The organism is Bradyrhizobium sp. CB82, from assembly GCF_029714405.1.
Taxonomy (GTDB): domain Bacteria; phylum Pseudomonadota; class Alphaproteobacteria; order Rhizobiales; family Xanthobacteraceae; genus Bradyrhizobium.
This window is the reverse complement of sequence record NZ_CP121650.1, coordinates 453,379-511,049: the sequence shown is the minus strand read 5'-3', so window position 1 is coordinate 511,049 and position 57,671 is coordinate 453,379. Positions and strand designations below refer to the sequence as shown.

General features: G+C 64.4%; 48 protein-coding genes and 1 pseudogene (2 of these 49 only partly in view). 21 read left to right on the top strand and 28 right to left on the bottom strand.

What is annotated here, in order from left to right; translation table 11 throughout:
* The 5 genes from fahA to QA640_RS02385 form a co-directional block, all read right to left on the bottom strand.
* A protein-coding gene (gene fahA, locus QA640_RS02405) for a fumarylacetoacetase (protein ID WP_283039189.1) crosses the window boundary here: on the bottom strand, positions 1-677 show its 5' portion. 595 nt of this gene lie to the left of the window's left edge; 677 of the gene's 1,272 nt are visible here — the first part of the coding sequence; its start codon is at positions 675-677; its stop codon lies off the left edge, out of view.
* A gap of 195 nt (positions 678-872) precedes the next feature.
* On the bottom strand, positions 873-2,219 hold the full coding sequence (gene hmgA / locus QA640_RS02400) for a homogentisate 1,2-dioxygenase (protein ID WP_283039188.1): 1,347 nt from the start codon (positions 2,217-2,219) through the stop codon (positions 873-875).
* Positions 2,220-2,221: 2 nt separating this feature from the next.
* Positions 2,222-3,178, bottom strand: coding sequence for an MBL fold metallo-hydrolase (locus QA640_RS02395; protein ID WP_283039187.1), 957 nt, complete (start codon positions 3,176-3,178; stop codon positions 2,222-2,224).
* 19 nt (positions 3,179-3,197) lie between these two features.
* Positions 3,198-3,419 carry a DUF2783 domain-containing protein gene (locus QA640_RS02390; protein WP_283039186.1) on the bottom strand — a complete coding sequence of 74 codons (222 nt, stop codon included), beginning with the start codon at positions 3,417-3,419 and terminating at the stop codon, positions 3,198-3,200.
* Positions 3,420-3,434: 15 nt separating this feature from the next.
* A complete protein-coding gene (locus tag QA640_RS02385; protein WP_283039185.1) occupies positions 3,435-5,048 on the bottom strand; it encodes an FAD-dependent oxidoreductase in 1,614 nt (537 codons plus the stop codon).
* 109 nt (positions 5,049-5,157) lie between these two features.
* Between QA640_RS02385 and QA640_RS02380 the strand changes: the two genes are divergently transcribed.
* Positions 5,158-5,700 carry a MarR family transcriptional regulator gene (locus QA640_RS02380; RefSeq protein WP_283039184.1) on the top strand — a complete coding sequence of 181 codons (543 nt, stop codon included), beginning with the start codon at positions 5,158-5,160 and terminating at the stop codon, positions 5,698-5,700.
* 12 nt (positions 5,701-5,712) lie between these two features.
* Here QA640_RS02380 and QA640_RS02375 read toward each other — a convergent pair.
* From QA640_RS02375 to QA640_RS02365, 3 genes are all read right to left on the bottom strand, one after another.
* Positions 5,713-6,652 (bottom strand): IS630 family transposase gene (locus tag QA640_RS02375; protein ID WP_283039183.1). Its coding sequence is split into 2 segments (ribosomal slippage): positions 5,713-6,307 and positions 6,306-6,652, totalling 942 coding nucleotides; the frame shifts between segments, so codons are not numbered across the junction.
* Positions 6,653-6,846: 194 nt separating this feature from the next.
* Positions 6,847-7,338, bottom strand: a complete 492-nt coding sequence (locus QA640_RS02370; protein WP_283039182.1) for a CBS domain-containing protein — start codon at positions 7,336-7,338, stop codon at positions 6,847-6,849.
* A gap of 272 nt (positions 7,339-7,610) precedes the next feature.
* Positions 7,611-8,576 carry an ABC transporter substrate-binding protein gene (locus QA640_RS02365; protein WP_283039181.1) on the bottom strand — a complete coding sequence of 322 codons (966 nt, stop codon included), beginning with the start codon at positions 8,574-8,576 and terminating at the stop codon, positions 7,611-7,613.
* Positions 8,577-8,919: 343 nt separating this feature from the next.
* Between QA640_RS02365 and QA640_RS02360 the strand changes: the two genes are divergently transcribed.
* Positions 8,920-9,597 (top strand): tyrosine-type recombinase/integrase, encoded by a 678-nt coding sequence (locus QA640_RS02360; RefSeq protein ID WP_283039180.1) that lies wholly within the window; start codon positions 8,920-8,922, stop codon positions 9,595-9,597.
* 62 nt (positions 9,598-9,659) lie between these two features.
* On the opposite strand, the gene QA640_RS02355 is transcribed toward QA640_RS02360, so the two are convergent.
* Positions 9,660-10,061: a hypothetical protein gene (locus QA640_RS02355; protein ID WP_283039179.1), complete on the bottom strand. Its 402-nt coding sequence runs from the start codon at positions 10,059-10,061 to the stop codon at positions 9,660-9,662.
* Positions 10,062-10,456: 395 nt separating this feature from the next.
* On the opposite strand from QA640_RS02355, the gene QA640_RS02350 reads away from it, so the two are divergent.
* Positions 10,457-11,320 (top strand): peptidoglycan-binding protein, encoded by an 864-nt coding sequence (locus QA640_RS02350; RefSeq protein ID WP_283039178.1) that lies wholly within the window; start codon positions 10,457-10,459, stop codon positions 11,318-11,320.
* Between the two features lie 490 nt (positions 11,321-11,810).
* On the opposite strand, the gene QA640_RS02345 is transcribed toward QA640_RS02350, so the two are convergent.
* Together QA640_RS02345 and QA640_RS02340 are read right to left on the bottom strand one after the other, a co-directional pair.
* Positions 11,811-11,972 (bottom strand): hypothetical protein, encoded by a 162-nt coding sequence (locus tag QA640_RS02345; protein ID WP_283039177.1) that lies wholly within the window; start codon positions 11,970-11,972, stop codon positions 11,811-11,813.
* A 641-nt stretch (positions 11,973-12,613) separates the two neighbouring features.
* The gene (locus QA640_RS02340) at positions 12,614-13,420 is read right to left on the bottom strand and encodes an N-acyl homoserine lactonase family protein (RefSeq protein WP_283039176.1); all 807 of its coding nucleotides are present in this window, start codon (positions 13,418-13,420) and stop codon (positions 12,614-12,616) included.
* Positions 13,421-13,782: 362 nt separating this feature from the next.
* On the opposite strand from QA640_RS02340, the gene QA640_RS02335 reads away from it, so the two are divergent.
* From QA640_RS02335 to QA640_RS02320, 4 genes are all read left to right on the top strand, one after another.
* Positions 13,783-15,360 carry a caspase family protein gene (locus QA640_RS02335; protein ID WP_283039175.1) on the top strand — a complete coding sequence of 526 codons (1,578 nt, stop codon included), beginning with the start codon at positions 13,783-13,785 and terminating at the stop codon, positions 15,358-15,360.
* A 124-nt stretch (positions 15,361-15,484) separates the two neighbouring features.
* Positions 15,485-16,147 (top strand): OmpA family protein, encoded by a 663-nt coding sequence (locus QA640_RS02330; protein WP_283039174.1) that lies wholly within the window; start codon positions 15,485-15,487, stop codon positions 16,145-16,147.
* Positions 16,148-16,417: 270 nt separating this feature from the next.
* Positions 16,418-17,347: an efflux RND transporter periplasmic adaptor subunit gene (locus QA640_RS02325; RefSeq protein WP_283039173.1), complete on the top strand. Its 930-nt coding sequence runs from the start codon at positions 16,418-16,420 to the stop codon at positions 17,345-17,347.
* A complete protein-coding gene (locus QA640_RS02320; RefSeq protein WP_283039172.1) occupies positions 17,347-20,508 on the top strand; it encodes an efflux RND transporter permease subunit in 3,162 nt (1,053 codons plus the stop codon). The genes QA640_RS02325 and QA640_RS02320 overlap by 1 nt, the downstream gene beginning before the upstream one ends.
* A 13-nt stretch (positions 20,509-20,521) precedes the next feature.
* Here QA640_RS02320 and QA640_RS02315 read toward each other — a convergent pair whose 3' ends face one another.
* Entirely contained in the window at positions 20,522-21,196 is a 675-nt protein-coding gene (locus QA640_RS02315; RefSeq protein WP_283039171.1) for a Crp/Fnr family transcriptional regulator, read from the bottom strand.
* A 264-nt stretch (positions 21,197-21,460) separates the two neighbouring features.
* Here QA640_RS02315 and QA640_RS02310 point away from each other — a divergent pair, with 264 nt between their 5' ends.
* Positions 21,461-23,497, top strand: coding sequence for an AsmA family protein (locus tag QA640_RS02310; RefSeq protein WP_283039170.1), 2,037 nt, complete (start codon positions 21,461-21,463; stop codon positions 23,495-23,497).
* Between the two features lie 174 nt (positions 23,498-23,671).
* The gene (locus tag QA640_RS02305) at positions 23,672-26,125 is read left to right on the top strand and encodes an adenylate/guanylate cyclase domain-containing protein (RefSeq protein ID WP_283039169.1); all 2,454 of its coding nucleotides are present in this window, start codon (positions 23,672-23,674) and stop codon (positions 26,123-26,125) included.
* A 29-nt stretch (positions 26,126-26,154) separates the two neighbouring features.
* On the opposite strand, the gene QA640_RS02300 is transcribed toward QA640_RS02305, so the two are convergent.
* On the bottom strand, positions 26,155-27,411 hold the full coding sequence (locus QA640_RS02300) for a Spy/CpxP family protein refolding chaperone (RefSeq protein WP_283039168.1): 1,257 nt from the start codon (positions 27,409-27,411) through the stop codon (positions 26,155-26,157).
* A gap of 183 nt (positions 27,412-27,594) precedes the next feature.
* The gene (locus QA640_RS02295) at positions 27,595-28,581 is read right to left on the bottom strand and encodes a LysM peptidoglycan-binding domain-containing protein (protein ID WP_283039167.1); all 987 of its coding nucleotides are present in this window, start codon (positions 28,579-28,581) and stop codon (positions 27,595-27,597) included.
* 286 nt (positions 28,582-28,867) lie between these two features.
* Between QA640_RS02295 and QA640_RS02290 the strand changes: the two genes are divergently transcribed.
* The gene (locus QA640_RS02290; protein ID WP_283039166.1) at positions 28,868-29,224 is read left to right on the top strand and encodes a hypothetical protein; all 357 of its coding nucleotides are present in this window, start codon (positions 28,868-28,870) and stop codon (positions 29,222-29,224) included.
* Between the two features lie 185 nt (positions 29,225-29,409).
* Here QA640_RS02290 and QA640_RS02285 read toward each other — a convergent pair whose 3' ends face one another.
* The 3 genes from QA640_RS02285 to QA640_RS02275 all read right to left on the bottom strand — a co-directional run bounded on the left by QA640_RS02285 (position 29,410) and on the right by QA640_RS02275 (position 33,760).
* Positions 29,410-30,741, bottom strand: a complete 1,332-nt coding sequence (locus tag QA640_RS02285) for an IS1182 family transposase (RefSeq protein WP_283035583.1) — start codon at positions 30,739-30,741, stop codon at positions 29,410-29,412.
* 314 nt (positions 30,742-31,055) lie between these two features.
* The gene (locus QA640_RS02280; RefSeq protein WP_283039165.1) at positions 31,056-33,155 is read right to left on the bottom strand and encodes a methyl-accepting chemotaxis protein; all 2,100 of its coding nucleotides are present in this window, start codon (positions 33,153-33,155) and stop codon (positions 31,056-31,058) included.
* A gap of 428 nt (positions 33,156-33,583) precedes the next feature.
* Positions 33,584-33,760: a hypothetical protein gene (locus QA640_RS02275; protein WP_283039164.1), complete on the bottom strand. Its 177-nt coding sequence runs from the start codon at positions 33,758-33,760 to the stop codon at positions 33,584-33,586.
* A 345-nt stretch (positions 33,761-34,105) separates the two neighbouring features.
* On the opposite strand from QA640_RS02275, the gene QA640_RS02270 reads away from it, so the two are divergent.
* From QA640_RS02270 to QA640_RS02260, 3 genes are all read left to right on the top strand, one after another.
* Entirely contained in the window at positions 34,106-35,221 is a 1,116-nt protein-coding gene (locus QA640_RS02270; RefSeq protein ID WP_283039163.1) for a lactonase family protein, read from the top strand.
* 118 nt (positions 35,222-35,339) lie between these two features.
* Positions 35,340-35,477 carry a hypothetical protein gene (locus tag QA640_RS02265; RefSeq protein WP_283039162.1) on the top strand — a complete coding sequence of 46 codons (138 nt, stop codon included), beginning with the start codon at positions 35,340-35,342 and terminating at the stop codon, positions 35,475-35,477.
* A gap of 155 nt (positions 35,478-35,632) precedes the next feature.
* Positions 35,633-36,538, top strand: coding sequence for an HlyD family efflux transporter periplasmic adaptor subunit (locus tag QA640_RS02260; protein ID WP_283039161.1), 906 nt, complete (start codon positions 35,633-35,635; stop codon positions 36,536-36,538).
* A gap of 172 nt (positions 36,539-36,710) precedes the next feature.
* Here QA640_RS02260 and QA640_RS02255 read toward each other — a convergent pair whose 3' ends face one another.
* Positions 36,711-37,559 (bottom strand): caspase family protein, encoded by an 849-nt coding sequence (locus QA640_RS02255; protein WP_283039160.1) that lies wholly within the window; start codon positions 37,557-37,559, stop codon positions 36,711-36,713.
* A gap of 421 nt (positions 37,560-37,980) precedes the next feature.
* Here QA640_RS02255 and QA640_RS02250 point away from each other — a divergent pair, with 421 nt between their 5' ends.
* The 4 genes from QA640_RS02250 (at position 37,981) to QA640_RS02235 (ending at position 44,395) form a co-directional block, all read left to right on the top strand.
* Positions 37,981-39,756 carry a hypothetical protein gene (locus QA640_RS02250; RefSeq protein ID WP_283039159.1) on the top strand — a complete coding sequence of 592 codons (1,776 nt, stop codon included), beginning with the start codon at positions 37,981-37,983 and terminating at the stop codon, positions 39,754-39,756.
* Positions 39,757-39,978: 222 nt separating this feature from the next.
* A complete protein-coding gene (locus tag QA640_RS02245) occupies positions 39,979-40,704 on the top strand; it encodes a thermonuclease family protein (protein ID WP_283039158.1) in 726 nt (241 codons plus the stop codon).
* Between the two features lie 130 nt (positions 40,705-40,834).
* Positions 40,835-42,022 (top strand): aminotransferase class V-fold PLP-dependent enzyme, encoded by a 1,188-nt coding sequence (locus tag QA640_RS02240; RefSeq protein ID WP_283039157.1) that lies wholly within the window; start codon positions 40,835-40,837, stop codon positions 42,020-42,022.
* A gap of 267 nt (positions 42,023-42,289) precedes the next feature.
* Entirely contained in the window at positions 42,290-44,395 is a 2,106-nt protein-coding gene (locus QA640_RS02235; protein ID WP_283039156.1) for a S9 family peptidase, read from the top strand.
* 149 nt (positions 44,396-44,544) lie between these two features.
* Here the strand turns inward: QA640_RS02235 and QA640_RS02230 are convergent, their stop codons facing one another.
* From QA640_RS02230 to QA640_RS02220, 3 genes and pseudogenes are all read right to left on the bottom strand, one after another.
* Positions 44,545-45,264, bottom strand: a complete 720-nt coding sequence (locus QA640_RS02230) for a ribonuclease activity regulator RraA (protein WP_283039155.1) — start codon at positions 45,262-45,264, stop codon at positions 44,545-44,547.
* A gap of 102 nt (positions 45,265-45,366) precedes the next feature.
* Positions 45,367-47,103 carry an L-arabinonate dehydratase gene (gene araD / locus QA640_RS02225; RefSeq protein WP_283039154.1) on the bottom strand — a complete coding sequence of 579 codons (1,737 nt, stop codon included), beginning with the start codon at positions 47,101-47,103 and terminating at the stop codon, positions 45,367-45,369.
* Positions 47,045-47,485 (bottom strand): annotated as a pseudogene (locus QA640_RS02220) (ABC transporter permease subunit); the annotation flags it as partial. The gene araD and the pseudogene QA640_RS02220, both read right to left, overlap by 59 nt.
* A 142-nt stretch (positions 47,486-47,627) precedes the next feature.
* Between QA640_RS02220 and QA640_RS02215 the strand changes: the two are divergent.
* The 3 genes from QA640_RS02215 to QA640_RS02205 all read left to right on the top strand — a co-directional run bounded on the left by QA640_RS02215 (position 47,628) and on the right by QA640_RS02205 (position 52,312).
* The gene (locus QA640_RS02215; RefSeq protein WP_283039153.1) at positions 47,628-48,344 is read left to right on the top strand and encodes a GntR family transcriptional regulator; all 717 of its coding nucleotides are present in this window, start codon (positions 47,628-47,630) and stop codon (positions 48,342-48,344) included.
* A 193-nt stretch (positions 48,345-48,537) separates the two neighbouring features.
* Positions 48,538-48,738: a hypothetical protein gene (locus QA640_RS02210; protein ID WP_283039152.1), complete on the top strand. Its 201-nt coding sequence runs from the start codon at positions 48,538-48,540 to the stop codon at positions 48,736-48,738.
* On the top strand, positions 48,716-52,312 hold the full coding sequence (locus QA640_RS02205; protein ID WP_283039151.1) for a PAS domain S-box protein: 3,597 nt from the start codon (positions 48,716-48,718) through the stop codon (positions 52,310-52,312). The genes QA640_RS02210 and QA640_RS02205 overlap by 23 nt, the downstream gene beginning before the upstream one ends.
* Before the next feature lie 166 nt (positions 52,313-52,478).
* On the opposite strand, the gene QA640_RS02200 is transcribed toward QA640_RS02205, so the two are convergent.
* Entirely contained in the window at positions 52,479-53,114 is a 636-nt protein-coding gene (locus QA640_RS02200; protein ID WP_283039150.1) for a response regulator, read from the bottom strand.
* A 150-nt stretch (positions 53,115-53,264) separates the two neighbouring features.
* On the opposite strand from QA640_RS02200, the gene QA640_RS02195 reads away from it, so the two are divergent.
* Positions 53,265-53,597 (top strand): hypothetical protein, encoded by a 333-nt coding sequence (locus QA640_RS02195; RefSeq protein WP_283039149.1) that lies wholly within the window; start codon positions 53,265-53,267, stop codon positions 53,595-53,597.
* Positions 53,598-53,621: 24 nt separating this feature from the next.
* Here the strand turns inward: QA640_RS02195 and QA640_RS02190 are convergent, their stop codons facing one another.
* From QA640_RS02190 to QA640_RS02165, 6 genes are all read right to left on the bottom strand, one after another.
* The gene (locus tag QA640_RS02190) at positions 53,622-54,125 is read right to left on the bottom strand and encodes a response regulator (protein WP_283039148.1); all 504 of its coding nucleotides are present in this window, start codon (positions 54,123-54,125) and stop codon (positions 53,622-53,624) included.
* 139 nt (positions 54,126-54,264) lie between these two features.
* Positions 54,265-54,579 (bottom strand): PilZ domain-containing protein, encoded by a 315-nt coding sequence (locus QA640_RS02185; RefSeq protein ID WP_283039147.1) that lies wholly within the window; start codon positions 54,577-54,579, stop codon positions 54,265-54,267.
* Entirely contained in the window at positions 54,576-55,460 is an 885-nt protein-coding gene (locus tag QA640_RS02180) for a protein-glutamate O-methyltransferase CheR (protein WP_283039146.1), read from the bottom strand. Before QA640_RS02180 ends, QA640_RS02185 begins: the two co-directional genes overlap by 4 nt.
* A gap of 48 nt (positions 55,461-55,508) precedes the next feature.
* Positions 55,509-55,895, bottom strand: coding sequence for a response regulator (locus QA640_RS02175; protein ID WP_283039145.1), 387 nt, complete (start codon positions 55,893-55,895; stop codon positions 55,509-55,511).
* A gap of 30 nt (positions 55,896-55,925) precedes the next feature.
* Complete coding sequence (locus tag QA640_RS02170; RefSeq protein WP_283039144.1) at positions 55,926-56,399, bottom strand: chemotaxis protein CheW; 474 nt, start codon at positions 56,397-56,399, stop codon at positions 55,926-55,928.
* 20 nt (positions 56,400-56,419) lie between these two features.
* Positions 56,420-57,671: the end of a hybrid sensor histidine kinase/response regulator gene (locus tag QA640_RS02165; protein ID WP_283039143.1), read on the bottom strand. Its footprint extends 1,523 nt past the window's final position; 1,252 of the gene's 2,775 nt are visible here — the last part of the coding sequence; its start codon lies off the right edge, out of view — the gene reads right to left on this strand; it ends in the stop codon at positions 56,420-56,422.

Here is a 57,671-nt window from a genome sequence, read left to right as displayed (position 1 = left end):
TGCTCGCTGAGCATGCCACCCATCGGCGACGGCTGTCCGAGGACGACGCCCATCTCCAGCTCGAAGTCCAGCCGCTTGCAGGCTGCAAAACTCGGCACCTCGGCGGTCGGCGGCTTCAACTGCCCGCGCGGCCGCTTAATCCTGGTACCGCTGACGACCACGGTCGAGGCGCGGCCGTTGTAGCCGATCGGCATATAGAGCCAGTTCGGCTGCAGCGCATTGTCCTTGCCGCGGAACATCACCCCGACATTGGTGGCGTGCTCCCTGGACGAATAGAAGTCGGTATAGCCGGAGACCACGAACGGCAGATGCAGCCGTACGTCGCGCATCGGCACCAGGGCCTGTTTGCGCAGTTCCTCGTTGTCGCGCAGCTCCGGATGATCATGGCGAAGCAGCTCGCTGATCCGCGCCCGTGTCCTCGCCCAGACCTTTGGACCGAGCGCCATGAACGGATTGAGCGACCGCGCCGAGAACACGCCGAGCGGGCCGACATCGAGCCGCGAGTCCTGTTCGAGCTCCCAGAGGTCGAGCACGAAGTCACCGATCGCGACCCCAACGCGCGGCGCCGGATAGGCCGCCGTCGAGAACACGCCGTAGGGCAGGTTCTGGATCGGGAAGTCGGAGGACGGATCGACGTCGATGAAGGAGCGGAGGCTGGGATCGTTGGCGTGGGGCATTTCTTTCCCGATCTGGACTCAGGTGAGGCTTCTCCACCCTCCCCTGGAGGGGGAGGGTCGGTTCGCATGAAGCGAGGCGGAATGCGAAGCGGGGTGGGATGACCTCTCCTCTCGGGCACCGCCTCAATGGAGGGACTGTCACCCCACCCCGCTCGCTAGCGCGAGCGACCCTCCCCCTCCAGGGGAGGGTAAGTGTCACGGCCTATTCGGATCGAACCGCTTTTCAAGTCCCTTCCAGCAATCCGCGTAATTATCCTGCAACGTCGGCGATTTCGCGGCATGCGCGGTGACGCGTTGGGGGTAGCGGGTCTCGAACATGAAGGCGAGCGTGCCGGTGAGCTTGACCGGCTTCAATTCGCCGTTGCTCGCGTGCTCGAAGGCGTCGCGGTCGGGGCCGTGCGGCAGCATGCAATTGTGCAGGCTCATGCCGCCGGGGACGAAGCCTTCCGGCTTCGCATCATAGACGCCGTACACGAGGCCCATGAACTCGCTCATGATGTTCATGTGATACCAGGGCGGCCGGAAGGTGTTGTCCGCGACCAACCAGCGCTCGGGGAAGATGACGAAGTCGATATTCGCCGTGCCCGCGGTTTCCGACGGCGAGGTCAGCACCGTGAAGATCGAGGGGTCGGGATGGTCGAAGGCGATCGCGCCGACCGGCGAGAAGGTGCGCAGGTCGTACTTGTACGGCGCGTAATTGCCGTGCCAGGCGACGACGTCGATCGGCGAATGGGCGAGCTGCGTCTTGAACAGCGAGCCGCCCCACTTCACGTAGAGCTCGGTCGGCGTGTCCTTGTCCTCGTAGCTCGCCACCGGCGTCAGGAAGTCGCGCGCATTGGCAAGACAGTTGGCGCCGATCGGGCCGCGCTCCGGCAGCGTGAAGGCGCCGCCATAGTTTTCGCAGAGATAGCCGCGCGCCGGCCCATTCGGAATCTCGGCGCGGAACTTGACGCCGCGCGGGATCACCACGATCTCGCCGGGCTCGGCGTCGATGCGACCGAACTCGGTGACGAGACGAAGATTGCCCTGCTGGAGCACGAACATCAGCTCGCCGTCGGCATTGTAGAAATGCTGGTCCACCATCGATTTGGTGATGAGGTAGACATGCGCGGCCATGCCTCCTTGCGTGTTGACGTCGCCCGCCGTCGTCATGGTCTGCACGCCCCCGAGGAAGGTAATCTCCTCCGTCGGGATCGGCGTCGGGTCCCAGCGCAGCTGCGCGATCGGCAAATCGTATTCATGGCATGGCGCCGAGCGCCACAGGCCGGCGTCGACTTTCTCGAAGCGCCCCGAATGCTTCACCGAGGGACGGATGCGATAGAGCCAGGAGCGCTCATTGGTGCCGCGCGGCGCGGTGAAAGGCGAGCCCGAGAGCTGCTCGGCATAGAGCCCATAGGCGCAGCGCTGCGGCGAGTTGCGTCCCATCGGCAGCGCGCCCGGCAGCGCCTCCGTCTCAAAGCTGTTGCCGAAGCCGGACATGTAGCCCGGCGTGACCTGTGCAGTGCTGCGAACGATCTGATCGGGCGAGGTATTGATGTTCATGACTATCCTCCTCCTTGCAGGGCCGCCCACATCTCCTGGTCGCGCTTGTCGGTCCAGATCACGGGATCGTCGATCCCCGACGCCTCGTCGAAGGCGCGCGACACGTTGAACGGCAGGCAGTGCTCGTAGATGGCAAAGCTCGAAAACTTGGGATCCATCACCTCGCGCGTCGCCGCCATGGTTTCCTTCAGCGTGCGCCCCTTGGCCACGGAGATCTCGGCCGCGCCATAGAGCGTGGTGACGAAATCGCGCGTCATCGCGATCGCCTCGCGCGCGGTGGTGGTGCCCTTCAGCGCATCGCCGCGGCCCGGCGCGATCGCCTTGGGATTGAAGTTGCGGATCTCGGTCAGCGTCAGCGGCCACTCGCGCAGATGCGCATCGCCGCAATAGCAGGCCGAGTGGTATTCGATGAGATCGCCGGAGAACATCACTTCCGCATCCGGCACCCAGGCAACGATGTCGCCGGAGGTGTGGCCCGCCCCGAGCTGCATCAGCCGCACCTCGCGTTTTCCGAGATAGATCGACATCTCGCCTTCGAAAGTGAGCGTCGGCCAGGTCAGCCCAGGAATACTCTGCGCATCCTGAAAAAGGCGTGGGAAGCGACCATACTCGGAATCCCAATCCTGCTTGCCGCGTTCCTCGATCAGCCGATAGGTCTCCTGCGAGGCGACGATGCCTTGCGCCTTGTAGGCGGACGCGCCCAGCACGCGGACGGCGTGATAATGCGACAGCACGACATATTTGATCGGCTTGTCGGTGACACTGCGCACGCGCTCGATCACCTTGTTGGCCATCGCCGGCGTTGCCTGCGCGTCGAACACCAGACAGCCGTCCTCGCCGACGATGACCGCAGAGTTCGGATCGCCTTCGGCGGTAAAGGCATAGAGATCGGCCCCGATCTCGGAGAAGGTGACCTTCTTCTCCGCGAGATCGCCGGTGGATGCGAAGTTCTTCGCCATCAGTTCGTTCCTTGCACGGTTATTGTTGTTGCTGTTGCTGCTGGCCGCCGACCATGCGGCGCCTGGCGAGCACGATCGCTTCCCTGAGAACGTCGATGTCGCCGATATGGTTGGCGAGGATCAGGACCAGCGCCGCATCGAAATCCGCGCTCTGCTCTTCGGTCAGGCCGCGATGCGCCTCGACGATGGCGCGGAAGGCATCGTCGGGCCGCGCGAAATTCGAGCTGGTGGAGAGAGCCATTCTCTTAAAAACCCCTCAGTTCAAGCCTTGAGCGCGTAACAATGCCGCTGCGATCATCGCCTGCGTCGGATGGCGGAAACGCGCCGCAACGTAGCCATCGGGCCGCAGCAGATAAGTCGTATCAGGCTGGGCATCGTAACGTTTCGCGGCGAGCCCGCCGGGGTCGATCAGTCCGTTCTCGCCGCCGATGCGGATGTCCTTCACGCCGGCGGGCAGCTCGATGGCCGCACCATTGCCAAACCCGAGCACGGCAAATCCCGTTCCACCCTTGCGGAACATATCGGTCAAATAGGCGTCCTCGCCCGCACGCGTCCTGACCGGCGCATCCAGCATGGAACAGCCGGGCCGCGGACCACCGCTCCATGTCTCCACGTCGGCGGAGGACAGTGGCGAGTCGTAGCTGCACGGCACCGAAAGCCGGCCGCCATTGACCATGCGCTTGCCGAACTCGGTTTCCTTCGCCAGCGACAGCACCGCCTTGCGCAGCCGCGCCTCCTGATGCGAGTTCGGCGCCATGAAGTCAGTCGAGCGGGTCGACTCGCGGATGTTCTCGTCGGCCGCCATGCTGCGCTCGAAATGGTAGCTCTCGAGCAGGGTCGCAGGCGATTGACCGCGCAGCACCCGATCGAGCTTCCAGGAGAGATTCTCCGCGTCCTCAAGTCCGGAATTGGCGCCGCGCGCGCCGAAGGGCGAGACCTGATGCGCGGAGTCGCCGGCAAAGATCACGCGGCCATGGATGAAGCGATCCATCCGCCGGCACTGAAATTTGTAGAGCGAGATCCATTCGAAATCGAACTTGTCGTGCCCGAGCATGCGCGCGATTCGCGGCCGCACGTTCTCCGGCTTCTTCTCGACGGCCGGATCGGCATAGCGATTGAGCTGAAGGTCGATGCGCCAGACATCGTCCGGCTGCTTGTGCAGCAGCGCCGAGCGTCCCGCATGGAAAGGTGGGTCGAACCAGAACCAGCGCTCGGTCGGAAATTCCGCGGTCATCTTGACGTCGGCGATCAGGAATTGATCCTCGAACACCTGGCCGGTAAATTCCGCACCGACCATCTGCCGCAGCGAGGAGCGCGCGCCGTCGCAGGCGATGACGTATTGCGCCTGCAGACGGTAGGCGTCTTCGGGCGTCTCGATCGTCAGCAGGGCGGAATCGTTGCGTTGCTCGAGCGCGGTCACCTTGTTGCGCCAGCGCAGGTCGATCTCCGGAAGATCCCTGATGCGATCGATCAGATAGGCTTCCGCGTAATATTGCTGGAGGTTGATGAAGGCGGGCCGCTTGTGCCCCTCTTCGGGCAAGAGGTTGAACTGGTAGAGCTGGGACTCGCCGTGGAAGATCTTGCCGACGCTCCACACCACGCCCTTCTCGACCATGCGGTCACCTACGCCGAGCCGGTCCCAATATTCCAGCGAGCGCTTCGAGAAGCAGATCGCGCGCGAGCCCTCGCCGATGCGGTCGGCGTCATCCAGCAGCACCACGCGCTGGCCGCGCTGGGCCAGATCGATCGCAAGCGACAGCCCGACCGGCCCCGCGCCCACCACCACGATCGCATGCTCGGCCGGAGTCTGGCCGGGGCGATCCTGGTCGGGGTGGCGGCGATAGCCGAATTGGGTTTTTGCCTGCGCCATGCGCTAACCTCGGCTCTGGTCAGGAAGGGACTTATCTGCTAGATAGTCTCACGTGCAACTATCTTGGACCGGCCGCCGCCGTCCGTCAACTGCATTCGGAGCGATTTTTTTGGCGAGGACATTGGGCGATACCGCGCTGAAGGCGAAGGAAGCGGACGAGACATCGCCAAGGCCGAAGGCGCGGCTCGATTTGTTCAAATTCGTGCCGTTCCGTCTCAACCGTCTGGCGGCGGAGGTGAGTTCCGCGCTCGCGGTCGAGTATCAGGAGCAGCATGGTCTCGACATTCCGGCCTGGCGCGTGCTCGCCACGCTCGGCTTCCGCAACGACGCCTGTAGCGCGCAGTTCATCTCGCAATGCACCCGCACGCATAAGTCGACGATCAGCCGCGCAGTGACCGCCCTGCTGCATGACGGCCTGATCGAGCGGGTCGAGAATGAAGCCGACCGCCGCGAATTCCGCCTGCAACTCACCAGGAAAGGCCGCGCGCTCTATGAAGAACTGTTTCCGCAATTGTTGCGACGGGAGGACGAAATCCTCAGCTGCCTCTCCGCGCAGGAGCGCAAGCAATTGTCGGCCCTGCTCGGCAAGCTCGAGCAGAGCCTCGATTTGATCCAGACCAGCGAAGAGGCCGACGCGAAGCAGGCATATTAAAGCGTGATGGCATTAAGTTCGATAGCCTGAATTTTTGAGGTAGTTGGCGCATTCCTCTGAGGTAAAGGCATCGAGTGCGTTGCCGATTGCGGCGCAGACTGCGTCGACAGTTCGCGCGGCAGCTTTGCGAAGCAGGTGCTTGAGCTTGGCAAAGACCTGCTCGATCGGGTTCAGGTCGGGCGAGTATTTTGGCAGGAAGAAGAGCTTGGCCCCGACCGAACGGATGAGCTGGCGAACTGCTTTGCTCCTGTGGCTGCCGAGGTTGTCCAAGATGACGATATCGCCGGGTCGAAGGACGGGCAGAAGAACCTTCTCGACATAGGCGCGAAAGCTCACGCCGTCGATCGGCCCCTCGATGAACCATGGAGCATCGATCCGGTCGTGGCGCAGGGCCGCCAGGAAGGTCATAGTCTTCCAGCGGCCGTGGGGAACCTTGGCGTGAAGTCTACACCCGCGCGGCGCCCATCCCCGCAAGGGTGCCATATCGGTCCTGGTCCAGGTCTCGTCGATGAAGACCAGGCGCTCAGCTTCGACGCGATTTTGATACTTTGCCCACTGGGCTCGTCGCCGCGCCACCTCGGGTCGATCCCGTTCGCCAGCCGCCACGCTTTTTTTTGAAGCTGAGCTTCTCGGCATGTACGAAGTCCCAGACCGAGTGGTAGTCGACCTTCAGACCGCGACCGGCAAGCTCGGTAACGAGACCACGTATGGTGAAATCGCCGTCCTTGATCCGCTGCGACAGCCAGACGGCGTGGTCTCCCGAAACAGCCTTCGGCTTGTGACCGCCCATCTGGCCGGGTTCAACGCTGCCGGTCTGCTCGACCCGCTGCATCCAGCCGATAGCCGTGCTGATCGCTACTCCAAACTGTTTGGCCGCCTGATTGCGGGACATCCCGCCCTCGATCGCAGCCACGACACGCTTGCGAAGATCCAGAGAATACGGCTTGCCCATCCATGCTGGCCTCCGTCCAGCCAGCATGATGAATCAGAAACAAGCTGATTTGGGAATCCCAAATCGATTCAACTTAACCCCATCCCGCTTTAGTGCGGGTACTTACAATCCAGTAAGTAAGTTGCGCGATGGCGAGGTCCGCATCGCCAAGAAGCGGACATCGACGGGGGCGACGGCACCGCGCGGTTCGTCTGTCAGCCCCCGGGGCCGTCCTTCATGATGTAGCCCATCAGGTCGTCCACGTTGTGCTCCAAATCCCGGATGATGTTCTTGACGACGTCTCCGATCGAGATCACGCCCACGACCTTGCCCGCGTCCAGCACTGGCAGATGGCGAAAGCCGCGCTGAGCCATCATTGCCATGCAGCCCTCCAACCGATCGTCCGGCTTGACCGTCACCGGGTTGCCCGTCATCACTTGGCCCACCGGCGTCTGCTTCGCATCGAGCCCGGGCAGCAGCACTTTGATGGCGCAGTCACCCTGGGTCACGATACCGACCAGCACGTCGTCGTCGATGACCAGCACCGACCGGACCTGGTTGTCGCGCATCTGGCGCAAGGCTTCGACGACCATGTCGCCGGAACGAACATGGATCAGGGCGCCACTCTTCTGGGTCAGAGCGTTTTTTACTGTGCTCATCGATCTCCTCTCGTGGGCCCCGTCCTGCCCCGCCTTGATGGTCCGCATTGAAGGATAGTCGAAATATCTTGCCTCGTCAGCACCGCGCGGATGTCGCCGGCGAAGCTTGCGTAGCCCTGCAGCACAGCCGACAGAGTAGGTGCCCCAGGTTCAAGCGGTCTAAGCACTGGCGCGGCTCAAGGACGCTATGGGTCATCCTGAGAAGAACTCAGGTTGAGCAAATCTGGTCGGCTGGGGCGCGATGAGCGGACCTCCGATAAACGGGGAGCAACTTCGCAGACGGGCACACTTGCGGACCCATGCGCCGCAGCAAGCAAAGCCTATTCGATCACCTCGTCCGCGCGAATGAGGAACGATTGCGGCACGGTAAGGCCGAGCGCCTTCGCTGTCTTCAGGTTGATCACGAGCTCGAATTTCGTTGGCTGCTGCACGGGCAGGTCGGCGGGCTTGGCGCCTTTCAGGATCTTGTCGACGTAGACTGTGGCCTTTCGGTACGCGTCGGCCTCGTCGGACCCATAGCTCAGTAGGCCGCCTTGGTCGGCGAAATCCCGAATGAAGGACACCGCTGGCACCCGATACCGGAGTGCCAGTTCGGCAACCCGCCGGATGGGCAAACTGGGCTGGACGATCAGTGCATCCGGAGGCTTCTGGTCCAATGCCGAAAAGGCAGCGTCGAGCTCGGCGTTGCCGTGGATCATGACGGGATTGATCATGACCCCAGCAGCTGCCCCGTCGCTCTCGATCCGCTGCAAAAATGGCTTTGAGAAGGGATCTGGTACATTGGCCAGCGCCGCGATGCGACGCGCTGCGGGAATCACTTCGCGGACGACATCAACCAATTTGCCTGCCAGTTCCGCACCGATGGCCGCCATGCCGGTGATATTGCCTCCCGGCTGGGCGACGCTCGCGACAAGCCCGGTCTCGACCGGATTGCCCACCAGTGCCATCACAATCGGGATCTGATGAGTTGCCTGCCTGGCGGCGAGGGCTGCCGGCGTGAACCAGGCGACAATCAGGTCCACCTTGAGCCGCACCAGCTCCTCAGCCAAAGAGGGAAGCTGGCTTGTCTGCCCCGCGTCCGATCGAAATTCGTATCGAACGTTTCTTCCCTCGATGTAGCCGAGCTCGCGCATATCCTGCTGAAAGAGCCGCCAAAACCGCTCCGAGGCGGGAGATCCGACAACAAGAACGCCGATGGTCGGCATTTTGGGCTGCTGCGCGGCGGCGGCGAATGACGCAAGAACACTCGCCGCACCGACAAATGCGATGAGATCGCGCCGTCTCATTTGGTCCTCCAACGGCGGGCCACGACCAGATTATAGCATCCCGAGTCGCGTGGTGTCAGAAAGCCTCACCGCTGTCTTGGCGGTCAGTGCGGGTTCGGCTCTGGTCATTCGTGTCGAGTTGGCCGTGTCTCCGCAATGTCCGGTCTGGCCTCAACTGCTGACGTGCCGGACGCCGTCGCGATCTTCGCCTTGGGGCCATCGCACAAAGTCGCTGCGCTCCAGCCCGCTGCGCGGGGGCAAGAGCCGATAAGGCGGTAGTCAGTCGAGAGGATCCCAATAGCCGTTGGAGAGCTCCGTCCTGAGAATCGAGGTGCCGTCAACCTCACCCAGGATGGAGCTCCCCATGAGCGAGACCAACACCGTCAGTCAGCTGCGTCAGCGTATGATCGAAGATATGACTGCGCGCAAGCTCAACCCGCACACGCAACGCAGTCACATCCAAAGCTGCAAGCGGTTTGCCGCCTGGCTCAAGCGCTCACCCGATACGGCGACAGCCGATGAGGTGCGGCATTTTCAGCTGCACCTCATCGAGAGCGGTGCCAGTATCTGCAACCGCAATCGGATCATGACCGGCGTGCGGTTCCTGTTCCGCGTCACGCTGCGCCGCCACGATCTGGCAGCCGAGGTCTGGCACATCAAGGAGCCGCAGAACCTGCCGCCGGTGCTGAGCCCCGAGGAGGTCAAGCGTGTCCTGACCATGGCGACGAGCCTGCAGGCGCAAGCGATGCTGACGCTCGCCTATGGCTGCGGGCTGCGCGCCGGCGAGGTGGTGCGGCTGCGAGCGGGCGACATCGACAGCGTGCAGATGATCATCCGCATTGTGCAGTCGAAGGGGCGCAAGGACCGCCATGTGATGCTGCCGGCGGAGGTCCTCGACCTGTTGCGACAATGGTGGAAGGTGCGACCGACCAGGCATGACAGCGGCGTCACGCCGGAGCAACGCTTGCTGTTTCCCGGTCGCACCCAGCATCAGCCGCTGACCACACGTCAAAAACCTCCACATAACCGGAAGTGCCCCTAACGGCACGTCTACGCGGTCGCTTCGAGTTGACGAAGCGCGCCGACCTCTCGCAGTCAGAAAAATTAGCGTCGCAGACTGAGCCATACGGCTGCAAGAATGAGCAAACCGCCAACGTAGTGGTAGACAGCGGGGCTTGTAGTCCAACCGAGCATGGCGATCAGCATGATGATATCGCCGGTGACGAAGCTGACGGAGGCCAGCGCTTGCAGTGAGTCGTGAAAGAGGATGAGGGCAACGCCCGGCAGCGCGACAGCAAGGCTGATCAGCTGGACCGGCTTGATTTTCTCCAGACCGAAGTACCAGGCGATCAGGAGCACGTTGACCGGCGCCGCGCGGCCATGATCAGGCCGATATTGATCGCCGTTGTTGTATTGGCGTCCCAATACACGGGACCTCCGCACAGGAACATGCCGCAGAATCCCGCTGCCGCGATCATCCCTGTCCGCGGTGCGATCATCGCCCACTTTTCTCTTATTTCGTAAACTGCGAACGGTATCAACCCGAGCGCAATGATGCCCAGCGAAAGAAGGCGAGCGAGAACGAGGGTACGTCCCCGGCGCTGGCGCATGCGACAATGGGATTGATCGAAAGCATGCATGCAACGACGACGAAGCCAACGGTTGCGAGTACCGCTGACGACTGCATCGACGCAGTGTTCACCTCATTTTGCGCCCGGGTCATCGATCGCGCTCTTCCTATTGCCATGCGGCGAGCGCACCCGCTCTCGAAGCGCCGCTGTCATGTCCTCCAACTGACGCGCCGACGAAAACAGGAACATAAACGGGCACCGGAAGGATACGCAGCAAGCCAAGTCCATGCTATACAATGTGCCGACCACTTCAGATGGAACAGGCCGAACATGACAAGGCAACTGTCCATGGGAATGAGCGGCGAAGATGTCAAACACCTTCAAAACGCTCTTAATACGATAGCCCAGTTTAAGCAGCCCAAATTCGACACTGCGAACGAGCTTCTCAAGACAGATGGAATCTTCGGAGTTAGGACGAAGGCGCGGATCGTCGAATTTCAATCACGCAATAGCATTGTCGGTGACGGCATTGTTGGCTCGATCACCATGAATTTGATCAACATAGCAATGGATGTGATTAAGAAACTCCCAGCACCACCTCCGCCTGTCGGGATATACAAGCGAATGTTCGCAATAATTTACGCGGGCATGTTCCACGACAAAATCACATCGGACGGGCGGATAGCTACCAAAACCGGATATCCGAAGGTAATAAATGGTGTGAATATAACACCCGGCCTTCCATTCAGCCAGATCGGCGCTGTAGCTGGAGAGGAGGATTGTACTCACTTTATCTCTTGCTGCATCGGACGGCCGCCGGCCATGAAGGTCGGGGGGATCGACATTCAGGGCGGCGGCCTACCACTACAGACAGCCCCGCACGTTAAGCAAGCTGGCGCCTATGGTCGAGACACGGTACCTGAAATGGTGCCGCATCTGGTTTCTGCGAGGCAGGCAACAGTGGTGGGGCCCCAGTTCCAGCCTAGAGATTTGCCACTTACAAGACATAATATTTTGACCAAGCTTCAGCCCGGCGATCTCATCGCATACGCCTCGAAAGACAAGCCTGCCAGCTATGAGCATCTCGTGATTTTGGTCGGCCCGACTGCTATCGCTTGCCATACACGCTCTAGATTCGGGCCGGCGTTCGATACCATTGGCTTTCCTTGGGTGACTTTGCTCCGCCTTCCATAGTCTGGGTACAGTGCCGTGGACGGCGGTGCCAGATATCGCCTGCGTACGCCCTGGTGCGCATAAGCCAGCTTCGTAGCCAACCCGGCCATCGGCCTTCCATCACGGCCACCCGTCAGAACGGGTCGAGCGTTTTTCGCCTCTTGCCGCAATGTGGGGAGAGGCAAATCCGATCGTGAAGCCGTCTGTGTCTACATTCCTCCACCATCGCGCATGACGAGCGACATGCTCGCGTTGTCGTTCATGTTGCCGTTCGCGCACAATGCTACGAGCGGATCGAGGAAGATGAGATCCGGCGACAGGGATTGACACGTTGCCCGTAGTTGGGCGAGGCGTAGCGAGGGGCGGCAGCATGCGACCTTGCTATGGACCACCACCACCGCCGGCCTTTCTCGGGATTCGGGTGACAGTGCACTCAATTCTCTCAAAGCCGATGAGGCCAGACGAATTGAATGCACTGTCAACGTAAGCCCAAGTCGGCAGCCTTGGGCCATTAGCGGCGGACATGGTGCAGCTTAGGTATCAGCACCACCTCGGCCGAGCGAATGAAATGCTCGATCCGGCCGCGCACGCCGAGAATGCCGAGCTCTTCCTCCCAGTGCGAGTCCTTGTTCTGCGTCGTGATCTGCATGCCGGTGAAATCCGCCTGCATCATCTGAAAGTCGCGATATTTTTCCGGATAAGCCGGTCATTTGTGCGAGCTCCAGGTCATCGATGATGGCGCGGCAGCCCTCGCGCAGCGCCTGCGTCGGAGAGCCCAGCACCAGTTCATTGTAGGCGGCGCGCGCGACATAGACCGGCCGCGAACCGGAGTCCCTGAGCATCCGGATCAGCGCCTCGGCGGCCTGAACGTTGCCTTTCGCGATCTGGGTGAAGACGTTCGTGTCGATTATCGGCATCTGCCAATGTCTCCAATCGCGTCCACCACGCCCCCTCCATGCGGCGACGCGCAGCACCGGTCGCACTGCTTTGTGCGCCATCGGGTGCCTGTGGTTTTGCGCGGGCGCTGCAACAAAACTTGAACTCAACGCGCGTCTGGATTTCCGACGCGGGTCGCAATTGTGCCCGACCCGGACCTCCGGCGATGTTCGTTTTCGCGCTGCTTTCAGGAGCATAGCGGACCATACGCGCCCGACTGCGGCGCGAGTCTATAAGTGCGCGACCTAGTTGACCCTCATGGTGAGGAGGCGCGAAGCGCCGTCTCGAACCATGAAGGCCCCGGTGCTGCATCTTGGCCTGCATCCTTCGAGACGGCCGCTGCGCGGCCTCCTCAGGATGAGGGATTTACACCGGTTTCTACTTCGCGAACGACCGCGTCGGCGGCAGATGCAGCGCCCAGGCATCGACCTTGTCGCTGGCACGCGGATAGATCTCGGTGACCAGCGGATCGTGCCCGGGGATGAAGCGATCGGGATGACCGGCGAGGCGCTCGACGGTTTCCCAGCCTGCGGCCATGTCGCCGACATTGTAGACGATCGGGAATGGGCTGCGCCGCTGCAGATTGGCGTAGTAATGCGCGGCGTCGGAGGCGAGCACGATGGGCCCGCGCGCGGTCTCGACCCTGACCACCTGCAAGCCGTCGGAATGGCCGCCGACGCGGTGCACGGTGACGCCAGGCGCGACCTCACCATCGCCGGAATAGAAGCTGACGCGCTCGCCATAGACATGACGCACCATCTGCGTGACATGCTCGACCGAGAACGGATGTCGCAACAGGCCGTTGCACATGCAGCGGCCGGTCGCGTAAGCCATCTCGCGCTCCTGCAAATGGAAGCGGGCATTCGGGAAACGATCGAGATTGCCGGCGTGGTCGTAGTGCAGATGCGTCACGATGATGTCGGCAATGGCTGATGCCTTGACGCCAAAGCGCTCCAGCGCGTCCACCGGATCGAGCGTCAGCTTGCGGGCGCGCAAGGTGGCTTCCTCCGCATTGAAGCCGGTATCGACCAGGATATCGCGGCCGCCTCCGCGGATCAGCCAGACGAAATAGTCGAGGTCCTGCGCGGTGCTCTCGTGCGGGTCCGGCGACAGGAAGTTCATGTGGGGGGTGCGGGGCGACATCGTCGCGTAGCGCAGCGCGTAGACTTCGTGGAGGTTTCCCATGCTTGCACTTTTTTCGTTGAGGGGAGCCTGAGATCGGTCGCAAGCGCACCAAGCCATCGCCGGACGCAAAGGTCAAACGCCGCCCCTCGTGCCGCCCCACCTGAGGCCGATCACATTTTCGTCGCGATGGCCGAGCTAAGAGGTATGTCCGCCGGGCCACCCCTTCGATCGAGCGATGTCGTGACAGCCGCTTCAGTCCCTTTCGTCTTTCGCGCAGCTTCGCGATCAATTGTCGCGATAATGCCGGTTCTCCAAGCGGTTGACGCCCCCACCCCCCGGTTTGATAATGCAAATTGCGTAAGTTAAGGTCGCCGCGGCGCAAGGCTTGTGAACGGCGCCTTTTTGGCTGGACCGCGCTCGTTATGAAGATTCGCTTTCTTTCGCTTCTGCTCTTGACGTTCTCGGTCGTCCTGACCGCCCCATCCTTTGCCGCAGGCGACCGCTATGCGCTGGTCATCGGCAATGCCAAATATCCAGACGCCGACAGCCCGCTGAAGGAGCCGATCAACGACGCACGCGACGTCGCCGACGAGCTCAAGCATGACGGCTTTACCGTCGATGTCGGCGAGAATCTGACAGGCGACGGTATGCGGCGCGCTTTCGACAAGCTCTATAGCAAGGTCAAGCCCGGCGCGGTCGTGCTGGTGTTCTACAGCGGCTTTGGCATCCAGTCGGCACGCCAGAGCTACATGATCCCGGTCGACGCGCAGATCTGGACCGAGTCCGACGTGCGCCGCGACGGCTTCAGCATCGAGACCGTGCTCGGCGAGATCAACACCCGCGGCGCCGGCGTCAAGATCGCGCTGATCGATGCCTCCAGGCGCAACCCGTTCGAGCGGCGGTTCCGCAGCTTCTCCGCGGGCCTCGCCCCGGTGATCGCGCCGAACGGCACGCTGGTGATGTATTCAGCGGCCTTGAGCTCGGTGACCTCGGATGCCGGCGGTGACCGCAGCCTGTTCGTCCAGGAACTTTTGAAGGAAATCCGCGTCCCCGACCTGATGGCGGAGGAAACGCTGAACCGCACCAAGATGGGCGTCACCCGCGCCTCGCGCAACGAGCAGGTGCCCTGGATTTCGTCTTCGCTGGCCGAGGATTTCTCCTTCATTCCCGGCGCCAGCGGATCGCGGCCGACCGCGACGGCGCAGCCGCCGGCACCGCCGGTGACCGCACCGCCGATGGTTGCAAGCAACCCGCCTGCACCGGCACCTGTGCAAACTCCCGCTCCCCCGGCACCGCCCGCGCCGCCGAAGCCGCAGGTCGAAGCGAATGTTGCTCCACCTCCCGCGCCTGCGCCCTCTCCTGCACCGGTCCCTGCACCGTCATCGAAGCCGCAGGTTGATGCGGCTATTCCCGCACCGCAGCCGCCGGTGAAGCCGGCCGACGTCGGCACCAGCCCCAATACCGGCGGCAGCACCGACACCGGACCGAACCAGTCCGCGCTGGCCGACGATCCAACCATCAAGGGCCTGACCGCCAAGATCGCGGCAAACCCCGACGACGTGAACGCGCTCTACCGGCGCGGCCAGGTCTATGCCAGCAAGGGCGCCTATAATCTTGCGATCAAGGATTTCGACGACACGATCCGGATCAATCCCAAGGACGTCGAGGCCCTGAACAACCGTTGCTGGACCCGCACCGTGGTCGGCGACCTCCAGGGCGCGCTGAAGGATTGCAACGAGGCCCTGCGGCTGCGCCCGAACTTCGTCGACGCGCTGGACAGCCGCGGCCTGGTCAACCTGAAATCGGGGGCAGTGAAGAACGCCATCGCGGATTTCGATGCGGCGCTGAGGATCAACCCGCGCCTGACCTCATCGCTTTATGGGCGGGGGCTTGCCAAGCAGCGCAACGGCTCTGCCTCGGAAGGCGCGCTGGACATTGCGAACGCCAAGGCGATGGACCCGAACATCGTCCAGGAGTTCGCAAGTTACGGCGTGCGTTGATATTTTTTTGAAATATCGGGGCGCTGCGCCTCGAACCCCTGAGAGCCCCGCGGAGACCAAGGGAAGGATGCCGCAAGGGCCCTTCCGGGCTTGTTGCAGGAATTTTTTGCAGGAGGGACTGGCAATGAGATTGGCTGCAAAGGGCGTGACCGCGATCCTCACGATCGGCGCCGCACTTACGCTGTCGCTGTCGAGTGCATTCGCGGGCGACGCCAAGGACGGCAGCAGCAACGTCACCGAGGACCAGATCGTGCGGGCGCTGGCGCCGCCGAAGAAGCCCCTGACGCGCGGCCTCTCGATCGGACCGCAAGCCGATCCGGCGCCGAGCGCCGCCGAGACCAGATTGCTCCAGAGCGTGCGGGGCCGCGCCACGCGCTCGCTCTCGTCGAGCGAACGCGAGGAAATCGCAACCGTCGCCAAGGACAAGCCGAACATCGATCTCGAGATCACCTTCGACTACAACTCGGCCACCATCAGCGCCAAGTCGATGCCTTCCGTGCAGGCGCTCGGCAGTGCGCTCACCAGCCCCGATCTGAAGGGCTCGACCTTCGTCGTGGCCGGCCACACCGACGCCGCTGGCGGCGAGGCCTACAACCAGGACCTGTCGGAGCGCCGCGCCGACGCGATCAAGCGCTACCTCATCGACAAGTACAGCATTCCCGCGGCCGATCTCGTCACCGTCGGCTATGGCAAGAGCAAGCTGAAGGATCCGAGCCAGCCGATGGCGGAGGTCAATCGCCGGGTGCAGGTCGTCAATATGGAGAACAAGACCACCGCGTCCAAGTGAACCTGCTAAAGCGCGATGAGATCGGGATGAATCATCATCGCGCTTCAGGTTGTTGTTGCGCATGATCTTGTCGGAAAACCGCTTCACACTTTTCCGGATCATGCGCTAGTGAAGGCGACACATTGTTCAAGTGACCGTTCCTGATGTGGTGTAAGTTCGTCTGTCCGACGCGCGTCCCGCAGACCTTGCAGGACGCAACTTCGTTTCTGGGAAACTCTTCTCGTAGCGGCCGCGAGCTCGCGGCCATGAGCCCGGCAGGATGATCCGGCGATGAACATCACCGAATATCTCAAGCCTGCGGGAACCGGCCTGTTCATCGTTGTGCTCGGTGTCGGCTACTACTGGTTCGAGAACCGGCACCGCCCGGAAGTGAAGGAGACGCCGGGCGAGGCCCAGGTGGTCGTGACCAAATCGACCAATGCCTGCTTTTCCGATCTGGTGCGTGTGACCGGCTTTTTCGTGCCGCGTCGCGAGGCCGTGGTGACCGCCGACCAGGAAGGATCACGCGTCACCGACCTCTTCGTCGCGGAAGGCGCCACCGTCACCGAGAACCAGGAACTGGCGCGGCTGAGTCCCCCTCCGCAGATGCCGGGACAGCCGGCGCGGCCGGGATCGCAAGGACCGATCTCGCTCAAGGCGCCCGCCGCGGGTCTCGTGACCGAAGTCCGCACCGTCGTGGGCGCGCCGGCCTCGCCGCAGGCGGGCCCGATGTTCCGCATCGCCGTGGGCGGCGAGATCGAGCTCGATGCGCAGGTGCCGGCCGTGCATATGCCCAAGCTCAATCCCGGCGCGACGGTGCGGATCAGCCGGGACGACGCCCCCGACCTGATCGGGCGCGTCCGGCTGGTCTCGCCCGAGATCGACCGCGCCACGCAGCTCGGCCGCGTTCGGATCAGCGTCGCCAACAATCCGTCGCTGAAGGTCGGCATGTTCGCCCGCGCCTCCATCGACGCCAAGCGGAGCTGCGGCGTTGCGGTTCCCAAAACCGCCATTGACCATCTCACCGTCCAGGTGGTCAAAGGAAACACGGTCGAGACGCGACGGGTACGGGTCGGGCTGACGTCCGACACCGCAACGGAAATCCTGGAAGGTCTCGACGTCGGCGAAATCGTCGTGGCCGATGCCGGCTCTTCGCTCCATGACGGCGATCAGATCAAGACCGTCTTCGCCGATGAACTCGATCGATCGCGAGTACGCTGATGGCTATCAATATCTCGGCATGGTCAATCCGCAATCCGCTGCCGTCGGTCGTCTTTTCCATCATCCTTCTGATCCTGGGCTGGGTCTCCTTCACCAAGCTCGCGGTGACGCGGCTGCCCTCGGCCGACATCCCCGTGATCTCGGTCGCGGTGTCGCAATTCGGCGCGGCTCCCGCCGAGCTTGAATCCCAGATCACCAAGACGATCGAAGACGCAGTCTCCGGCGTCGAAGGCGTGCGCCACATCACCTCGCAGATCACCGACGGCCTGTCGCTGACCACGATCCAGTTCGCGCTCGAGACCAACACCGACCGCGCGCTGAACGACGTCAAGGACGCGGTCACGCGGGTGCGCTCGAACCTGCCGCAGAACGTCACCGAGCCCTTGATCCAGCGCGTCGACGTCATCGGCCTGCCGATCGTCACCTATGCCGCGATCTCGCCCGGCAAGACGCCGGAACAGCTCTCCTATTTCGTCGACGACGTGGTCAAGCGCGCGCTGCAAGGCGTGCGCGGCGTCGCCCAGGTCGAGCGCATCGGCGGTGTCGAGCGCGAGATCCTGGTCTCGCTCGATCCGGACCGGCTCCAGGCCATGGGCCTCACCGCCGTCAACGTCAGCCAGAGCCTGCGCGGCACCAATGTCGACGTCGCTGGCGGCCGCGCCGAGATCGGCAAGAATGACCAGGCGATCCGCACCCTCGCCGGCGCCAAGACGCTGAGCGATCTTGCCGGCACCATGATCCCGCTGTTCGGCGGCGGCGAGGTCCGGCTCGACGATCTCGGCACCGTCACCGACACCATCGCCGACCGCCGCACCTTCGCCCGCTTCAACGGCGAGCCGGTGGTCGCCCTCGGCATCAAGCGCTCCAAGGGCGCCAGCGACGTGGTGGTCGCGGCCGCCGTACAGAAGCGCATCGATGCGCTCAAGGTCGCCTATCCCGATGTCGACCTCAAGCTGATCGACACCTCGGTCGAATACACCAAGGGCAATTACGAGGCCGCGATCTCGACCCTGTTCGAGGGCGCCATCCTCGCCGTCATCATCGTGCTGCTGTTCCTGCGCGACCTTCGCGCCACCATCATCGCCGCGATCTCGCTGCCGCTGTCGATCTTCCCGGCATTCTGGGCGATGGACCTGCTCGGCTTCTCGCTCAACCTCGTCAGCTTCCTCGCCATCACGCTGTCGACCGGTATTCTGGTCGACGACGCCATCGTCGAGATCGAGAACATCGTGCGGCACATGAACATGGGCAAATCGCCCTACCGAGCCGCGCTGGAGGCCGCCGACGAGATCGGACTCGCCGTCATCGCGATCTCGCTGACGATCATCGCGATCTTTGCCCCCGCAAGCTTCATGTCCGGCATCGCCGGGCAGTTCTTCAAGCAATTCGGCATCACCGTCTCGGTGCAGGTGTTCTTCTCGCTGCTTGCCGCGCGCTTCGTCACGCCGATGCTGGCCGCCTATTTCCTCAAGCATCACAATCACGAGGAGCCGCCGCCCGGCCGCGTGCTGCGCACTTACCACAAGATCGTGGCGTGGTCGGTGCGGCATTACTTCATCACCGTGCTGATCGGCTTCGGCATCTTCGCCGCCTCGATCTGGAGCATCACGCTGTTGCCGCAGGGCTTCCTGCCGGCACAGGACAGCGCAAGGTCGCTGCTCGCGATCGAGCTGCCGCCGGGCACCCAGCTCTCCTATACCGAGAAGGTCACCGAGGACATCGTCGCGCAACTGCGCAAGCGGAGCGAGGTGAAGAGCGTGTTCGTCGACGGCGGCCGCGTCCCGCCGGGCACGCAGGAGGTCCGGCGCGCCTCCCTGATCATCAACTATACTCCGAAGCACGATCGCAAGATCACCCAGCGCGAGCTGGAATTCGAGATCAGCCAGCAGCTCGAGAACATCCCCGACATCCGCTTCTGGTTCCTCGACGAGAACGGCCTGCGCGCGATCTCGCTGGTCGTCACCGGCGTCGACGCCAACATCGTCAACAACGTCGCGAGCGAGCTCGCGACGCAGATGAAGCGCATCCCGACCATCTCCAATGTCATCTCGGAAACCGCGCTGGAGCGCCCCGAGCTTCGCATCGAGCCGCGCGCCGAGCTCGCCGCCCGCATGGGCGTCTCGACCGAAAGCCTGTCGCAGACCATCCGTGTCGCGACCATCGGCGACGTCGGGCCTGCGCTTGCCAAGTTCGACGTCGGCGACCGCCTCGTCCCGATCCGGGTGCAGCTCGAAGATGCCGCGCGCGGCAATCTCAAGACGCTCGAGCAGTTGCGCGTGCCGCTCGGCGAGCGCGGCGAGAAGGGCGGCGTGCCGCTCTCGGTCATCGCCGACGTCAAGCTCGACCAGGGGCCGACCAGCATCAACCGCTACGACCGCGAACGGCAGGCAACCGTCGCCGCCGATCTCGTCGGCTCCGCGGCGCTCGGCGACGCCACCAGGAAGATCTACGAGCTGCCGGTGATGAAGAGCCTGCCGAAGGGCGTGAAGGTCAGCCCCTCCGGCGACGCCGAGAGCCTGAACGAGCTGTCGGACGGCTTTGCCACCGCGATCACCGCCGGCCTGATGATGGTCTATGCCGTGCTGGTGCTGCTGTTCGGCACCTTCCTCCAGCCGATCACGATCCTGTTCTCGCTGCCGCTCTCGATCGGCGGCGCGATCGCAGCCCTGCTCGTGACCGGCAAGCAGCTTACGACGCCGGTGTGGATCGGCATCTTGATGCTGATGGGCATCGTGACCAAGAACGCGATCATGCTGGTCGAATTTGCGATCGAAGCGATCCATGCGGGCAAGCCGCGCGAAGAAGCCATGATCGACGCCGGCATGAAGCGCGCCCGCCCGATCGTGATGACCACGATCGCGATGGTCGCCGGCATGATGCCGAGCGCGCTCGCGGTCGGCGCCGGCGGCGAATTCCGTTCGCCGATGGCGCTGGCGGTGATCGGCGGCCTGATCTTCTCGACCGTGCTGTCGCTGGTGTTCGTGCCCGCGATGTTCATGGTGATGGATGACATCGGCGCCCTGATCTGGCGCTTCGGCAAGCGGATGATCGTGCACAGCGCCGATGCGGAGGCCGCGCACGACGCGAAAGCGCCAGCCGGAGCAACGCCAGCGGCGGCCGCCCCGATGCCGAAGAGCATCGTGCACCCGGCGGCGGAGTAGGCGTTACCTACTTCTACTCATTCCGCGCGATCGACGTCAGCTTGGTCATGTTCTTGAGCAGGATCCGCCCGCGCTGGAGATCGAGGATCGACTCCTTGCGCCAGGCCTGGAGCTGACGGTTGACGCTTTCGCGGGCGGCGCCGACGAAGACGCCGAGCTGCTCCTGGGAGATATGCACCTCCGAACCGAAATCGGCGGCGAGCGCGCAGAGCCTGCGGGCGAGTCGCACCGGGAGAGGCTGGAGCATGGACTCTTCCATGCGTTCGCTCTGCCAGCGGATGCGCTGGCACAGCAGCATGATGATCTTGATCGCGACCTTCGGCTCGCGCTCCAGGAAGGAGAGGAAGTCCTCGCGTCGCAGCACGAACAGCTCGCTGGCCTCGCCCGCGGTCGCATCCGCGGTGCGGTTCTGGCCGTCGAGCACGGCGACCTCGCCGAACAGGTCTCCCGGTCCCATGAAATTCAGCGTCAGCCGGCTGCCGTCGGAGGCGCCGGTTTCGATCCGCACCTGGCCGCGGCGGACGCCGAACAGCGCATCGCCGGGATCGCCCTTCTGGAACAGCACTTCACCATTCGCCAGATGCTGGGTGTGGCAGAGATTGGACAAGCGCTGCAGTTCGTCCGCACCGAGGTCGGTGAACATGGGATTCATTTTCAGAATGACCGCAAATTCGGCCTGTTTGCTCATTGCAATTCCCTTTGCAGGTCCCTTGGCTAATTCTCTTGGCAATTCTCTTGGCAATTCTCCTGGCAATTCCCTTGGAACCATCGAACATCAGCGTCGCGGAAAACCCGCGGAGAGAAGTGTGTCATAAGTCACATAACTTTGCAGCACCCCCTGTTTATTTTTGGCCGCTTGGAGCGGTTTCCCCTCCCGGGATAGACTGACGGGCACCGGATGGGTGATCGGGCCCGGCCGGATTCGATGCCGCTATCCGTTTGGAAAGTCGAGATGAGAGCAGTGAAATTCGCCGGCGCTGCGGTCGCCGCCGTCATCGTCGTCATCGCGCTTCTGCTGGTGATCGGGATCCCGTCCGGCGTCCTGACCTCGGCGATCACCTCGCGGGTCGAAAGCGCGACGGGCTACCGCCTGACGATCGCCGGCACCACCAAGGTCAGCCTGTGGCCGACGCTGAACGTGACGTTGAACGACCTCACGCTCCAGGATCCGAAGGACCGCACCGGCGTCAGCCGCCTCACCGTCGATAGCGTGCAGGCCGACATGTCGCTGTCGAGCGTGTGGTCGGGACATCCGAAGATCTCCGACCTCCTCGTCACCCATCCCGTGCTCTACCAGCCGCTGCTGAGCGAGCGCATGCCGACAGGTGCTCCCGCATCGAAGCCGGCGGCGCCGCTGGACGCAGGCGGCGCCAGCATCGCGCACGTCACCATCACAAACGGCGAAGTGGCGTTCTCGGTCGCGCGCGACCGTGTCGAAAGCCGGCTCAGCGCGATCAACGCCGTCGTAACCGTGAGTGCCGATCGCAAGGTCAACTTCGCGGGCACGGCGCGGGCCGGCGATCACGGCATCAAGTTCGACATCAAGGCGTTGGCGCCTGCGCTGCCGGTCGAGCGGCAAACGATCCCGCTCGACTTCGCCTTCGACGCACCGAGCCTGCTGCAATCGCAGCTCCGCGGCCACGCCGAGGCGCGGCTGAACGGCTCGGTCGTGATGATCAGCGGCATCAACGGCACGCTCGGCGACGGTGCGTTCAACGGCTGGGCCTCGGTCGACATCGCCAGCAAGCCGCTGGTCAAGCTCGACCTCGATTTCCAGCGGCTCGACATTCCCCTGTCGAAATCCGCCGACGGTGCCGCCGGCCAGCCCTGGAGCGACGCGCCGATCAACGTCTCCGGACTCAACTATGTCGACGCGCAGATGCGGGTCTCGGCGACCGAGGCCAATATCGGCGAAGCGCGTTTCGCGCCTCTCGCACTCGATGCAAAGCTCGCCGGCGGCGTGCTGAAGGCCGGTACGGCCAATCTCGGCGCCTATGGCGGCCAGGTCTCCGGCGAGGTGATTTTGGATGCGACCAGCGGCGCGCCGAGCTTTGCGATGCATTCCGATCTCGCCGGCGTGCTCGCATTGCCGCTGCTCAAGGGGCTCGCAGATTTCGACCGGCTCGATGGCAAGCTGCAGGCGAAGATCGCGGTGCGCTCGGCAGGAGCCAGCCGGCGTGCGCTGATGGCGAACATGCAGGGCACGGTGTTCGCCAATTTCCAGGACGGCGCCATCCGCGGCATCAACGTCGCGCAGATGATCCGTTCGCTGACCACGTCCACACTGTCCGGCTGGCAGGACAGCCAGGAGCAAAGCACGGACCTCACGCAGCTCTCCGCCTCGTTCCGCATCGACAAGGGACAGGCGGTGACGACCGATCTCAATCTCGTCAGTCCGCTGGTGCGCGTGACCGGCGCCGGCACGATCGCGCTCGACACCAAGATGATGGGCTTTCGCGTCGAGCCGAAACTCGTGATGACCACCGAAGGCCAGGGCCGCACCTCAGATCCCGTTGGCTTCGGCATCCCCGTGATGATCGAGGGCTCCTGGTCGCAGCCAAGAATCTATCCGGACATGGCGGGCGTGCTCGACAATCCGGAGGCTGCCTACGCGAAGCTGCGCGAGATGGGCAAGGGCCTGTTCGGTCCGGACGGCGCAGGGCTCGGCAGCATCCTGGGCAGTCTCGGTCTTGGCGGCACTCCGTCGGGTGGAGGCAATGCCAGCCCGCAAGCTCAGCCTTCGCAAAACAATCCGCTCGGCGGCGCGCTGGGCGAGGCGATCGGCAATCTGATCCAGCAGGGCCTGTCCGGCGGCACCCCCGGGACCAGCACCGGCCGCAGCCGGGGCCTGCCGGGATCGCCGACACAACCGGCACCGCATGCCTCGCCCACGCCGCCGGCCCAAGATAACCTCGAGGACAAACCGCCTGCCGAGCAGCAGGACAGCCAGCCGATGAATGACGTGCTGCGCCAGCTCTTTAACCGGTAATTTTTGCCGGCGGCGCGCCCCGGCAAAACCCTGTTGCTGCGATAATTCGGCGCCTCCGGAAGCCTTCCTCGCGCACAATGGGTAACCGCACCGTCCGAGCTTGCCGCCATGGCGGCTCAACTGTGCTAGAACGGCCGGCAGCGGCGGCATCGGCCGTGGTGCGCGAGGATCTGGATGGCGGGAGCGAAAGACAGGACCTGGTTTTTCCGCGAGGGCCTATTCGCCAAATATGTCGTCTCCCTCGTCGGCCTCGTCGTGTTCGTGCTCGCGGTCAACGGCGCGATGGAGACCTGGATCTCTTATCGTGCGACCCGGACGACGATCATCGACGGCATGGAGGAGAAGGCGCAGGCGACCGCCAAGCGGATCGAACAATCGGTCTCCGAGCTGGAGCGCCAGATTTCCTCGGTGACGCGCGCGAGCCTCGACACCATCGACAAGCGCCGTGCCGGATATGCGCAGCTTCTCAATTCGGTTTCCGCGGTCAACCAGCTCTCCCAGCTCAACGGCGACGGCCGCGAGGTGCTGCGCCTGTCGCGCGCCTCGGTGTCGGTCGGCAGCAACGTCGACATGTCGCGCGACATGCGCTTCAGCTTCACCGACACGGTCGCCCGCGGCGCCACTTACGCGCCGCCCTACTTCTCCGACGACAAGCCGTTCATGTCGATCGCGGTCGCCCATTCCGGCTTCAATGCCGGCGTCACCGTCGCCGACATCGATCTCGGCTTTCTCTCCGATTTCCTCTCTGACGCACAGGTCGGCAAGGTCGCGCTCGCCTATGTCGTCGATCCCCATGGCAAGGTGCTGGCGACCTCGTCCCGCGGGCCGGAAATCGCAACCGACCTCGCCAAGCTGCCGCAGGTCGCTGCCGCCATCGCGCCGGGCCGCGAGGCAGTCGCTTCCGGCACCGATTTCAACGGCCAGGCCGTGCTGACGGCGGCGAGCGCGGTGCCGAAGCTCGGCTGGGCCGTGCTGGTCGAGCAGCCGACCGCGCATGCGCTCTCGCCGATCCGCGACCAGCTGGTACGGATCGGACTTTTGATCGGCATGGGTCTTCTGGTCGCGATTCTCGCCGGCACGCTTTTGGCGCGTCGCATGCTGATCCCGATTACCGCGCTGAGCACCGGCGCGCACCGACTCGGCGAGGGCGATTTTAGCCATCGCATCGACGTGCGCACCTCCGACGAGCTGGAGGGCCTGGCAAATCAGTTCAACAGCATGGCGAACCAGATCCAGGAGACCTATTCGAGCCTGGAGACCAAGGTTGAAGAGCGCACGCGCGATCTCGCGCAGTCGATCAACGAGCTCAAGGTACTGGAGGAGGTCGGCCGCGCCGTCGCTTCCTCGCTCGATCTCGATGCGGTCTTGCCGACGATCGCCGCCCGCGCGATCGAGATCACCCATGCCGATGCGGTCTTGATCTATGGCTACGACGCCGACAAGCACCGGTTCAACCTGGTCGAGGCCAACGGCATCGACAAGTCCGCCGAAGGTGCGCACGTTACCATCGACGAGGGCGCGAGCCTGCTCGGCGACGCCGCGAGGAGCGGCGAGCCGATCGCGCTTCCCGATCTCGATGAGGCGGCCGAGCAGCCTTTGCGCGACGTCGCCGTCAATGCCGGCTTCCACTCCGTCCTCGTGGTGCCGCTGGTCGACCAGCAGGGCACGCTCGGCTCGCTGGTGGTGCTGCGCCGCGCGGCTGGCGAGTTCGCAAACAGCCTCACCGGATTGATGCGCACCTTTGCGCACCAGGCGGTGCTCGCGATGCGCAATGCGCGCCTCTTCACCGAGGTCGATCACAAGGGCCGCGAGCTCGCGGCCGCCCATCAGACGGTGCAGCAGCAGGCCGCGAAGCTTCAGGAGCAGACCGAGCAGCTGCGCAACTGGAACCGCTCGCTGGAAGAGCGCGTCGAGAAGCAGCTCGGCGAGATCGGCCGCATCAAGCGCCTCGAGCGCTTCCTCGCCCCGCAAGTCGCGCAACTCATTGCCTCCTCAGATGGACATGACGCGCTGCTCGACAGCCATCGCCGCGAGGTCACCGTCGTGTTCTGCGATTTGCGCGGCTTCACCTCGTTCACCGAAGCGACCGAGCCGGAAGAGGCGATGAACGTGCTGCGCGAATACCACGCGGCGCTCGGCGAATTGATCCACCGCTACGAGGGCACGCTCGACCGCTTCGCCGGCGACGGCGTGATGATCCTGTTCAACGCGCCGCTTCAATTTTCCGACCACACCAAGCGCGCGGTGAAGATGGCGGTCGAGATGCGCGATGCGATCGGCATGCTGACCGAGAAGTGGAAGAACCGCGGCCATTCGCTCGGCTTCGGCGTCGGCGTCGCGCTCGGCTATGCCACGCTCGGCCAGATCGGCTTCGAGCAGCGGCTGGAATATGCTGCGATCGGCAGCGTCACCAACCTCGCCTCGCGCCTGTGCGACGAGGCCAAGGCCGGCCAGATCGTGGTCGCACGGCGCGTCTACGGCATCGTCGAGCCCTGGGTCGAAGCCCGCCCGCTCGATGACCTCCAGCTCAAGGGCTTCAACCACCCCGTGCTCGCGATGGAGATCCTGAGCTGGCGCGAAGAGGTCGACAACGTCGTGGATGCGTCGGCGACACGGCGGAGGATGTGAGCGACGGCGCGGGCCGTTCGTTCCGCTGATTACACGCCCCGCTTCAGCCCCATCGCCTCGAACTGCGTCTTCTGCTCGTCGGTGAGGCCCCACTCGAAATCGTCGAGCGCATCGCCGACGCTCTTCACGGCTTCGAGCATGGCCTCCAGCCGCGCCTTCACGGCATTGAGGCGGGCTTGCGGGGTGCGCAGGTTCTGCGGCGGACAAGGAGACAAGGCCTCCATGGTGCCCATGGCGGTGTCTCGCAGCACCTCCAGCGCGGCGCGCTTGGTGTCGTCGAGGCGCAGGCCGCCGGCGATCTCGTCGGCGGGCCATTGCTGCTTCACGAGCTGTTCGTATTGGCGTTGAAGCTGCTCGTCGCTCTGCGGCTCGGCAGGCGCCTTGCAGGCTGCGGCCTGCATCTCCTTGCGCTTGGTGTCGGCAGCGTTCGCGCGGCCGTCCTTGCCGAGCGCATTGAGGCGCGACTTCTGCTCGTCGTCGAGCAGGCCGTAGAATTTTGCAAGCTGCGGCGCGACCGCATCCACCGCGTTGATCATCGCCTCGAGCCGCCGCTGCATCAGCGCGAAGCGATCGAGCGCATTGGCGGCCGCCTCAGTCGGGCACGAGGTGCGGATGGTGGCACCTGCCGCGCCCCAGGCGCTGGCGAGTTCGTCGAGGCCGGTGCGCTGAACTTCGTTGGGCTGCACCGTGCGCAGGATCGCGTCGATAGGAAGGCCCACGGCATCGCCGGTGTCGCAGAGCTGCTGGAGCTCGGGGACCCTGCGGTGACGGCGGCCGGGCGCCGTATAGGCGGCAAGCTCGGTCGGGGCATAGGGCGCGAAGATCGCGGCGTAGATATCGCCATAGCCATAGGACCACAGCGCGGTGCCGTCGCCGCGCATCGTGAAGTCGGTGATGTCGTCATCGGCGAACGGCCAGAACAGGGGGCCGACCCAGCCATAGGTGCCGTCGGCGTGCTGCCACCAGCCCTGCTCGGCGCGGCCGCCGCGCCAGCCGGCGAGCGCCGCGACCGCCGTGAGCTGGGCGCGAACGGTTGGGCGGACGGCGTCCGCGGCGGGGCGGAGGTCTTGCGGGCGCAGTGCGGCCATCCGGGCGCGGCCGGGCCGCGCAGCCATGCGCATGTGGCGGATGCCGGCAACCCCGAGCATGCGCCCCATCGCAAAGCGCGCAACGCCAAGCGGACCGCCGATCCCCAGCCGGAAGCCGGCCTCGGCGGCGTCCGGCAGCATCGCGAGGGCAACCAGCGCGATCCCGGCGGCCGCCATTCCCAAACGGGATTTGGACATGATGGTCACCTTGGCTCCCTCCTCCGCGCCAAGTCTCCGCGTCAAGTCTCCGCGTCAAGTCTCCGCGTCAAGTCTCCGCGTCAGGCCGCATCGCGCCACAACGACATGACGCGCGGTGGAACGGAAAGTTCCCATCGTCGATCGGGTGACTCTGCAATGCTCACAAGGGGAGAGGCGGACGTATCACCGTGTCTTGCGCGGCAGGACAAAGGTCTGGCCGGGATAGATGCGGTCGGGATTGTGTATCTTGTCGCGGTTGGCGTTGTAGATCAGGGCGTAGCTGAGGCCGTCGCCGTAGGCGCGGCGGCTGATCTGCCAGAGGCTGTCGCCCCGGATGACGATGCGGCTGTTGGGAATCGACCCCGTCGTCTCCACCTTGGAGCGCAACGGCCCCTTCTCGCCGTGCGGTGCGGCGGCGAGTGCCAGGATCGATTGTGTGGTGCTTGGCGATGCAGCCGTTGCCGCGGCCGGGCTGTCCTCCTTCACGGACGCTTCCTTGGCGGCGGGCGTTCCTTTCGCGAGCTTGGCGACATCGGTGCGCGCTGGTGTGGCGCGTGGCGGCTGGGCCATGGCGTTCAGCGTCACGGGAACGTCGGTCTTTGATTTCGTCACGCTCCCGTCCGGTGCGGTCGATTGCAGGCTGAGCTTGTAGCTGCCCGGCGGCAGCTTTGGCGGGGTCATCACGAACAGGCCGGAAGCATCGGCAACCGCGGAGGCATGGCTCTCGCCATCGCGCAGCAGCTCGACGCGTGCGCCCGGCGCGGCGCGGCCGGCGATGACCGCCTCGCCGTCGTCATCGACACGCGCAACGTCGAAACGCGGCCCGGTCTCCTCGGCTGCGGCCGGCGGCGGAGCGGTTGGCGTCGGCAGATCGGCGAGCGCGCTCTGGGCTTTGCCGAGCGCGGTGGCGACATCATTGCCCGGGGCTGACGGTGCGACGGGAGGCGTGCTCGGCGGCAGGAATGTGGACGGCGCCGCGAGCGCCATCTTGACCTCAGGCTTCGCTTCCGGCTTGGACTCGACCTTGGCCTTGCCGTCGGCGACCTTGACCTCGGGCCCGCCATGCAGCGCCTGCCACAGCCCGCCGGTGCCCGCGACGATCGCGGCACCGCCGGCCGCAACCAGCAGGAACGAACAAACGGCGATGGTCGCCTTCGATGCGATCACCATGAATCCCAGGCCCCTTCACGACAAATCACAGGGCGCAAACCTGCGCTGATTTCGCTTCGGCATCAAGTCGGCAAATGGATCTCATGGGCAATCGGTCACAGCTTCTGACCGATCGAGTTGCAATGATGCGCGTTCCCAAATTGGATCAAACCTTCGACCCGCGGGTTGTCGCAATCGCTGATGGCGGAACAGTCCGGCCGGAGGGTGTCAGCTGAAAATGCATCACGTGCGCGCCAGGCCTTACGCCTGGAGGGCCTCGTTGCGTGCGAACTCGAGAGGCGAAAGGATGTCTGTCGGCTATCGGTTACTCCCACTCGTTGCGGCGCTGGCTCTGATCGGCGCCCCCGCACAAGGCCGCGACGACGGCCGATTTGCGAATTCACCCCTCAAAGGCTGGTTCGAAAGCCTGCACAGCAAAGGCGGCGGTCCGTGCTGCGCGGACGCCGACGGCACGGCGGTAGCCGATGCCGACTGGGACACCAGGGACGGCCATTACCGCGTCCGTCTCGAAGGTATGTGGGTCGAGGTGCCCGACGACACGGTCATCACCGAGCCGAACCGCGCCGGCCGCACCATGGTCTGGCCGTACTATGTCAACGGCCGCACGCAGATCCGCTGTTTCATGCCCGGCAGCATGACGTGAGGCTTGCGCGAATTTCGCAGGATGGGTCAGCCTTACTGTGTCATAAACGCTCTAACTCCTCATCCTGAGAGCTTGCCAATCTTTCTCGTTTTGCGTGGTCATCGAAGGATGTGGCAGTTCCTCGTCGTGGCAACGCGTGGGCTGGGCGGCTGTGGCGAGGTTGGGGGATGTCGATGAACGCTCCTCTATGCGCTAGCGAGGCGGTTGCCTTGCAGGATGTTGTTGGCGAGGGCGTACCAGAGCACGACGGCGCGGACCTTTTCGAAGCCGCGCACGGTCAATTGGCGCAGGTCCCAGTTGCGCCAGCGGGCATGTATGCACTCGCAAATCGACCGGGGCTTGTATCGGGCCTTGCCCTCTTCGCTCGCCATGCGCGCACGCCAGGCCAACACCCCCGGGCCGTCGCCGCGTCGCGGTAGATGGGGATCGGTGCCGTGCTTGGATTGAGTGGGCGGGCAAAAGATATCGATGCCCTCGGCGTGCGCCCACTCGATGTCCTCGGCACTGCCAAAGCCGCCATCGACGAGATGGTCCTTGGGCAACCCGCCAGGACGCGCGCGCTGCCGCTCCAGCATGGGCCGCATCAGGCCGCGGTCGGACCCGGTGTTGCAGACCTTGATGTCAACGACGATCGGCTGGCCGGCGGCACTCATCACCTGCACGTTGTAGGCGGGGCGGAAGCCGCCGTCGGCCATCTTCATGACCCGTGCGTCGGCGTCCGTCGTGGAGGCCCGCGGCTCTTTCGGCTTCTTGCCGTTGCCGCGCTTTTCTTCGCGCTCCTTGCGCTGCTGCTTGATTTCGGCGAGCGCCGTCTGCGCCGCTTTGACGCGCGCTCTGCGCTCACGCGCGGCGCGCTCCTTGGCGGCCTTCATGCGCTGATTGCTAGCATCCGAACGAGCGTCAACCTCGCGTTTGAGGTCTTCCACCACCGCCTCAGCCAAGGCCAGGTGCCGATCGAGCGTCGCCTCCCGCCGGAACGAAGCGGCCCCGGCGCTGGCCCGGACCCGAACACCGTCCTGCGCCAGCGTTTCCAGATTGACGAGGCCGACCTTCGCCAGCACCGCCAAATGCTCGCAAAGCAGCCGGTCGAGCAGGTCGGCGCAACCGACCCGGAAGTCCGCCAGCGTGTGATGGTTCACCGACACCCCGCCACACAGCCAACGATAGGCGTCATGGCTCTCGCAAAGCCGCTCCAACGCGCGCGCGCTGCCGACGCCCTCGCTGGTGGCATAGAGCCACAGCGCCAGCAAAAGCCGCGGCGATGTCGCGGGGTGACCAGGCCGATCGCCCCGCGCTTTGATCCGGTTCTCCAGCTCACTCAGGTCGAGTTCCTCGACATAGGACCAGATCAGGCGCACCGGATGGTCTTCCCCGATCAGGCTCTCGATATCCACTGCTCGCAACTCGATTTGATCGCGTTGGGGCTCACGAAGTCGCGGCGCTGCGAGCGGCGCCGCACCGGCTTGCGGCTTTGCCTGCTCCGGCAGATCCCCAAACAATTCATCAGCGGCCATCATCCCTCCTGCGAATCCATCACCGCAAGAGAATCACACAGCACCAGCTTTCGGCTATACCGCTTGCGAGCAGTCAAAAAGATTCACAGCCTCTGAGGAGCTTGCGAAGCAAGCGTCTCGAAGGATGTGGGCCACAGGCGGGGCCTCATGGTTCGAGACGCGCTTCGCGCTCCTCACCATGAGGGTTGTGACACAGTAAGGTTAGCCGGAGGCGTAACCACCGCTTGTCTCGCCCGCGGGATGGTGGGTTACGCCTTCCGCCGTCGTTCGTTGAACGGGCGATGTGTGATCGGCTAACCCATCCTCCTGATCTCGAACTACGCCGCCCTGAGATCCTCGACGAAACGGTCGACCTCGCGCTTCAGGTCGTCCGACAGGCGCGCCAGCATCTTGGCGGAATCAAGCACTTCGCCGGCGGCCGCACCCGTCTCGCCAGCGGCCTGTGAGACACCGGAGATGTGACGCGAGACTTCCGTGGTGCCCTGGGAGGCCTGCTGCACATTGCGGGCGATCTCGCGCGTGGCGGCGCCCTGCTCTTCGACCGCGGCAGCGATCGCGGCCGCGATCTCATTGACGCGCTGGATGGTGGTGCCGATCGACTGGATCGCGGCCACGGACGAACGCGTCGCGCCCTGGATCGCGGCGACCTGGCCGGTGATCTCCTCGGTCGCCTTCGCGGTTTGCGTGGCGAGATTCTTCACCTCTGCTGCGACCACGGCAAAGCCGCGGCCCGCTTCGCCGGCGCGCGCGGCCTCGATGGTGGCGTTGAGCGCCAGCAGGTTGGTCTGTTCAGCAATGCCCGTGATCAGTTCGACGACATCGCCGATGCGCTGGGCGGCGTCCGCCAGCGCCTGGACCTCGCCATTGGTGCGATCGGCTTCCGCCGCGGCCGCCCCCGCAATGCTCGAGGATTCCGCGACCTGACGGCTGATCTCGGCGATCGACGCCGACAGCTCTTCCGTGGCGGCGGCAACGGTCTGCACGTTGGACGACGCGTCGCCCGACAAGGATGCAACGGAGGCCGCTTTCGACGAGCCCTGCTCGGCGGTCGACGACATCGAGTGCGCGGTGGCGTTCAGTTCGCCGGACGCCGAGGCGAGCGTATGCAGCGATTCCGTGACGGTCTTCTCGAACTCTCCGATCAGCCGCTCGACGGCAAGCTGGCGCCGCTCTTTCCGGCCCTGCTCGGCCGCCTGCTCCTCGGCGAGGCGATCGCCCGTGATCATGTTCTCCCTGAAGACCGACACCGCGCGCGACATCTCGCCGATCTCGTCGCCGCGCTCGATGCCGGCGAGTTCGATCGCATAGTCGCGCTCGGCAAGGGAGCGCATCGCCTGGGTCAACTTCCGGATCGGGGCACTGACGCGGCGGTTGACGAGGATGAAGCCGAACACGGTGATGGCGAGCGCGACCACCATCATCGCGCCATTGAATACGAGGCTCCACTTCGCCGAGCTCATCTGCTGCCCGGCGCGCGCGACCATCTCGGCAAGCGCGACCTGCCCGGCCTCGACGCTATAATTGAGGATGGCGGTGTTGAGCTTGGAGAGGTCCTCGATCTTGATGTCGATCGTCTGGTTGTTGCTCAACGTCTTGATGAAACCCTGCTGGCGCTCCACCATGGCCGCGGCTTCGCCCTGTTTCGAGCGCGCGATCACGTCGGTGAGGCTGGCGGGCGCATCGGTGCGGCCGGCTGCATCCAGCACCTGGCTCCAGGCCTGCTTGGCACGGCCGGCATCCTCGGCGGCGCCGACCATGTCGGCGGCGCTCCAGGGCTTGGCGCTGGCCGCCGCGGCTTCCAGGCGGACCGCGACCAGGCCGCCGAAATTGCGCGTGGCCCAGGCCGACTGCTTCACGCCCAGGAGGTGATCGACCACGGGATCGCTGAGCTTCAACGCGTTCTCGAGCTCGCCCGTCAGCGCCAGAATCCCGTCGAGATAGTCCTGTGCGGTCTTGCGGAAATCGTCGGCGAGCTTCATGTCGCGCTCTGCCTTCGCCTGGTGGATGGCGGCTTCCGCCTTGGGCCGGAGCGGCACGAGCGCGTCATGGATCGCAATCATCCTGCTCAGGGCGCCGGCGAGACGGGAATCGGTCACGCCCTCGAGACGTTCGAGCACGCTCTTGTAGGCGGCTTCCGACAATTGCCGGTTGGTGGCGATGCGGTTGTCGGCATTGGCGTTGGCCGGCCCCTCCGCGAGCAGCGCCGACAGGAAGGTACCACGCTCCAGGCGAAAGCCGAGCAGGGTCGCGAACAGCTGCTGGTCGGTGCCGGCAAAGCGCTCGAGCTTCTGCGCCGCGGCGTTGCGCTCAACGGCGCCATAGAGCTCGGTCGCGAGCTGGGCGATCAGAAACAGGCCGAGGATGCCGATGATGGCGCCGAGAACCGAACGAATGGAGGGATTGCCGAACAATTTCATTGCGACCGCCGCATCCTTTAAGAGATGCAGAAAATTACCGTCGCAGCCACTAAGATTTGGTTGACCTCGATACCGGCAAAGGCCGTCGCTTTCGACAAATGGCGCGCGGCGCGGCAAACTCCGCAGAACTACGGAGACACGCAAACCCGGACGCAGCGCCGACCTTCAGGACTGTTTTGCTGCGCGCACTTCCGCGAACTCGGCATCGGGATGCGCGACGATGGTCGCGACCATGATGCCGCTGATGATGATCGACCAGGCGGTGTCCCAATAGATCCAAAACACGTCAGCCTCCGCAAAAGCCTCCCGCCGCAGGCAGGGATTCTAGAACAGCCGAACGACGATGCCGTTCCTCTTCTGCTGCGGCCTGTGAGCGCACCCAAGGACCAGTATCTTGGCCACTATCCTGGGGCCAATGACTTGCTGAACTATCTCTTCTTGGTCGGCTGCGGCTTGCGATCGGTTTGATCGGTGTGCTGCTTCGTCACCACGTCCGCATCGCGCTGGCTCGTTTTTGGGCGTGGCGGAGATTTAGGCTGACCGGCCTGGCCGCCATGCTTGCCGCCCATGTCGGGCTTGCCTTCGAGATCGTTTTCGCGGGGCACGGTCAGCCCCCTTTCGCGCTGAGAGATGGGCGTGCATACCGGGAACAGGTCAGGCGTCAGCGCGTACCAATGCGTTGGTGTCGCAGCCAGAAACCGGCAAAATGAGCTGCGTCCGCCATCCCTGTTGTGGCCGGTTGTCACCCGTCATGCCCGGATTCAATGCATCCCCGGCGCGTTGGTTCAGACGCCCAATTGCGCGCTTTCACGCGTCAACCGATACAATTTCGGTATTGTTCGATCCAAATTGGATTTTGGTGCAATGGCACGGAGCTGGATATCCTCGCCCACAACCGAGAACAGCCATGCCGGACGGCAACGGCGATTTTTGAAGCTGGAGGAAGCCGGATGTCCCGACCGACCCACTGTCCCGCCCTGCGCCTGCCCGTTGCGGCATGCGCAGTCATTCTCGTCACTCAATTCGGAGTCAGCGCCGGCATGGCCGACACATTTGCCTATGTCGGCAATGCCGACAGCAACGACATCTCGGTCTTCCGCATCGACGGCAAGGGCGAGATGAGCCCGGTGCAGACCGCGCCCATCGTCGGCATCGGGAAGCCCGGCTCATCGACGCCGCTTGCGGTGACACCCGACCACCGCGTGCTGATCGTCGGCGTGCGCTCGCAACCGTTCTCGGCCGCGAGCTTTGCGATCGATCAGAAGACCGGCACGCTCAGGCACATCGGCAACGGGCCGCTCGCCGACAGCATGGCCTATGTCATGACCGACCGCACCGGCAAGTTCGTGCTCAGCGCCTCCTATGGCGGCAACACGGTCGCGCTCAATCCACTGTCCGGGACCGGCGTCGTCGGCGCGCCCAAGCAGGTCATCCCGACCGGGCTGAATGCGCACGCGTTCATCCCCTCGCCCGACAACCGTTTTGCGTTCGCGACCAATCTCGGCTCCGACCAGGTGCTGGCCTTTGCCTTCAATGCCAGCACCGGCGAGCTGACGCCGAGCGATCCGCCTGTCTACAAGGTGCCGGCGAAATCGGGTCCGCGGCACTTCGTATTCCACCCCAACGGCAAATACGTCTATCTCATCCACGAGCTGAACGGCGACGTCGCGGCGTTCGCCTATGACGCGAAGAATGGCGCCTGGAGCGAGATCCAGCGGACCACCGCGCTGCCCGAAAGCCTTGGCGGCAAGCCCTGGGCTGCCGACATCCACGTCACGCCCGACGGCCGCTTCCTCTATGCTTCGGAGCGCACAACCAACACGCTCACCGCCTACAAGATCGATCCCGCCAGCGGCAAGCTCACCACGGTCGGCACCGTGCCGACCGAGAAGCAGCCGCGCGGCTTCAATGTCGATCCCACCGGCCGCTATGTCGCCGCCGTCGGCGAATTGTCCGACAGCATGACGGTTTATGCGATCGACCAGACGAGTGGCGCGTTAACCAAGCTGAAGTCCTATCCGACCGGCAAGAAGCCGAACTGGGTGGAGTTCGTCGCGCTGCCTTGAGCCGCCCAGGCTGCGCCCGCATCTACGTATTCAACCGTAGTTTCGGGCGCGGTTCGCTACCGTCATATTCCGGCACGCAATGGACCGTCATATTGTCTTCAAATGCCCGCAGACCGGCATGAACGTTCAGCATCGGCTTACGGCTGAGCCGACCGATGCCAAGGATACGCACGACTCGGTGACCTGCCCGGCGTGTGCGCGTCTGCACCTGATCAATCGCACAACCGGCAGGCTGCTCGGCGAAGGCCGCGGCTGACGGATGGCGCCAGGCGCCGAACCTGATCTTCAATCCTGCGACTAATCAAAGGCTTGCCGCGGACGTACCTGCGGCATTCCATCCCGCTCCGGCACCGGGGCGCCATGGTCTGAACCCCAGCCATCTGCTATCGAGTGAAGCCTTCGATCCCTTGGATGAGCCCGATGCGTCATTGCGCCCGCAAACCTCGCAAAGCCCTGTTTCCCGTCGCCTTAGCGGTCGGCCTTTGCCTTTTTCTTGGCCTCCTCCCGGCACGCGCCGCCGATGAGGAGGCGCCCAAGGGACCGGCGGTCACGGTGCTGAAGGCGGCAAAGTCCTGTTTCTCCGACATCGTGGAGGCGAGCGGCACGATCATCGCGCGTGAGGAGACCTCGGTGAGGCCCGAGCGGCCGGGATTGAAGGTGACGGAGATGCTGGCGGAAGCCGGCGACACCATCACTGCCGGCCAAGTGCTGGCGCGGCTGGCTTTGCCCGAAGGCGGCACGGTCCAGGTGACGGCACCAGTCGCCGGCGTGATCTCGGCCTCGACCGCGCAGATCGGCGCGCCGGCCTCGCCGCGCGGCGAAGCGTTGTTCTCGATCGTGGCGCGCAGCGAATATGACCTCGTCGGCCTCGTCGCCACCGCCGATATCAAGAAGCTCGCGGTGAACCAGCCGGCCACCGTGCGCATCGCGGGTGCCGGCGACATCGACGGCAAGGTGCGCAAGATCGGACCGACGGTCGAGCCGAACATCCAGCAGGGCATGGTCCATATCGGCATCTCGACGCCGCGGCGGCTGCTGCTGAATTCCAGCGCCCGCGCGCTGATCAAGACCGGGCAAAGCTGCAATGTCGCCGTCCCGCTCACCGCCGTGCAGTACAGCCCCGCCGGCACCGTGGTGCAGATCATCCGCCGCAACCGCGTCGAGACCAAGCGCGTCGAGATCGGACTGATGTTCGGGGGCAATATCGAGATCCGCGACGGCGTCAACGAAGGCGACATCGTCGTTGCCCGCGCCGGCGCGCTGCTGCGCGAAGGCGACCCGGTGCGCCCGGTGATGGCGAGCGCGGAGACGAAGTAGAACCTTCCGCGAAGCTCATTCCCGGACGCGCTGCAGCGTATAACGCTGCTGCGCTGAGCTAGGACCCATGGGCTCAGCAATGCAAGCGGGGCAGGCATGGGCCCCGGCTCAGCGCAGCATCACTGCACGATGCGCCGCGTCCGGGGCACGAGACCTTGCATGATATGAAAAACTAGCCGCCGGCCTGGTCGAACTGGATGTCTTCCAGCAGCGAGGACGACACCGTCGGGACCTGGTCGCCTTCGGATGCGCGGGAGATGGCGACGCGGGTCTTGTTGAAGACGCTTTCGGCGCTGCCCTGCGCATTGAGGTTGTTCAGGAGCTCGCTGACCAGCACGCTGTGCTCGCCCTTGCCGTCGTCGGCGACCTTGCCGGGCGAGGCGGACGAGAGAATGAGCGCGTTGTCGGGTGCACTGATCGGCGCCAGCCCGTGGCTGTAGGAGCGGAAGCGGCGCTCATAGGGGTTGCGGCGCGAGGCATCGACGACGACGAGCTTGGCCTTGGCGCCCTGCTCCTTCATCATCTCGAGCACGCTCTCGATCGAGACGCCGTTGCGGCGGACGTCGTTTTCCTTCCAGATCACGGCATCGACCGGCAGCATGTAGCTCTCGCGGCCGGCCTGCACACCGTAGCCGCCGAAGAACAGCATGACGACGCTGTCGCGCGTGATCTTCGACTTGAGGCGGCTGACGGCGCGGACCATGTCGTCCCGGCTGGCGTCCTCCACCATGTCGACGTCGAAACCGTTCTTGCGCAGCGAGGACGACAGCGCGCGGGCGTCGTTGATCGACTGCGACAGCGGTGCATTGGCGTCGGGATAATGACCATTGCCGATGACGAGGGCGAGGCGCGAGGTGTGGCCGACCGAACCGGTGACCTCAGCGGTCGAGACCGCCTTGGCGGCATCGAGGGCGCGCATGTTCAGGGCAGCGTGGGCGCCGATCGCCAGCGACACCGTGCCGATCAGAGCGGCGGCGACCGCAATGGTGCGTCGGGAAATGTCGAGCTGCCTTACATTCATCTCGGTTCATTCCTGTCAGGAGCCATCGCGGCGCGCGTACCTGTTTGAGTAGCGCGATGGCGTCTTTAGGTTTGAGGGATTGGCCGGGGATGTGTCCCCGAATTGCGCGCAATTTGCGGCGCCGCACCAAACAAACCCTTAACCGGATATCGCCCCCGGGGCAATAGATTGCCGTTCTTTTTAGCTAAACCACTGAATATGCTTATTAATCTGCAACGCCGCGGATGCGGATTTTTTCGTTGTTTGGCCCCCTTTTTTGCCCTTTTCTGGCAGTGCTCTCGCCGGATTTTTCTGTGATATCGGTCACATTTGTGTTCCCTGCGAATTCGTGACACTTTTCAATCACTTGCGGGGGATGTCGGCGCGTTGCCGGAACAGCATGCCGTGAACCCCGGCAAGACCCCGCGCGACCAGGACCTTCATGAGTTTTCATTATTTCGCCGGTCACGCCTTCCGCGCCCTGACGGCACAGAAGGATGGCCCCTCGCTCTACGACGTCTGCGATCCCGTGCTGGCGGGCCCGGCCACCGGCGATCCGCATCTGGCAAAATTCTACAAGACCGCGCTCGGCAATCCGGCCCTCCGGGCGCTGCTGCGCCGCGCCGGCCTGCCCGACCTGCGCGATGAGACCAGGCTCACCCGGCTGCGCGCGGCTCTGACCGGCGCCCGCGACGATGCCGAGCCCGACTGGGAGGCGGTCGGACGTCCGGTCGCCGACCTCCTCGACACCATCGCGCTCGACCATCCCAAGCCGCCGCCGACCGCTTTCAACGGGGCGGCGCCGGCGCTGGCGCAGGTCGACAACGTGATCCGCGACTGCGCGCATCATCTGCTGCGCAGCTATGGCCAGAACGGCTTTCTGCCGACCTATGCCGCGTTCAACCTGATCGGCGACCCGGATCTGCGCGGGCGCGAGTTGATCATGGCGCTGACCGGCCTGAACGCGCGCGGCTACAAGAACTCCTCGCTGCTGTTCAACCTCGCGCGCATCTTCATCGCACGCTCGGGCGCACGCGCCATCATCAATCCGCCCTGGAGGGGCATCGCCGAGCCGATGTGGGAGCCGGTGCAGATCCGCCACCGCTCGGCCTATTACGACGCCTTCTTCATCGAGGCGTTGCTCGCCTATCGAGAGACCGGCCTCGCCTCGCCCACTGAGGCCACCGCCGCGCAAGCCGCGATCGCCGACATGGTCGATTTCTGCATCAACATCAGCCGCGAGGAGGTGATGGGCACGGACGGCACGCGCTTCGACGTCATCACCGCGCTGGCGCCGCCGCCGCATCCGCGCTTCTCGCGCTTCTTCGCGCAGATCAAGCAGGACCTCGGCTTCGGCGTCTACGTGCCGGACTGCGACACCACGGCGTGTTCGTTCTCGGCCGCGACGCAGGCCGGCAGTGAGGATCCGATCCTCGCCCAGCCGCTGCTCGATTTCTACGCCGGCTACCAGGTGCGCGAGGGCGTCAACGAGCCGCGCGTCACCGTGCCGCTCAACGACAACATCGACTACGAAGGCGGCGTCGCCACCTGGATCGACAATCTCGCCGGCGAGCGGCCCTACGGCAACGATCTCGATCCGACGCTGAACCTCGACATCCTCGAAGTGTCCTTCCGCAATCTGGAGCGCTGGAAGGTTCTGGAGACACCGGCGCGGCTCGCCACCGTGCATCGCATCATCGCCTTCCAGAAGCGGCTGGCGGCGAGCGGCGCCTTCGCCAATCCGCGATCGCACATCTACTATCTGCCAGAGCTCTACAGCGCCTATTTCGGCCGTTGCTATGCGACGTTCCTGTCGCTGCCGCTGGCGGCGCAAGCCGCGATCGATCCCGACGGCGCTTTCGATTTCATCCGCGCCCGCGTGCTCGGCTACGTCCACGGCGAGATGCTGGTTGCCGAGATGAACGCATTCGACGCGGCGCTCGCCTTGATCGCGCTCGGCCATCTCGGCGCCGACCCCAAAACCTTCGCGCCGGCGCTGAATTGCATCGTCGGAGCCCTCGGCGAAGGCGGCCGCCGCGGCCCGTTCCGCGCCTATGAATGGAACAAGATGAAGACCCCGACACGGATCCTGGTCGGCGGGCCGGAGGTGACGTCGGCCTTCGTGCTGATGGGGCTGGCGGTGGCGCGGAAGGCGATGATGGGCTGGGGTAGCTCTCGTGCCCCGGACGCAGCGCAGCACGCAGCGATGCGCTGCTGAGCCGGGGCCTGCGCCGTCGAGATGCACCACCATTTTTTTCTGGGTCCCGGCTCTGCGCAGCAGCGTTTCACGCTGCAGCGCGTCCGGGACACGAGAGTTGTCCATTCGGCGGCCCGATGACGGGAAGTTGAAAGCCTATCTCTCGAGCAAGCGCTGGCCGGCCGGCCAAATACCGACCACAATTGCCGGGCTTATCGGGATTTTCATCAGACGCGGACCGGCATGTCGCGAACGTTTCTTGGCTTGATTGTCCTCCTCGCCTTGCCGTCGCTGGCGCAGGCCGCCGACATCACCGGCACGGCAAAGGTCCGCGAGGGCGATTCCGTCCAGATCGGCAGCACCCGCATCCGGCTCAGCGGCATCGACGCGCCGTCGACCGACCAGCTCTGCCTGAACACCAAGGGCGAGCGCTGGACCTGCGGTGTGGCGGCACGCGAGGAGCTCGCCAAATTTGCCGAGGGCAAGAACTGGGTCTGCCATGGGAGGTCGATCGACCGGCGCGGCCGCACCGTGGCGCGCTGCGAGGTCGACGGCGAGGACATCCAGAAATGGCTGGTGCGGAGCGGCTGGGCGCTGGCCTTCACCCGCATCTCCCGCGACTATGAGGCCGACGAAGCGGCCGCGCGCGAAGCCAAGGCTGGCATGTGGCAGGGCGCCTTCATCGCGCCATGGGACTGGCGGGTGCGCAACAAGAAGACGCCGATTCTCGGCGCCACCAAGCCGCCCGAAGGAGCTCATGCGATCCTGCTCGCCTCGGCGTCAGGGGCCGTTGCACCATCGCCGGACTGCACCATCAAGGGCAACGTCAACACATCAGGCGAATGCATCTTTCACCAGCCGACCAGCCGCTGGTACGCACAGATCAAGATGAAGATCAGCAAGGGCACCCGCTGGTTCTGCTCGGTCGAGGAAGCTGAAGCCGCCGGGTGCCGCGAGACGCGGCGATAGCCATGTCCGGACGATCGGCTTCTTGCATGATTATCCCGCGTTTTGCGCGCTTTTCTTAAGTTGCCACGGCGCGTAAAAGCGTAGCCCGATGATCCTCCAGACTCTCTTCATCACATAAGGAAGAACAACAATGACCGTTCGCGCGGGCCGGGAATTTCTGGCCATCCCCGGGCCCACCACGATGCCCGACGAGGTGCTGCGGGCGATGCATCGTCCGGCGATCGACATCTACTCCAAGCAGATGACCGATCTGACCGAGAGCCTGATCGGCGATCTCTCGAAGCTGTTCGCGACCAAGGGCAAATCCTACATCTACATCGCCAATGGCCACGGCGCCTGGGAAGCCGTGCTCAGCAACGTGCTGTCGCGCGGCGACAAGCTCCTGGTGCTGGAAAGCGGCCGCTTCGCGATCGGCTGGGGCCATGCGGCCTCCCTGATGGGTGCCGAGGTCGAGGTGCTCAGGGGTGACTGGCGCCGCGCGGTGCGCCCGCACGAGGTCGAGGAGCGCCTGCGCCGTGACAAGGAGCACAAGATCAAGGCCGTCGTCGTCGTGCAGGTCGACACCGCCTCGGGCGTGCAGAACGACATCGAGGCGATCGGCAAGGCGATCAAGGCGAGCGGCCATCCGGCGCTGTACATGGTCGACACCGTGGCTTCGCTCGGCTGCATGCCGTTCGAGATGGACAAATGGGGCATCGACGTCGCGATGTCCGGCTCGCAGAAAGGCCTGATGACGCCGCCGGGTCTCGGCTTCGTCGCGGCGAATGATCGTGCGCTCGCGGCGCACAAGAAGGCGAACATGGCGACGCCCTATTGGAGCTGGAGCGAGCGCGAGGGTGCCGAGCATTATCGCAAATATGCCGGCACCGCACCGGTGCATCTGTTGTTCGCGCTGCGCCAGGCGATCGACCTCTTGCTCGAGGAGGGCCTCCAGAACGCATTCCGCCGGCACAGCCTGCTCGGCGAAGCCGCGCGCCGCGCGGTCGCGGTGTGGTCGGAGGGCCAGGTGCTCGGCTTCAACATTCTGGAGAACAGCGAGCGCTCCAACACGGTGACGACCGTGACCGTTGGCAATGGTCATGATCCCGCGGTGCTGCAGCGCTATTGCAAGGACAAGTGCGGCGTGGTGCTCGGCACCGGCATTGGCGATCTCGAGGGCCAGGCCTTCCGCATCGCCCATATGGGCCACGTCAACGCGCCGATGCTGCTTGGCACGCTCGGCGTGATCGAAGTCGGCCTCAACGCGCTGAAGATACCGCACGGCAAGGGCGGCCTCGAGGCGGCCGTCGCCTATCTCGGTGAGCAGGTCGAGATGTAGGCTGAGGAGACAGCGGCTCCGCATCCTCCGTCGTCATGCCCCGCGCAGGCGAGGCATCCAGTACACCGGGGCAGTTGTAAGGAACCGAGAAGCTGGTATCACCCGCCTTCGCGGGTGATGACTCCTGCATTGAGGCAGCCAGGGCGCGCGACCAGCATGCGCATCGACTGCGCGCCAATGCTGTAGCTTCGCATCGGCACTTCTTTAAATCGGCCGAGTTCGATCCGATATAGGACATGACCCGCCGAGGACTCGAACGAGGACCCATTGACCAAAACCGCCAGCCCCACCAAGCCACCCGTCGCCCCTCGCCGGCCGCATGCGTTCACCCGGCACGGCATCACCGTAAGCGACGACTATGCCTGGCTAAAGGATGCGAAATGGCAGGAGGTGCTGCGCGACCCCGCCGTACTCGATCCCGACATCCGCACATATCTCGACGAAGAGAACGTCTATACCGAGAGCCTGCTCGGCCGCACCGCACCCTTGCAGAAGACGCTGGTGCGCGAGATGCGCGGCCGGATCAAGGAAGACGATTCCAGCGTGCCGTCGCCGGACGGACCCTTCGCCTACTTCCGCAAGTTTCGCGAAGGCGGACAGCATGAGCTCTTCGGCCGCATGCCCCGCAATGGCGGTGATAGCCACATCGTGCTCGACGGCGATGCGCTCGCCAAGGACCACAAGTACTTCAGGTTCGGCGGCAGCCGGCATTCGCCCGATCACAAGCTGCAAGCCTGGACCGCCGACACCAAGGGCTCGGAATATTTTTCGATCCGCGTGCGCGATTGGGCAACCGGGGCCGATCTCGACGACCTCGTCGAGGAAACCGACGGCGGCGTGGTCTGGAGCAAGGACGCCAAAAGCTTCTTCTATGTGAAGCTCGACGACAATCACCGGCCGATGCAGGTGTGGCGGCATCGCCTCGGGACGAAGCAGGCCGACGATATCCTGATCTATGAGGAGCAGGACTCCGGCTGGTTTACCCATTTGCACGAAAGCACCAGCGGGCGCTTTTGCGTGATCGCCGGCGGCGACCATGAAACATCCGAGCAGCGGCTGATCGATCTCGCCAATCCCGACGCGCCGCCGCGGCTGGTCGCGGCGCGCCAGGAGGGCGTGCAATATTCGCTCGCCGATCGCGGCGACGAACTCTTCATACTCACCAATGCCGATGACGCCATCGACTTCAAGATCGTCATCGCGCCGCTCGCTGCGCCCGAACGCGCGAACTGGCGCGATCTGATTCCGTATCGCCCAGGCATCTACATCATCGACATCGATCTCTATGCCGGCCATCTGGTGCGGCTGGAGCGCGCCAATGCGCTGCCGGCGATCGTGATCCGCGATCTCAGCAACGGCGAAGAGCACGCCATCGCGTTCGACGAAGCCGCCTATTCGCTCGACACGATGGGCTCCTACGAATTCGAGACGACGAACTTGCGCTTTTCCTATTCGTCGATGACGACGCCCTCGGAAGTCTACGACTACGACATGGCGAAGCGCTCGCGGGTGCTGCGCAAGCGACAGCAGATTCCATCCGGCCACGATGCGGCCGACTACGTCACCACCCGTATCATGGCGAAGGCGCATGACGGCGCGGAGGTACCGGTTTCGATCCTGTATCGCCGGGGACTCGGGCTCGACGGCACGGCGCCGCTGCTGCTCTACGGCTACGGTTCCTACGGCGCGGCGATGCCGGCCTCCTTCAACGCCAACCGCCTGTCGCTGGTCGACCGCGGCTTCGTTTACGCCATCGCCCATATCCGCGGCGGCGCCGACAAGGGCTGGGGCTGGTATCTCGACGGCAAGCGCGAGAAGAAGACCAACACGTTCGACGATTTCGCCGCGAGCGCACGCGCGCTGATCGCGGCGAAATATACGAGCGCAAAACGCATCGTCGGCCATGGCGGCTCGGCCGGTGGCATGCTGATGGGCGCGGTCGCAAACCGCGCGGGCGAATTGTTCGCAGGGATCGTCGCGGAGGTGCCGTTCGTCGACGTGCTCAACACTATGCTCGACGACACGCTGCCGCTGACGCCGCCGGAATGGCCGGAATGGGGCAACCCGATCGAGAGTGAGAGGGATTTTCGCACTATCCTGTCCTACTCGCCCTACGACAACGTCGCGGCGAAGGACTATCCGGCGATCCTGGCGATGGGCGGCTTGACCGATCCACGCGTCACCTATTGGGAGCCCGCCAAATGGATCGCACGCCTGCGCGCGACCATGAGCGGCGGCGGCCCGGTCCTGCTCCGCACCAACATGGGCGCCGGTCATGGCGGCGCCTCGGGGCGCTTCGACCGCCTCGACGAAGTCGCGATCGTCTACGCGTTTGCGCTGTGGGCAGTTGAGATGACGGAGGCGGGGGTGTAATCTTCTCCCTCTCCCCGTCCTTACGGGGTGACGGGCTCTATCCCACATAAACGGAGCGAGTTGGCTCGCGGAGACTCCCCCTCACCCGGAATTCAAGCCGCGCTTGAATTTCCGGCCTTTTTCCGCGCGCGGGGAGAGGCGAGGACCGACTACCTTCCGTTCTTCTTCCGCCATTCCGCGAAGTCGGTGAGCGTCTGCGGATCGGTGGCCGGATAGAGTCCGAAGATGCCGCGGCCCTTGCCGACCTCCTCGCTGACGAAGTCCTCGAACGCGGTCATCTCGAACGTCTCGTTGGCGATCTCGTCGGCGAGATGCGCCGGAATGACGATCACGCCATCACTGTCACCGAGGATGACGTCGCCGGGGAAAACCGGCGCGTCGCCGCAACCGATGGGGACGTTGATCTCGATCGCCTGGTGCAGCGTCAAATTGGTCGGCGCGCTCGGGCGATGATGGAAGGCGGGGAAGCCGAGTTTTGCGATCTCGGCAGAATCGCGAAAGCCGCCGTCGGTGACGACGCCGGCGACACCGCGCTTCATCAACCGCGTCACCAGGATCGCGCCGGCGGATGCGGCGCGCGCGTCCTTGCGGCTGTCCATCACCAGCACCGCGCCGGGTGGGCAATCCTCGACCGCCTTGCGCTGCGGATGCGAGCGATCGCGAAACACCTCGATGGTGTTGAGATCCTCGCGCGCCGGCATGTAGCGCAGCGTGAAGGCCTCGCCGACCATGGTCGGCTGGCTGGGGCCAAGGGGATGCACATCCTGGATCATCTGGATGCGCAGGCCGCGCTTGAACAGCGCAGTGGCAACGGTGGCGGTGGAGACGGACTTGAGCCTGTTGCGGGTGGCGTCGGCAAGTTTAGACATGGTGTCCTCTCTCTTGTCATTCCGGAGCGCGCGCAGCGCGAACTGTACTGCGGTGAAATGGGTTCCGGGTTCGATGCTTCGCATCGCCCCGGAACGACAGTGTCAGTAGATCGACGGCTCGCCGATCGGCGCGCCGAACCCGGTCTCCAGGAAATCGAAGTCGCAGCCGTCATTGGCCTGCTTGATGTGCTTTGAGAACATCCAGCCATAGCCGCGCTCGAAGCGGCGCTCGGGCTGCTTCCATTCGGCGCGGCGCTTGGCGAGTTCGGCCTCCGGCACATCGAGATTGATGGTGCGAGCTTCGACGTCCAGCGTGATGCTGTCGCCGTTCTGCACCAGCGCCAGCGGTCCGCCGACATAGGACTCCGGCGCGACGTGCAGGATGCAGGCGCCGTAGCTGGTGCCGCTCATGCGCGCATCCGAGATGCGCACCATGTCGCGGACGCCCTGCTTCACCAGTTTCGTCGGAATCGGCAGCATGCCCCATTCCGGCATGCCCGGCCCGCCCAGCGGCCCGGCATTGCGCAGAACGAGGATGTGATCCTCGGTGACGTCGAGATTGGGATCGTCAACCGCCTTCTTCATCGAGGGATAGTCGTCGAACACAAGCGCCGGTCCCGTGTGCTTGAGGAAGCGCGGCGCGCAGGCGGAAGGCTTGATGACGCAGCCGTCCGGCGCGAGATTGCCCTTGAGGACGGCAAGCGCGCCTTCCTTGTAGATGGGATTGTCGACGGAACGGATGACATCGTCATTGTGAACCTCGGCGCCGTCGATGTTCTCGCCCAGCGTCTTGCCGGTCACCGTGATGCAATCCAGATGCAGATGCGGCCTGATCTGGCTCATCAGGGCCGGCAGGCCGCCGGCGTAGAAGAAGTCTTCCATGAGATAGGCATCGCCGCTGGGACGAACGTTGGCGATCACAGGCACCTTGCGGCTCGCCTTCTCGAAATCGTCGAGACCGATGTCCTGGCCGGCGCGGCGGGCCTGCGCGATGAGATGGATGATCGCATTGGTCGAGCAGCCCATCGCCATCGCCACCGCGATCGCGTTCTCGAACGCCTTGCGCGTCTGGATCGTCTTCGGCGTCAGATCCTCCCAGACCATCTCGACGATGCGGCGGCCGCATTCAGAGGCCATGCGGATGTGGTTGGCATCGGCCGCGGGAATCGAGGAGGCGCCGGGCAGCGTCATGCCGATCGCTTCCGCGATCGCCGTCATGGTCGACGCCGTGCCCATGGTCATGCAGGTGCCGTAGCTGCGGGCGATGCCGGCCTCGATGTCGACCCAGTCCTTGTCGGAAATCTTTCCGGCGCGCCGCTCGTCCCAATACTTCCAACCGTCGGAGCCCGAGCCCAGCGTCTTACCCTTCCAGTTGCCGCGCAGCATCGGGCCGGCCGGCAGGTAGATCGCAGGGATGTTCATCGAGGTGGCGCCCAGCAGCAGCGCCGGCGTGGTCTTGTCACAACCGCCCATCAGCACGACGCCGTCGACGGGGTGGCTGCGCAGCAGCTCCTCCGCGTCCATCGCCAGCAGGTTGCGATAGAGCATGGTGGTCGGCTTGAGCAGCGATTCCGACAGCGACAGCACCGGCAATTCGATCGGCAGGCCACCCGCCATCAGGATGCCGCGCTTGACGTCGTCGACGCGCGACTTGAAATGCATGTGGCAGGGCTGCGCGTCCGACCAGGTGTTGAGGATGGCGATGATCGGGCGGTCCTTCCACTCCTCCGGCGCGTAGCCCATCTGCATCGTGCGGGAGCGGTGGCCGAACGAACGAAGGTCATCCGGCGCGAACCAGCGCGCGCTGCGGAACTGGTCGGGCGTCTTCTTCTTGGTCATGATTGGGTACCCATTTCTGGACGGTGTTCCGCTCGATGGGGCGGAAGATCAGGTTCTCGACGAAGAGCCCGATGATGATTACGGTCGACAATCCGGCGAAAACCGCAGGAATGTCGAGCAGGTTGCGGTTCTCAAAGATGAACCAGCCGAGCCCGCCCTGCCCTGAGGACACACCGAACACCAGCTCGGCGGCGATCAGCGTGCGCCAGGCGAAGGCCCAGCCGATCTTCAGTCCGGTGAGGATCGAGCCGAAGGCGGCCGGGATCAGGATCTTTGCGACATAGGGCAGGCCGCGCAGGCCATAATTGCGGCCAACCATACGCAGCGTGTTGGACACGCTCTTGAAGCCGGAATGGGTGTTGAGCGCCACCGGCCACAGCACCATGGCAGCGATCAGGGCGACGGCTGCGAGGCCACGCTGCTTGATCATTGTTGTTCGTTTGCTCCGGCCAGCATTGACGAAGCCGCTGCTGATGCACTAATGCATTAGTGCATCAAAGGCAAGCGTGCCGGAACGGCAAGCCATGGAAGTGTCCCATACCGCACCCCGCGCGACCTTCCGCCCGGGCGCGCGGCTCGACCGCGCCCGGCAGGCCGCGCCACAGGTGTTCGAGCGGCTGCGCAACGCGATTCTCGCCCTGGAGCTGCCGCCGGGCTCGCCGCTATCGCGCGCCGATCTCGCCGCGCAATTCGGCGTCAGCTCGACGCCAATCCGCGATGCCCTGATGCGACTGGAGGAGGAAGGGCTCGTCGACGTGTTTCCGCAGCACGCGACGGTGGTCAGCCGGATCGATGTCGGCCGCGCCCAGCAGGCGCATTTCCTGCGCCAGGCGCTGGAGCTCGAGATCGTGCGGCTGCTCGCGGAAAGCCATGACGGAGCGCTGATCATCCGCCTTGACCACGCAATCGCGCTCCAGCAGCAATTCGCCAAGGCCGGAGACTTCGAGAGCTTCATCGCCGCCGACAATGATTTCCATGTCCAGCTCTACACGGCCGCCGGCAAGCAGGAGCTCTGGACGCTGGTGCGCAGCCGCAGCGGACATATCGACCGTTTGCGGCGGCTGCACCTGCCTTCGCCCGGCAAGGCCCAGAACATTGTGCGTCACCACAGACTGATCACCCGCGCGATCGAGGCCGGCGACGCCGATGCCGCGCAGCGGCACCTGCGCACGCATCTGTCAGGCACCCTCAGCGAGCTCGACAGGATCCGGGCGCGCCATCCGGAATATCTGAGCGACTAGACGCTGGTGAAGCAGCCGGCTGCAGGATTATATGCATGCAAGCGTGCATATGGGCGACCGGCGTCCCAACCGTGCCACAAGGCGTGTTCCCTTGTTGCGAAGTAGCTTGCAGGTTGCATGAAATCCGCGCAACAATCTACTCAGATGCTTCGACCGCCGTGGTCGACCTGGACCGGGGCCGGAGGATTGGAACTTGGCCAACATCCTGATTGTGGATGACGATTCGGCCGTGCAGATCACGATCCGGCTGCTGCTGGAGATGGCTGGCCATAACATGATGGTTGCCGGGGACGGCCACCGCGGCCTGCAGAAGCAAGCGTTGCTCGCGACGGTCGACGATTGCCTGCAGGCAAGCAAGCCGAGGACTTCTGATGTCAGCACCGGCGGCCGATGATGGCGACATCCGTTCTGCTGCCCATCGGGCAAAGCAGAACCGTGTCCGAAACAGCAAGAAGCGCTACATGACGCTGGCGACGCGGCTCGCCATTGCCATGATTCTGCTGGTTGCGATTGCCGTGGCTGCCGCGGGCTTGCTGAGCTACTGGAGCGTCGAACAGGCCGTCTTGCCGCGGATCATCGACCGCCTTGAAACCCATTCGCGGCTGCTTGCGTCCGATCTCGAAGGCTATGTCGCGAGTGCGCGAGGCGATATCGGCACCCTCCGCGCCGCGGCCGCTCTCAACGGCCTGATCCGCGCCCATCTCGCCGGCGGGACCGACCCGCAGGACGGTGTCTCCGAGCAGACCTGGCGCGACCGTCTCGCGACCCGGCTTGCCGCCGAAATCGATGCCAAGCCCGCTTACGCGCAGTTTCGCATCATCGGCGCCGGGGATGGCGAGCCGGAGCTGATCCGGGTGGATCGAACCGGGCCGAACGGATCAGCGCGGATTGCTCCCAACGACGAACTGCAGCACAAAGGCGAGCGCACCTACTTCCAGGAGACGATCCGGCTTCCTCCTGGCGAGTTCTACGTGTCGCAACTTGAACCGTCGAGCGATCGCGGCGGCACGACGATCCCTCATGCACCGACCCTGCGCGTGGGATCTCCGCTGTTCACGCCGGACGGCAAGCCGTTCGGAATCATTCTCGTGAACATCGACATGCGCCCGGCGCTGGATCGTCTCCGCTCGCTGGTGCGCCCGGGGGAGCAACTCTATGTCGTGAATACGCGCGGCGACTATGTCGTACATCCCGACCGCAGCCGTGAATTCGGCCTCTCGCGCGGCGAGCCCAACAATTGGGTCGATGATTTTCCCTACTTTGTAGGACTGACCGGGACAACCAAGAGCTCTGCTCAGGTCATCACGGATACGCGAGGCCGGTTTGGCGGCGCAACCCTCGCGCCGGCGCTGCTTGCGGGCAAGGAATGGCTCGGCATCATCGAGATTGCCCCTAACTCGACATTCGCCCGTTTTGCCGCGGCGATCAAGAACACGTCACTGTCGGTGGGCTTGCTTGCGGTGCTCGGTGCGGCAGCGCTGGCGATCCTGCTCGCCCGAACATTGACACGGCCGATCGTGCAACTGACCCGCGCCGTCGAAAACATCGACAGCGACGGCGAGATCGCCATCCCAATCGATGCGCCGGGCGAAACCGGCGCGCTGGCTCTGGCCTTCGCCCGTATGGTGGCAGAGGTGAAAGCGAAGACCGCGGCTCTCGAACGCGAGGTTCTCGAGCATCGCCGCACCGAGGCCGCGCTGAGCCACCATGCCGAGCGCGAGCGCCTGTTCAGCGCCGCGGTCGAATCCTCCGACGATGCCATCGTCATGCAAACGCTCGATGCCATCATCACGGGCTGGAATCCGGCGGCAGAGCGCCTCTATGGCTATTCGGCGGATGAGGCGATCGGCAAGCCCACCTCGATCATCGTGCCTGCCGACCGCCGCGAGCAGGGCACGAATTATTTGCGACGGATCGCGCGTGGCGAGCCGATCGAACGGTTCGAGACGGTGCGGATGCGCAAGGACGGCAGCGCGGTGGAGATCTCGCTCAGCCTGTCGCCGATCAGGGGGCCCAATGGCGAGATCATGGGAGTCTCGGGGTCGGCCCGCAACATCACCGAAGCGCGGCGCACCGAACGCGCGCTGCATCAGCAGCGCGAGGAGCGTCGGCTGATCTTCGACGCCTCGCAGGACCTGATCATGATCTTGGATGCGAGGGGCTATGTCGTCCAGATCAGCCCGAGCTCGGAAGCCATCCTCGGCTATCAGCCCGAGGAGATGGTCGGCCGCAGCGGCGCCGACTTCATCCAACCCGACCATCTGGAGCGGTCTCGCGAGGAGATCCGGGCTTTGCGACGCGGCGAGCGGCCGAAGCTCGCCGATACCCGCTGCCTCCACAAGGACGGGCACGACGTCTGGCTCTCCTGGCTCGGGACGTGGTCTGCCGAGATGAAGCGCTTCTACTTCGTCGGGCGCGACATGACCGAGGCCCGGCTTGCTCAGGAATCGCTGCTGGAAAGCGAGCAGCTCGCCCGCAACATCATCGAGACATCGCTCGACGCCTTCATCCAGACCGACGAGAACGGCACGATCCTGGCCTGGAATTCGCAGGCCGAAACATTGTTCGGCTGGCGCCGCGACGAGGCGCTGGGCAGGACCGCGATCGACCTCATTATCGCCAAGGGCGAACGCAGGACCATCAGCGGCGGATTGCAGCGCTTTGTGGCTTCGAAGGACGGCAGGATCGTCGGCCGCCGCCGAGAAATGATGGTGCGTCGCCGCGACGGCAAGGAATTCAAGGCGGAAATGAGCGTCACCGCGATGAACCGCCGTGAAGGCGTGCTGTTCAACGTCTTCTACCGCGATCTCACCGACAAGATCGCGGCCGATGAGCGCATCCGCCACGCCGAGAAGATGGAGGCGGTCGGCCAGCTCACCGGCGGCGTTGCGCATGACTTCAACAACATCCTCACCGTCATTACCGGAACCATCGAGATCCTAGCGGAAGCGGTCCAGAAGGAGCCGCAACTTGCAGCCATCACCAGGATGATCGACGAGGCCGCAGCCCGCGGCGCAGAGCTGACCCAGCATCTGCTCGCCTTTGCGCGCAAGCAGCCGCTGCAACCGCGTGAGATCGACATCAACTCGTTGATCGTCGATACCGCCAAGCTGCTGCGCCCGACGCTGGGCGAGCATATCCAGATCGAGTCCGTGTTCGAGACGGAAAGCTGCGTGGCGCTCGTCGATCCCAACCAGCTCACCACCGCCCTTCTCAACCTGGCGCTCAACGCCCGCGACGCCATGTCGAACGGCGGCAAGCTGATCCTGGAGACGGGAGTGGCTTATCTCGACGACGCCTACGCCAACATCAACGACATCCGTCCCGGCAACTATGTGCTGATCGCTGTCAGCGACACCGGCGCCGGGATTCCGGCAAAGCTCCTGGACCGGGTGTTCGATCCGTTCTTCACCTCGAAGGGACCCGGCAAGGGCACCGGGCTCGGCCTCTCCATGGTCTATGGCTTCATCAAGCAGTCCGCCGGCCATATCAGGATCTACAGCGAGGAGGGGCACGGCACCACGATCAAGATGTACCTGCCGCCCGGCATGAGTGCGACTGCGACCGGCGAGGGCGTGACGCCGGATGCGATCGAGGGCGGGGACGAGACGATCTTGGTCGTCGAGGACGACCGCCTGGTGCGCGACTACGTGCTGGCGCAGCTGCATTCGCTCGGCTACGCGACGTTGGAGGCAGCCAATGCGGCCGATGCGCTGGCGATCGTCACGGCCGGAACGCCATTCGATCTCCTGTTCACCGACGTGATCATGCCTGGGAAGATGAACGGCCGGCAGCTTGCCGACGAGATCCTGAAGAGCAGGCCAGATCTCAAAGTGGTCTACACATCTGGCTATACCGAGAATGCGATCATCCATCACGGACGATTGGACTCCGGCGTTCTCCTCCTGGCAAAACCCTATCGCAAGTCGGACCTGGCGCGGATCCTGCGCAGGGCGCTCGACGGCTGAGACGACGGTCTCTTTTCTCTCGTGTCCCGACGCACTGCAGCGCGCCCGCGCTGCTGTGCAGAGCCGGGACCCACAACGCTTGCTCAAAACTGGAGAGATGGGCCCCGGCTCCGCAGCGCATCACTGCGTGACGCGCTGCATCCGGGCCACGAGGCAGGAGCTTCGTCTACGACGCGCGCTGGGCGGCCGTCATCACGATACGGATCAGGTCTGCGGCATTCCGGGCGCCGAGCTTCTTCATGATGTTGGCGCGATGGTCCTCGATGGTGCGCGGGCTGATCCCGAGCGTACGGCCGGCTTCCTTATTGGAGGCACCCCCGGCGAACTGCTCGAGCACCTCGCGCTCACGCCGGGTCAGGGGCTCGCGTCCGGGGAAGTGGAGTTGGCCGAACTTGGGCGAGGCGCTCTCCGCCTGCCGACGCGCATAAGCTCCGATCGCCTCGTCGAGCCGATTGACGATCTCGCTGCCGCGGAACGGCTTCTCGATGAAGTCGAGCGCGCCGTTCTTGATGGCACTGACCGCCATCGAGATATCGCCCTGCCCGGAGATCATGAAGATCGGCGCCGGATAATCCTCGCCGTGCAACTCCTTTAAGATGTCGAGGCCCGATTTGCCCGGAATGTGGACGTCGAGCAGGATCGCGGCCGGTGTGCGGTTTCGCGCGACCGCGAGCAGCGCGGCGCCGTCGGCAAAACAGATCACCTCATAGCCCGCCGCCTTCAACACCATCGACAGGGTGTCGCGAACGGCGGGGTCGTCGTCGACTACGAAGATCTCGCCACGGGAGGTTTTTTCGGCCATGTGCCACGTCCATCCGGCATGAGAAGACTTATGTCCGCACCAAGCGTTTTCACGTTCGGCACGGACTCGGCCCACCCGCATTTGTACGGGACATGAAGTTAACGCACAAGTAGCGGCTTGGTGCCTAACGACCGGGGACGGAGAATATCCATGCAAAATTTTGCTGGCACCTACACGCTTGTCGCTGCGGCCATTTCCCACAGCCGTCAGTTGATCGCAGCCGATCTTCGCTCTCTGATCGCGCAGATCGAGACCAGTATGCGCCTGATCGAGGCCGCGATCACGCTCGACCACGCCTGTGATCGGCCGGGTTCCACCGACATCTTCGTGCTCGACGACGTTAAGCCCCGCTACGCCACGGCGAACACGGCGCTTGGCGCATGCAGGGTCGGCCTCGACCTTGCGCTGGAATCGCTGTCGGATTCCGGCGAAATGGCCGAAACCGGGGCAGCAGCGGCGCGGCAACCGCGCCTGATCGGCTGAGACCGCGCACCCCCCGCGCGTGATCTACGCGCGATGACGCTCCACGATCGCATCGGTGGCGACACCGCCCCAGGTATGCATCGTCGGCAGACCCATCGCGGTCTTGCCGAGATTGGCGAGACTGATGCGCAGCGCCGCGAGATCGAGCGGCTTTGGCAGGCTCTGCAGTTCGATGCCCACCGAGCGCGCAAAGTTGCGGGCGGCGCTGCGGCGCCGGCCATCCATGCCGCTGATGACGATCACGGAGCCCGCGAACTTCGCCTCCGACATCACGCGCAGCACCTCGATGCCGTCGCCGTCCTCCAGCACGAGATCGAGCGTCACACAATCGAAGCGCGCGGTGCGAAGCCTGCTGATCGCCTCCGAAACCGAGGGCGCCACGGTCACCTCGTGGCCGGCCTGCTTGGCTGCGACCGTGATCAGGCTGCGCTGTGTGGCGTCGTCATCGACGACCAGAAGCTGCAGCCGGCGCCGCTCGCCGGCATCAGGCAGGTTTGACTTGAGGGAGGAGAAGGAGCTTCTTGGCATTACCGGATCCTGCGATTGAGACCGGCAATTTCATACCTGGCGCGCGCTTAGGCCACGTAAAACGGAGCCAGCGAATTCGATCGGATGTTTTGAGCAAATCCGACACAACGGGTTAAGGAAACGCGCAGGCCGCTTGCTCTCAGACCGTCGCGTCATGGCCCGCTGCGGCGCGCTTCTTCTTGTTCTTGCCGCGCAGGAACTGGATGTCCATTTCCGCGCCGTTGACGCGCACCAGCTCGCAACGGCGATAGGCAAGGCCGGTCGAGGACAACAGGAGAAAGAATTCCTTGAGGTTCAGGCCCTGGATCGAGCCTTCGACCGTAAGGATGGCATCGCTGTCGGAAATCGCATTGAGCTTGCAATCGCGACGCCAGGTCCCGTCTATGGCCATGATGCAGACATCATAGCCGCGACTGAAGGTCACGCGTTCCGCACCCTTGCCATCCTCGCTCATGCGCGCAGCCCCGCCATTTCAGCGGTTCGTGTCGGCGCCGCCGCGATCACGGGCTTTGCGCCGGCGCTGCGTGCGTCATTGGGCTTGTAGAGGCCGCGCCGCTCCGGAATCGGACGGAAGCTGTCGGTCAGCCCGACCACGGTTTCCGCCGCCCCGAGCACCAGGAAGCCGTCGCCCTCGACCTGATGAGCGAGGCGGTTGAAGATGTTGATCTTGGTCTCCTGGTCGAAATAGATCAGCACATTGCGGCAGAAGACCACGTCGAAGGTACCCAGCTGGGAGAAGTCGTGCAGCAGATTGAGCTGCCGGTGCTGGATCATGGCGCGCAGCTCGGGATTGATCTGCCAGGTTTCACCGGTCTGCTTGAAATATTTGACCAGAAGCTGAATCGGCAGGCCACGCTGGACCTCGAATTGGCTGTAGATGCCGGCCTTGGACTTCTCCAAAACCTCCTGCGAGAGGTCGGTGGCGATGATCTCGACCCGCCATCCGGTGAGCGCCGCGCCCATCTCCTTCAGGCTCATCGCCAGCGAATAGGGCTCCTGACCGGTCGAGCCGGCGGCGCACCAGATGCGCACGCTCCGGCGCGCCGCGCGCGCCTTCAGCACCTCCGGAATGATCGTTTCGCGGAAATGATCGAACGGGACCTTGTCGCGGAAGAAGAACGTCTCATTGGTGGTCATGGCTTCGACGACGCTGGTGACGAGCACGCTCGATCCAGCTTGCAGCTTCTGGACGAGCTCACCGATGCCGGAGAGTCCGGCCTTGCGCGCAAGCGGCAACAGCCGGCTCTCGATCAGGTATTGCTTGTCGGCAGACAGGTCGAGACCGGAATGGTCTCTCAGGAACTTGCGCAGATACTCATACTCGGGCGGGGTCAAGGGGGTAGCCTCTCACAGAATTACCGGGAACACTCAGGCCAGAGATACTCAGGCAAAGGCTTGTCCGACGGGGATCAAGCCGACTTCCGCGAACTTGTCGGCGATGATGTCCTTGTCGAACGGCTTCATGATGTACTCGTTGGCGCCGCCGCTGAGTGCCTGGGCGATATGTGCGACGTTGTTCTCGGTGGTGCAGAACACCACCTTGGGCTGGTCGCCGTCGGGCAGGCGGCGCATGTGGCCCATGAATTCGAAGCCGTCCATGACCGGCATGTTCCAGTCGAGCAGCACCGCATCGGGCAGCTTCTGCCGACAGATCTCCAGCGCCTTCGAGCCGTCCTCGGCTTCGGTGACTTCGAATTCCAGACCTTCCAGAATGCGGCGCGCGATCTTGCGCACGACGCTGGAATCATCGACGACCAAACATGTCTTCATTTTGGTTCTCCGGCTCCGATGTTGTTGGGCTCACGCAGCCATTTGCACTTTGGTTTCGAGTTCGAGGACGCGATCGACGTCGAGGACGACCATGAGCTGGCCATCGAGGCGGTGGACGCCGCCGGCGAGCTTGGCCATGCGGGGGTCGAGGTTGACGGGGTTTTCCTCTTTGCCGTCCTCCGGCAGGCGCAACACCTCGCCGATCGTGTCGATCAGCAGGCCATAGGATTCACCGCGCAGGTCGACGCCGACCGCCATCGGCAGCTTGCCGTCCTCGGGCCGCGGCAGCCCGAGACGCGCGCGCATGTCGACGACGGTGACGATGCGGCCGCGCAGGTTGAGCACGCCGGCGATCTCGCGCGAGGCCAGGGGCACGCGGGTGACGCGCTCGGGCATGAACACGTCCTGCACGCGCGAGATCGGCAGCCCGAACAGCTGGCCGCCGATCATCGCGGTGACGTATTCGACCATCGCCCCTTCGCTGCTTTGCGTCTTGCTGCTCATTGTCGTATCCTCCCTATCCCTTAGGCGGCCGCCCGGCTCAGCTCGGAGGCGCCGGCGGCACCGGCCGTCTGTTCCTTCAGCGCCGCGATCAGACCGGGACGGTCGAACTTGGCGACATAGTCGTGGAAGCCGGCCTGCCGGCCACGCTCGATCGCCGCCGGCGAGACCAGCGCCGAGAGCCCGATGATCGGCATCGCGCCGAGATTGTGGTCGGAGCGGATGGTTTCGGCGAACTCGAACCCGTTCATGTCGGGCATCTCGATGTCGGTCAGCACGACGTCGAAGCTCTGCGCGCGCAGCGCGGCAAGGCCCTCCTGCGCGGTCGGCGCGGTGCGGACGCGGTAGCCGGCCGCCTTCAGCACGGGGGCCAGCATGTTGCGGAAGAAGGCCGAGTCGTCGACCAAGAGCACCGCCTGCGAATGCATCGACGGCTTCATCTCCTTGCGGGTGAACCAGTCGGCAAAGGCCATCGGCAGGAAGTGGCCGACGTCGATCACCTCGGTGGCCTGGCCCTTGATCACGGCCGAGCCCAGAATGCCGGCGCCGGAGCCGCCGACCTCGATGTTGAGGCGTTCCTCGACGATGTCGATGATCTCGTCGACGACGAGGCCCATCGAGCGGCCGTCATCGGCGAACACCAGGATCGGCTGGGCGCCCTGGCTCGCGATGGTGACGCCCTCCATGGCGACCAGCGGCATCAGCTGCTCGCGGTACTGCACCATGTAGCGGCCGTTTGAGAACTCGATCTTGTCGGCGGGCAGCTCCTCGAGGCGCGTGACGAGGCCGAGCGGGACCGCCTTGGGCTGGGACGAGCCGGCGCGGAACACCAGCAGCGAGGTGGTCTGCTCGCCCGAGCCGATGTGATGGGCGGCATTCTCGTCGGCCATGTCATGGGCCGAGGAGCCGGAGGCGCCGAGCGCCTTGGCAATGCCGTTGGGGTCGATGATCATGATGACCGCGCCATCGCCCAGGATGGTGTTGCCGGAGAACATGTCGATGTGACGCAGTTTGGTCGACATCGGCTTGACGACGATTTCTTCGGTGTGGAACACGCCGTCGACCACGATGCCGAAGGTCTGGCTGCCGACCTGCGTCACCACGATGAAGCCGTTCTCGGGATCGCTGGCGGCGCCGTCGTCGATCTTCAAAAGCTTCTTGAGGTGGATCAGCGGCAGCAGCTTGTTGCGCAGCCGCAGCACCGCGGTGTCCTTGATGCGCTCGATGCGGTGCTCGGAGTTGGCGCGGGCACGGACGAGCTCGACCACCGAGAGC

Coding starts and splice junctions, on each gene's coding strand:
- hmgA (WP_283039188.1), bottom strand. CDS start 2,219: ATGAACATCAATACCTCGCCCGATCAGATCGTTCGCAGCACTGCACAG.
- QA640_RS02395 (WP_283039187.1), bottom strand. CDS start 3,178: ATGGCGAAGAACTTCGCATCCACCGGCGATCTCGCGGAGAAGAAGGTC.
- QA640_RS02390 (WP_283039186.1), bottom strand. CDS start 3,419: ATGGCTCTCTCCACCAGCTCGAATTTCGCGCGGCCCGACGATGCCTTC.
- QA640_RS02385 (WP_283039185.1), bottom strand. CDS start 5,048: ATGGCGCAGGCAAAAACCCAATTCGGCTATCGCCGCCACCCCGACCAG.
- QA640_RS02370 (WP_283039182.1), bottom strand. CDS start 7,338: ATGCGGACCATCAAGGCGGGGCAGGACGGGGCCCACGAGAGGAGATCG.
- QA640_RS02365 (WP_283039181.1), bottom strand. CDS start 8,576: ATGAGACGGCGCGATCTCATCGCATTTGTCGGTGCGGCGAGTGTTCTT.
- QA640_RS02360 (WP_283039180.1), top strand. CDS start 8,920: ATGAGCGAGACCAACACCGTCAGTCAGCTGCGTCAGCGTATGATCGAA.
- QA640_RS02350 (WP_283039178.1), top strand. CDS start 10,457: ATGACAAGGCAACTGTCCATGGGAATGAGCGGCGAAGATGTCAAACAC.
- QA640_RS02345 (WP_283039177.1), bottom strand. CDS start 11,972: ATGATGCAGGCGGATTTCACCGGCATGCAGATCACGACGCAGAACAAG.
- QA640_RS02340 (WP_283039176.1), bottom strand. CDS start 13,420: ATGGGAAACCTCCACGAAGTCTACGCGCTGCGCTACGCGACGATGTCG.
- QA640_RS02335 (WP_283039175.1), top strand. CDS start 13,783: ATGAAGATTCGCTTTCTTTCGCTTCTGCTCTTGACGTTCTCGGTCGTC.
- QA640_RS02330 (WP_283039174.1), top strand. CDS start 15,485: ATGAGATTGGCTGCAAAGGGCGTGACCGCGATCCTCACGATCGGCGCC.
- QA640_RS02325 (WP_283039173.1), top strand. CDS start 16,418: ATGAACATCACCGAATATCTCAAGCCTGCGGGAACCGGCCTGTTCATC.
- QA640_RS02320 (WP_283039172.1), top strand. CDS start 17,347: ATGGCTATCAATATCTCGGCATGGTCAATCCGCAATCCGCTGCCGTCG.
- QA640_RS02315 (WP_283039171.1), bottom strand. CDS start 21,196: ATGAGCAAACAGGCCGAATTTGCGGTCATTCTGAAAATGAATCCCATG.
- QA640_RS02310 (WP_283039170.1), top strand. CDS start 21,461: ATGAGAGCAGTGAAATTCGCCGGCGCTGCGGTCGCCGCCGTCATCGTC.
- QA640_RS02305 (WP_283039169.1), top strand. CDS start 23,672: ATGGCGGGAGCGAAAGACAGGACCTGGTTTTTCCGCGAGGGCCTATTC.
- QA640_RS02300 (WP_283039168.1), bottom strand. CDS start 27,411: ATGTCCAAATCCCGTTTGGGAATGGCGGCCGCCGGGATCGCGCTGGTT.
- QA640_RS02295 (WP_283039167.1), bottom strand. CDS start 28,581: ATGGTGATCGCATCGAAGGCGACCATCGCCGTTTGTTCGTTCCTGCTG.
- QA640_RS02290 (WP_283039166.1), top strand. CDS start 28,868: ATGTCTGTCGGCTATCGGTTACTCCCACTCGTTGCGGCGCTGGCTCTG.
- QA640_RS02285 (WP_283035583.1), bottom strand. CDS start 30,741: ATGATGGCCGCTGATGAATTGTTTGGGGATCTGCCGGAGCAGGCAAAG.
- QA640_RS02280 (WP_283039165.1), bottom strand. CDS start 33,155: ATGAAATTGTTCGGCAATCCCTCCATTCGTTCGGTTCTCGGCGCCATC.
- QA640_RS02270 (WP_283039163.1), top strand. CDS start 34,106: ATGTCCCGACCGACCCACTGTCCCGCCCTGCGCCTGCCCGTTGCGGCA.
- QA640_RS02265 (WP_283039162.1), top strand. CDS start 35,340: ATGAACGTTCAGCATCGGCTTACGGCTGAGCCGACCGATGCCAAGGAT.
- QA640_RS02260 (WP_283039161.1), top strand. CDS start 35,633: ATGAGCCCGATGCGTCATTGCGCCCGCAAACCTCGCAAAGCCCTGTTT.
- QA640_RS02255 (WP_283039160.1), bottom strand. CDS start 37,559: ATGAATGTAAGGCAGCTCGACATTTCCCGACGCACCATTGCGGTCGCC.
- QA640_RS02250 (WP_283039159.1), top strand. CDS start 37,981: ATGAGTTTTCATTATTTCGCCGGTCACGCCTTCCGCGCCCTGACGGCA.
- QA640_RS02245 (WP_283039158.1), top strand. CDS start 39,979: ATGTCGCGAACGTTTCTTGGCTTGATTGTCCTCCTCGCCTTGCCGTCG.
- QA640_RS02240 (WP_283039157.1), top strand. CDS start 40,835: ATGACCGTTCGCGCGGGCCGGGAATTTCTGGCCATCCCCGGGCCCACC.
- QA640_RS02230 (WP_283039155.1), bottom strand. CDS start 45,264: ATGTCTAAACTTGCCGACGCCACCCGCAACAGGCTCAAGTCCGTCTCC.
- araD (WP_283039154.1), bottom strand. CDS start 47,103: ATGACCAAGAAGAAGACGCCCGACCAGTTCCGCAGCGCGCGCTGGTTC.
- QA640_RS02215 (WP_283039153.1), top strand. CDS start 47,628: ATGGAAGTGTCCCATACCGCACCCCGCGCGACCTTCCGCCCGGGCGCG.
- QA640_RS02205 (WP_283039151.1), top strand. CDS start 48,716: ATGTCAGCACCGGCGGCCGATGATGGCGACATCCGTTCTGCTGCCCAT.
- QA640_RS02200 (WP_283039150.1), bottom strand. CDS start 53,114: ATGGCCGAAAAAACCTCCCGTGGCGAGATCTTCGTAGTCGACGACGAC.
- QA640_RS02195 (WP_283039149.1), top strand. CDS start 53,265: ATGCAAAATTTTGCTGGCACCTACACGCTTGTCGCTGCGGCCATTTCC.
- QA640_RS02190 (WP_283039148.1), bottom strand. CDS start 54,125: ATGCCAAGAAGCTCCTTCTCCTCCCTCAAGTCAAACCTGCCTGATGCC.
- QA640_RS02185 (WP_283039147.1), bottom strand. CDS start 54,579: ATGAGCGAGGATGGCAAGGGTGCGGAACGCGTGACCTTCAGTCGCGGC.
- QA640_RS02175 (WP_283039145.1), bottom strand. CDS start 55,895: ATGAAGACATGTTTGGTCGTCGATGATTCCAGCGTCGTGCGCAAGATC.
- QA640_RS02170 (WP_283039144.1), bottom strand. CDS start 56,399: ATGAGCAGCAAGACGCAAAGCAGCGAAGGGGCGATGGTCGAATACGTC.